Origin of the sequence: Actinacidiphila rubida (assembly GCF_900110255.1) — a bacterium.
Classification (GTDB): domain Bacteria; phylum Actinomycetota; class Actinomycetes; order Streptomycetales; family Streptomycetaceae; genus Actinacidiphila; species Actinacidiphila rubida.
Window position 1 is genome coordinate 57,149 of sequence record NZ_FODD01000033.1, and the last position, 43,765, is coordinate 100,913.

36 protein-coding genes, 1 tRNA gene and 4 pseudogenes are annotated in these 43,765 nt (G+C 72.2%); 22 read left to right on the forward strand and 19 right to left on the reverse strand.

The window, feature by feature from the left end:
• Positions 1–70 precede the first annotated feature (70 nt).
• Positions 71–1,414, forward strand: a complete 1,344-nt coding sequence (locus BMW99_RS28505) for an MFS transporter (RefSeq protein WP_265737212.1) — start codon at positions 71–73, stop codon at positions 1,412–1,414.
• Here the strand turns inward: BMW99_RS28505 and BMW99_RS42300 are convergent.
• From BMW99_RS42300 to BMW99_RS28540, 7 genes and pseudogenes are all read right to left on the reverse strand, one after another.
• Positions 1,407–2,198: a class I SAM-dependent methyltransferase gene (locus tag BMW99_RS42300; RefSeq protein ID WP_075017831.1), complete on the reverse strand. Its 792-nt coding sequence runs from the start codon at positions 2,196–2,198 to the stop codon at positions 1,407–1,409. The two genes, BMW99_RS28505 and BMW99_RS42300, sit on opposite strands and share 8 nt — an antisense overlap.
• Before the next feature lie 66 nt (positions 2,199–2,264).
• Positions 2,265–3,245: pseudogene (locus BMW99_RS42305) on the reverse strand (threonine aldolase family protein); the annotation flags it as partial.
• Complete coding sequence (locus BMW99_RS41490; protein ID WP_075017808.1) at positions 3,235–4,749, reverse strand: aldehyde dehydrogenase family protein; 1,515 nt, start codon at positions 4,747–4,749, stop codon at positions 3,235–3,237. The pseudogene BMW99_RS42305 and the gene BMW99_RS41490, both read right to left, overlap by 11 nt.
• Positions 4,746–5,849 (reverse strand): hypothetical protein, encoded by a 1,104-nt coding sequence (locus BMW99_RS41495; RefSeq protein WP_069467189.1) that lies wholly within the window; start codon positions 5,847–5,849, stop codon positions 4,746–4,748. The genes BMW99_RS41490 and BMW99_RS41495 overlap by 4 nt, the downstream gene beginning before the upstream one ends.
• 126 nt (positions 5,850–5,975) lie before the next feature.
• On the reverse strand, positions 5,976–6,986 hold the full coding sequence (locus BMW99_RS28530; protein WP_075017809.1) for an alpha/beta hydrolase-fold protein: 1,011 nt from the start codon (positions 6,984–6,986) through the stop codon (positions 5,976–5,978).
• A complete protein-coding gene (locus tag BMW99_RS28535; protein ID WP_075017810.1) occupies positions 6,983–8,461 on the reverse strand; it encodes an MBL fold metallo-hydrolase in 1,479 nt (492 codons plus the stop codon). The genes BMW99_RS28530 and BMW99_RS28535 overlap by 4 nt, the downstream gene beginning before the upstream one ends.
• Positions 8,461–9,804, reverse strand: coding sequence for a formylglycine-generating enzyme family protein (locus BMW99_RS28540; RefSeq protein ID WP_176735528.1), 1,344 nt, complete (start codon positions 9,802–9,804; stop codon positions 8,461–8,463). The genes BMW99_RS28535 and BMW99_RS28540 overlap by 1 nt, the downstream gene beginning before the upstream one ends.
• 655 nt (positions 9,805–10,459) lie before the next feature.
• Between BMW99_RS28540 and BMW99_RS28545 the strand changes: the two genes are divergently transcribed.
• The 8 genes from BMW99_RS28545 (at position 10,460) to BMW99_RS41505 (ending at position 19,669) form a co-directional block, all read left to right on the forward strand.
• Complete coding sequence (locus BMW99_RS28545; RefSeq protein ID WP_069464275.1) at positions 10,460–11,452, forward strand: dipeptide epimerase; 993 nt, start codon at positions 10,460–10,462, stop codon at positions 11,450–11,452.
• Positions 11,449–12,792 carry an ATP-grasp domain-containing protein gene (locus BMW99_RS28550; RefSeq protein ID WP_069464276.1) on the forward strand — a complete coding sequence of 448 codons (1,344 nt, stop codon included), beginning with the start codon at positions 11,449–11,451 and terminating at the stop codon, positions 12,790–12,792. The genes BMW99_RS28545 and BMW99_RS28550 overlap by 4 nt, the downstream gene beginning before the upstream one ends.
• 13 nt (positions 12,793–12,805) lie before the next feature.
• On the forward strand, positions 12,806–14,185 hold the full coding sequence (locus tag BMW99_RS41500; RefSeq protein WP_075017811.1) for a hypothetical protein: 1,380 nt from the start codon (positions 12,806–12,808) through the stop codon (positions 14,183–14,185).
• Positions 14,170–15,525 (forward strand): MFS transporter, encoded by a 1,356-nt coding sequence (locus tag BMW99_RS28560; protein WP_177226118.1) that lies wholly within the window; start codon positions 14,170–14,172, stop codon positions 15,523–15,525. Before BMW99_RS41500 ends, BMW99_RS28560 begins: the two co-directional genes overlap by 16 nt.
• A gap of 52 nt (positions 15,526–15,577) precedes the next feature.
• Positions 15,578–16,030 carry a pyridoxamine 5'-phosphate oxidase family protein gene (locus BMW99_RS28565; protein ID WP_075017812.1) on the forward strand — a complete coding sequence of 151 codons (453 nt, stop codon included), beginning with the start codon at positions 15,578–15,580 and terminating at the stop codon, positions 16,028–16,030.
• 63 nt (positions 16,031–16,093) lie between these two features.
• Entirely contained in the window at positions 16,094–17,374 is a 1,281-nt protein-coding gene (locus BMW99_RS28570) for an ATP-grasp domain-containing protein (protein ID WP_075017813.1), read from the forward strand.
• Between the two features lie 175 nt (positions 17,375–17,549).
• Complete coding sequence (locus BMW99_RS28575) at positions 17,550–18,755, forward strand: S53 family peptidase (RefSeq protein ID WP_075017814.1); 1,206 nt, start codon at positions 17,550–17,552, stop codon at positions 18,753–18,755.
• Between the two features lie 644 nt (positions 18,756–19,399).
• Positions 19,400–19,669 carry a hypothetical protein gene (locus tag BMW99_RS41505; protein ID WP_075017815.1) on the forward strand — a complete coding sequence of 90 codons (270 nt, stop codon included), beginning with the start codon at positions 19,400–19,402 and terminating at the stop codon, positions 19,667–19,669.
• A 351-nt stretch (positions 19,670–20,020) separates the two neighbouring features.
• On the opposite strand, the gene BMW99_RS28585 is transcribed toward BMW99_RS41505, so the two are convergent.
• The 6 genes from BMW99_RS28585 to BMW99_RS28615 all read right to left on the reverse strand — a co-directional run bounded on the left by BMW99_RS28585 (position 20,021) and on the right by BMW99_RS28615 (position 25,660).
• Positions 20,021–21,139: a M20 metallopeptidase family protein gene (locus BMW99_RS28585; protein WP_079138418.1), complete on the reverse strand. Its 1,119-nt coding sequence runs from the start codon at positions 21,137–21,139 to the stop codon at positions 20,021–20,023.
• 168 nt (positions 21,140–21,307) lie between these two features.
• A complete protein-coding gene (locus BMW99_RS28590; protein ID WP_141726134.1) occupies positions 21,308–22,003 on the reverse strand; it encodes a DUF11 domain-containing protein in 696 nt (231 codons plus the stop codon).
• A gap of 229 nt (positions 22,004–22,232) precedes the next feature.
• On the reverse strand, positions 22,233–23,306 hold the full coding sequence (locus tag BMW99_RS28595) for a COG1361 family protein (RefSeq protein ID WP_218159320.1): 1,074 nt from the start codon (positions 23,304–23,306) through the stop codon (positions 22,233–22,235).
• Entirely contained in the window at positions 23,299–23,814 is a 516-nt protein-coding gene (locus BMW99_RS28600; RefSeq protein ID WP_069463607.1) for a hypothetical protein, read from the reverse strand. Before BMW99_RS28600 ends, BMW99_RS28595 begins: the two co-directional genes overlap by 8 nt.
• A 209-nt stretch (positions 23,815–24,023) precedes the next feature.
• Positions 24,024–25,088: a hypothetical protein gene (locus BMW99_RS28605; RefSeq protein ID WP_069463608.1), complete on the reverse strand. Its 1,065-nt coding sequence runs from the start codon at positions 25,086–25,088 to the stop codon at positions 24,024–24,026.
• A 44-nt stretch (positions 25,089–25,132) separates the two neighbouring features.
• Entirely contained in the window at positions 25,133–25,660 is a 528-nt protein-coding gene (locus tag BMW99_RS28615) for a SigE family RNA polymerase sigma factor (protein WP_069463609.1), read from the reverse strand.
• A gap of 406 nt (positions 25,661–26,066) precedes the next feature.
• On the opposite strand from BMW99_RS28615, the gene BMW99_RS28620 reads away from it, so the two are divergent.
• Together BMW99_RS28620 and BMW99_RS28625 are read left to right on the forward strand one after the other, a co-directional pair.
• Positions 26,067–26,852 carry a hypothetical protein gene (locus tag BMW99_RS28620; protein WP_075018315.1) on the forward strand — a complete coding sequence of 262 codons (786 nt, stop codon included), beginning with the start codon at positions 26,067–26,069 and terminating at the stop codon, positions 26,850–26,852.
• 324 nt (positions 26,853–27,176) lie between these two features.
• Positions 27,177–27,827: a TMEM175 family protein gene (locus BMW99_RS28625; protein WP_069463611.1), complete on the forward strand. Its 651-nt coding sequence runs from the start codon at positions 27,177–27,179 to the stop codon at positions 27,825–27,827.
• A gap of 18 nt (positions 27,828–27,845) precedes the next feature.
• On the opposite strand, the pseudogene BMW99_RS43175 reads toward BMW99_RS28625, so the two are convergent.
• The 3 genes and pseudogenes from BMW99_RS43175 to BMW99_RS28640 all read right to left on the reverse strand — a co-directional run.
• Positions 27,846–28,271, reverse strand: a pseudogene (locus BMW99_RS43175) (tetratricopeptide repeat protein); the annotation flags it as partial.
• Positions 28,272–28,467: 196 nt separating this feature from the next.
• Complete coding sequence (locus tag BMW99_RS28635; RefSeq protein WP_069463612.1) at positions 28,468–29,316, reverse strand: hypothetical protein; 849 nt, start codon at positions 29,314–29,316, stop codon at positions 28,468–28,470.
• Complete coding sequence (locus BMW99_RS28640; RefSeq protein WP_069463613.1) at positions 29,313–29,840, reverse strand: SigE family RNA polymerase sigma factor; 528 nt, start codon at positions 29,838–29,840, stop codon at positions 29,313–29,315. Before BMW99_RS28640 ends, BMW99_RS28635 begins: the two co-directional genes overlap by 4 nt.
• 170 nt (positions 29,841–30,010) lie before the next feature.
• Here BMW99_RS28640 and BMW99_RS28645 point away from each other — a divergent pair, with 170 nt between their 5' ends.
• Positions 30,011–30,547 (forward strand): DUF402 domain-containing protein, encoded by a 537-nt coding sequence (locus BMW99_RS28645; protein WP_218108414.1) that lies wholly within the window; start codon positions 30,011–30,013, stop codon positions 30,545–30,547.
• A gap of 471 nt (positions 30,548–31,018) precedes the next feature.
• On the opposite strand, the gene BMW99_RS39425 is transcribed toward BMW99_RS28645, so the two are convergent.
• A complete protein-coding gene (locus BMW99_RS39425; RefSeq protein ID WP_176735479.1) occupies positions 31,019–31,621 on the reverse strand; it encodes a TetR family transcriptional regulator in 603 nt (200 codons plus the stop codon).
• A gap of 39 nt (positions 31,622–31,660) precedes the next feature.
• Between BMW99_RS39425 and BMW99_RS40880 the strand changes: the two genes are divergently transcribed.
• The 4 genes from BMW99_RS40880 to BMW99_RS28670 all read left to right on the forward strand — a co-directional run bounded on the left by BMW99_RS40880 (position 31,661) and on the right by BMW99_RS28670 (position 35,945).
• Positions 31,661–32,041 (forward strand): nuclear transport factor 2 family protein, encoded by a 381-nt coding sequence (locus BMW99_RS40880; RefSeq protein ID WP_176735480.1) that lies wholly within the window; start codon positions 31,661–31,663, stop codon positions 32,039–32,041.
• A 187-nt stretch (positions 32,042–32,228) separates the two neighbouring features.
• Positions 32,229–32,633, forward strand: a complete 405-nt coding sequence (locus BMW99_RS28660; RefSeq protein ID WP_069463617.1) for a nuclear transport factor 2 family protein — start codon at positions 32,229–32,231, stop codon at positions 32,631–32,633.
• A gap of 389 nt (positions 32,634–33,022) precedes the next feature.
• Entirely contained in the window at positions 33,023–35,053 is a 2,031-nt protein-coding gene (locus BMW99_RS28665) for a right-handed parallel beta-helix repeat-containing protein (RefSeq protein ID WP_069463618.1), read from the forward strand.
• A gap of 820 nt (positions 35,054–35,873) precedes the next feature.
• Positions 35,874–35,945 (forward strand) — tRNA-Gly (locus BMW99_RS28670).
• A gap of 462 nt (positions 35,946–36,407) precedes the next feature.
• Here the strand turns inward: BMW99_RS28670 and BMW99_RS28675 are convergent.
• Positions 36,408–36,947, reverse strand: coding sequence for a hypothetical protein (locus BMW99_RS28675; RefSeq protein ID WP_069463619.1), 540 nt, complete (start codon positions 36,945–36,947; stop codon positions 36,408–36,410).
• Between the two features lie 235 nt (positions 36,948–37,182).
• Between BMW99_RS28675 and BMW99_RS28680 the strand changes: the two genes are divergently transcribed.
• From BMW99_RS28680 to BMW99_RS28710, 6 genes and pseudogenes are all read left to right on the forward strand, one after another.
• Positions 37,183–39,975 (forward strand): choice-of-anchor P family protein, encoded by a 2,793-nt coding sequence (locus BMW99_RS28680; RefSeq protein ID WP_141726137.1) that lies wholly within the window; start codon positions 37,183–37,185, stop codon positions 39,973–39,975.
• Between the two features lie 371 nt (positions 39,976–40,346).
• Positions 40,347–40,580, forward strand: coding sequence for a hypothetical protein (locus tag BMW99_RS28690; RefSeq protein WP_141726138.1), 234 nt, complete (start codon positions 40,347–40,349; stop codon positions 40,578–40,580).
• A 294-nt stretch (positions 40,581–40,874) separates the two neighbouring features.
• On the forward strand, positions 40,875–41,171 hold the full coding sequence (locus tag BMW99_RS28695; protein ID WP_069463623.1) for a hypothetical protein: 297 nt from the start codon (positions 40,875–40,877) through the stop codon (positions 41,169–41,171).
• Between the two features lie 68 nt (positions 41,172–41,239).
• The gene (locus tag BMW99_RS28700) at positions 41,240–41,503 is read left to right on the forward strand and encodes a hypothetical protein (RefSeq protein WP_069463624.1); all 264 of its coding nucleotides are present in this window, start codon (positions 41,240–41,242) and stop codon (positions 41,501–41,503) included.
• A gap of 124 nt (positions 41,504–41,627) precedes the next feature.
• On the forward strand, positions 41,628–42,023 hold the full coding sequence (locus BMW99_RS28705) for a hypothetical protein (protein WP_069463625.1): 396 nt from the start codon (positions 41,628–41,630) through the stop codon (positions 42,021–42,023).
• Between the two features lie 466 nt (positions 42,024–42,489).
• Positions 42,490–43,065, forward strand: a pseudogene (locus BMW99_RS28710) (barstar family protein); the annotation flags it as partial.
• Positions 43,066–43,424: 359 nt separating this feature from the next.
• On the opposite strand, the pseudogene BMW99_RS28715 reads toward BMW99_RS28710, so the two are convergent.
• Positions 43,425–43,765, reverse strand: a pseudogene (locus BMW99_RS28715) (ABC transporter); the annotation flags it as partial.

Consider the following 43,765-nt stretch of genomic DNA (forward strand, 5'->3'; position numbering starts at 1 on the left):
CGCTGCGTCTTCCGCGCCACATGCGTCCCCCGTGTCCGTGTCCGTGTCCGGGGGTGGTGGTGGGCCGGGGTTGTGGCGTGATGCGGACTTCCGCCGGTTGTGGGCCGGTCAGGCGGTGTCCCAACTCGGGGAGCACGCGAGCCTGGTGATCGTGCCGCTGTTCGCGGTCGTGACGCTCCATGCCAGTGCCGGGCAGCTGGGTGTGCTGCGGGCGGTGGGGCAGGCGCCGGTGCTGCTGCTGTCGTTGCCGGCGGGGGCGTGGGTGGACCGGTGGCGTGCCCGTACGGCGATGGCCTGGGCGGACGCGGGGCGGGCGCTGGTCCTGGCCGGTGCGGCCGTGGCCGGGTGGTGGGGGTCTCTGGCGATGGGGGCGCTGCTCGTCGTGGTCTTCGCCGCGGGGGCGTTGTCGGTGGTGTTCGACGTGGCCTATCAGGCCGCGGTGGTGCGGCTGGTGGAACGTGACCGTCTGGTGGCGGGCAACAGTGCGCTGGAGGGCAGCCGGTCGGCGGCGCAGATCGCGGGTCCGGCGCTGGGCGGGGCGCTGGTGTCGCTGCTGTCGGTGCCGGTCGCGGCCGCCGCGGGTGCCCTGTCGTTCGCGGTGTCGTTCCTGTCGCTGCGGCGGATCCGACGACCCGAGCCGGTCCCGGAGCGTGCCGGGGACGCGGCCGGGGCGTGGCGGCGCATGGGCCGGGGGGTGCGTTTCGTCGCCGGGGACGCGGCGTTGCGGGCGGTGTGCGTGGCGTCGGCGGCCTACCAGTTCTCGTTCGCGGCGATGATGACGGTGTATCTGCTGTTCCTGCCGCGCCAGTTGCACCTGCCGGGTGTGGTGGTGGGGGTGGTGCTGGCGGCGTCGGGGCCGGGCGCGCTGGCGGGGTCGCTGCTGGCGGCCCGGGCGCCGGCCCGGTTCGGGTACGGCGTGGTCCTGGTGGGTGGGGCCGCGCTGGGGGACGGGGTGTTCTGCTGCGTTCCGGCGTTGCACGGCCCGCCGGTGGTGGTCGCCGGGGTGCTGGTGGTGGTCGGGTTCGTGTTCGGGCTGGGCGCGCAGCTGGTCAACGTGACGGTGATGGCGGTGCGGCAGGCCGTCACGCCGCCCGCGGTGCAGGGCCGTACGGCCGCGACGATCAGTTTCGTCGGCATGGGGATGGCTCCGCTGGGTTCCCTGCTGGGCGGGTTCCTCGCACACGCCTGGGGGTTGCGGGCCGGCCTGATGGTGGCGGCGGTGGCGATGCTGGTGTCGCCCGCGGTGATGGCGCTGTCTCCGCTGGGCCGGCTGGGCCGCGTGCTGCCCGCCCCCGTCCCCGTTCCCCTCGCCCGGGCTTCGGCCCCCGTCCCCGCCGTCCCCGCTGCCGGCTCGGCTGTCGGTGCGGTGCCGCGGCGGCGGGGCGCGGAGGGCGGGGGTGGGGGGTCTACTTGAGGGCCAGCAGCAGGGTGTCGGCGGGGGAGCAGGACACCGGGCGGGCCTCGGTGAAGCCCTTGTCGCGCAGGACGCGGGTGTGCCACTGCACGGACGGCATGTCGCCTTCGTCGTCGGGGCTGTAGATCTCCCACCGCCGGGCGGTGGGTTCGGCCAGGGCCGGGTCCTTGGCGGCCAGTTGCCACCAGTCGGTCCAGTCCAGGGCGCCCTCGCGGCGGGCCTGGTCCATGCGGGCCTGCCGCTGGGCGGTTTCGGCGGCGTTGATCCGGGGGGTGGTCTCGTCGGTCATGCGGTCGGCGTTCATGAAGATGCCGCCGTCGCGGACGAGTTCGGCGACCTGCCCGTACAAGGTGGCGACGGGTCCGCTGCGCAGCCAGTGCAGGGCGGTGGCGGTCAGGACCGCGTCGTAGCTGGGGTGGGGCAGCAGTTCGGGCCAGGCGGGGTCGGTGAGGTCGGCTTCGAGGAGGGTCACCCGGTCGTCGCCGGCGAAGGTGCCGCGGGCGATGGTGAGCAGGGCGGGGTCGAGGTCGATGCCGGTGACGGTGGTCTGGGGGAAGCGGGCGAGCAGGCGTGCGGTGATGGTGCCGGTGCCGCAGGCGAGGTCCAGGACGCGCGGCCGGGTGCCCACGCAGGCCTGGACCATGTCGAGCATGGTCTGGAACTGCTCCTCGCGGTGGGGCATGTACCACTGCTGCTGCCGGTCCCAGCTGTCCTGCCAGGACTGCCAGTCGGTGCCGGTGGTGCCGGTGGTGCCGGTGGTGCCGGTCGCGGTCGTGGTGGCCATGGGGTCCTTCCTTCGGGTTCGCCGGGTCGTGACGGCGGCCAGTGCGCGTGCCGCGGCCAGGACGTGGGCGGTGTCGTGTTCCTGGTGCACCACGAAGCGCACGTAGCCGCCGGGCAGGGGCAGCACGTGGACCCCGCGTTCGGCCAGGGCCGCGGTGAGGGTGTGCTCGCTGCGGCCGGGCAGCCGCACGGTGACGATGTTGGTGCGGTGCGCGGGTGCGGGGACGTCGGCTCCGGGGACCTGGGCCAGTTCACCGGCCAGGAGCGCCGCGAGCGCGTGGTCGTCGGCCAGGCGGGGGATGCGCGCCAGGGCGGTGAGGCCCGCGGCGGCCAGGATCCCGCTCTGGTGCATGGTGCCGCCCAGGCCCAGCCGGATGTCGCGGGCCGCTTCGATGAAGTCCCTGGTGCCGGCCAGCAGCGACCCGGCCGGTGCTCCCAGCCCCTTGGCCAGGCAGAACGTCACGCTGTGCGCGCCGGCGGCCATCTGGGCCACGCTGTGGCGCAAGGCGGTGGCCGCGTTGGCCAGGCGGGCGCCGTCCAGGTGCAGGTGCGCGTCGTGGCGGGCGGCGAGTTCGGCCAGTTCGGCCTGCGTGGCGGGGGGCAGTGCGTTGCCGTCGCACAGCATGGCGGTGTTCTCCGCGCACACCACGTGCCCGCCGCCGTCCCGGGCCAGTGCGCGGTGCACGGCGCCGGTCTCCAGGGCGCCGCCGCCGTTCTGGGGGACCTCGGTGAGGCGGGCGCCGGCGAACCGGCGGATCGCGGCGCCCTCGAAGCGGGCGATGTGGGTGCGGCTGCCGGCGACGACGTGCGGTGCGGGTGCCTGTGTGGCGGCCAGCACCGCCACCAGGTTGGACATGGTGCTGCTGGGCAGGAACAGGGCGGCTTCCTTGCCGAGCAGGGTGGCGCCCTGGCGTTCCAGGCGCCCGACGGTGGGGTCGTCGCCGTAGGCGTCGTCGCCGACGTCGGCCGCGGTCATGGCCGCGCGCATCGCCTGGTCGGGCATGGTGCGGGTGTCGCTGCGGAAGTCGTGCGGCAGGTCAGCGGTCATGGCGGGCGCTGTCCGCGTCGAGCGGGCCGGGATGCGTCCGCCCCACGCTGGGGTGCGGGTCCTGGGGCGGTTCGGGGCGGTGGGGGGTGCCGATCCACACCGCGCGGGTGTGGGTGTACTGGTCGGCGGCGCGCACGCCCAGTTCGCGGCCGTATCCGCTGTGGCCGATGCCGCCGACGCTGACGGGTTCCTCGGTGTCGCCCCAGGTGTTCACCCAGACCATGCCGGCCCGAAGGCGGCGGGCGAATTCCTCGGCGCGCCCGGCGTGCGTGGTCCACACCGACGCGGACAGGCCGTAGTCGGTGTCGTGGGCCAGGTGCAGTGCCTGGGCCTCGGTGCGGAACGTGGTGACGGACAGAACCGGGCCGGACAGTTCCTCCCGCCAGGCCGGCCGGGTCAGGGGGACGTCGTCCAGGACGACGGGGGTGACGTAGAAGCCGCCGGTGTGGGTGGGCGGCAGGGCCGGCTGCAGGCTGTCGTGGCCGGGCGGGAGGTGGACCTTGGCGCCGTGTCCGGCGGCGTCCTCGACGGCGGCGTGGACGCGTTGCTGGGCGGCCCGGGTGGTCAGGGGGCCCAGGTCGGTGGCGGGGTCGTCGGTGGGGCCGATGGTGCGCCGCGCGGTCAGTTCCAGCAGGCGCCGTACGAACGCGTCGTGGACGTGTTCGTGGATGACGAGCCGGGAGGCGCCGACGCACATCTGGCCGGTGTTGCCGGTGAAGGCCTCCACCGTGGCCTGGGCGGCCGCTTCGAGGTCCGCGTCGGGGAAGACGATCAGCGGGTTCTTTCCGCCCAGTTCGAGGGAGACCCTCTTGACCGAGCCGGCGCAGCGGGCGGCGACGTCGCGGCCCGCGGCGGTGGAGCCGGTGAAGGAGACGGCCGCGATCTGGGGGAGTTCGCACAGCATCCGGCCGGTCCCGGCGCCGCCGTAGACCGCGGACAGCACGTGCGGGGGCAGGATGCCGTCGGCCAGGCCCACGAGGGCCTGCACGCTGCGGGGGGTGTCCGGGGAGGGTTTGACCACCACGGTGTTGCCGTGCGCGAGCGCCCCGGCGATCTTCCACGAGGCCATCAGCAGCGGGTAGTTGGAGGGGGCGATGGCCGCGACGACGCCGAGCGGGATCCGGTCGGTGTAGGAGCGGACGCCGGTTTCGCCGGGGTGGATCTCGCCCGCGGGCTGCAGCGTCTGGCCGGCGAACCACTCCAGGGCGCGGGCGGCGAACTCCACTTCGCCGCCGATGCGGGCGACGGGCTTTCCCGCGTCCCGCCGTTCCCGTTCGATCAGGCCGTCGCGGTCCTGCCGCAGCCGGCCGGCCAGTTCACGCAGGTGCGCGGCGCGTTCGCGGGGCGCGGTGCCGGCCCAGGCGGGGAACGCGGCGGCGGCGCGGTCGGCGATGCCGGCGCACTGCTCGGCGGGGGTGTCGGGCAGCGTGCCGAACTGCTCGCCGGTGGCCGGGTCGTACAGGGGCCGGGGGGTTGCCGGGGACGGGTGCGGTCGGCTGGTCACAAGGTGCCCTTCGGGTGGCGCGGCGGCCTCGGGGCGAGCAGGGCGCCCAGAGCGGACAGGACGGTCTCGCGGTCCACGCCCGCGTGGGTGCTGCTCACCAGCTTGCCTTCGGTGCCGGTGGCCGGATCGCTCCACTGGGCGTCGAACGGCCCGAGCCCGGGGTCGATGCAGGCCAGGTGCACCAGGTGGCCGGCGACGTCGGTCTGCTGGGTGGTGGCGGGGTGTTTCTCGCGCCGCGGCGGGAAGGGGATGCGTCCCTTGCCCGCCTGCTGGAGGACCACGCGCAGTTCGGCGGCGTCCAGGTCGGCGCGGGTGTAGACGATCTCGGTCTCCTGGGCGCCGTCCTCGCCCGTGAACGTCGCCGCGCTCTCGGCGGTGAAGCCGTCCAGCGCGCGGGGGGCGTGGTGCGCGTCCAGGAACGCGGCGAGTTCGCCGGCGGCGGCCCACTGCCCCTCGTGGCGGCGGCCACGGCGCTGGAAGGTGTACAGGCCGGTGGGCACGGCGACCATGTCCACCGGGTAGCGGGCCCAGTAGCTCAGGGCGTGGAAGGGGGTGCGCAGCACCCGCGCGACGACGTCGTCGCCGCCGGGCACCAGGTGCTCGTGCAGCGTGGTCAGTTCGGCGTCGGTGAACTGCCCTTCCAGGACCGACAGTTCGACGGTGGTGCGGCTCATGCGCACCGAGGTGGCGGGGTTGTTCAGGTAGTCCGTGCCGAACCAGAGGACGTGCCCGCTCGAGAGGGTCACCGGCCGGGTGTGGCTGCCCCACAGGCAGGGGTGGTCGGCGGCGGGGAACGCCCAGTCGTACAGGAACTGCTTGATGCGCAGGCGCCGGCCGGGCCCGGCGATCTCGCTGCGGTGCACCGCGTTGTTCGCCTCCGACCAGGGGCTGCGTCCGGTGGCCTCGCCGTGGTGGCCGGGCGGGGCCTCCTTGCGCAGCGTGGAGGTCAGGACGCGGCAGCCTTCGGGCAGCGCGGTGGGTTTCCACAGCACGAAGTTGCACCAGGGCTGGGCCTGTTCGGCGGGCAGTTCGACGGGCGCCGCCTCCAGGTCGGCGGCGCGCGGCACGATGTGCCAGTTCCAGTCTTTCCTGACCGTCATACCGTGTGCTCCTGCTTTCTGTGTCACGGGGCCGGGCCGGGGCGGGCCGTGGGCGGGGCGGGCAGGCCGGGGGCCGGCGCTCTCGGGCGGCGCGGCGCGCCGTGCGCGGGGGTGCGGGGGGTGCGGCTACGGGCCGTCGTCGCGTTCGGTGTGCCAGGCCCGGGCCAGCAGGGACAGGGACGTCAGGAAGCGGTGCTCGATGCCCTGGTGGCCGCCGTCGTGCTCCTGGTACTCGTGGGCGACGCCGTGCCGGGCCAAGGTGGCGTGCAGCGCGCGTACGCCCCAGTGCATGTGGTATTCGTCGCGCTGCCCGGTGTCCAGGTACAGCAGCCGCAGTGCGCGCAGCCGCTCCAGGGCGCCGGCGACCAGGTGCACCGGGTCGTGGCGCAGCCATTCCTGCCAGACCTCGGGGCGGAAGACGCCGGTGGCGGGGTCGCAGGGCAGGGCGTCGGCGGGGGCGGTGGGCGCGTGGGGGGTGTAGCACATGCCCATCGCGACCAGGCTCATGGCCACCATGAACGGGCCGTCGTGCGGTCCGGTGCGGCGGCGGGCGAGGAACGCGGTGACGCCGCCGGCCTGCCGCAGGGTGTCCAGGACGCCGGGCAGCAGCGGCAGGTAGGCGTGCTCGAAGCCGGCGTCGGGGGTGTGGGCGACGACCGCGCCGAACAGGTCGCCGCGCATGCCGGCGATCAGTGCCCCGTAGCCGCCGCTGGACTTGCCGCCGACGGCCCGCCAGGCGGGTTCGGGGCGGGTGCGGAAACGCTGGTCGACCTCGGTGACGACTTCGGCGAGGTAGTCGGAGTACCGGCCGCAGGCGGGGGAGTTGATGTACTGCGAGCCGCCGAAGGCGGTCGCGCAGTCGGGAACGGCGACCAGGGCCCGCGGCGCGCTGCCCCGCGCCATGGCCGCCCACATCTGCTGGGCGACCGGTGCGCCGAAGACGATGCCGCGGGTGGTCAGGGACGCCGTCGCGCCGAACCCGGGCAGCCAGTACAGGACCGGGAGCCGCTCGCCGGGATGGTGCCCGGGGGGCAGCAGCACCTCGACGGTGCGGTGGTGGGGGTCGCCCAGCGGGTTGTCCAGCAGGCTCTTGCTCTCGTGGGTGAAGCTGACCCGCCGGCCCTGCGGTGCGCTCATGCCGCGGTCCCGCCCGCGCCCGCCCCCGCGCCACTGGTCTCCGTGCCGCCGCCGCCGCCGCCGCTGCCGCTGCCGGTGCCGCTGCCGGTGGTGCGCAGGGCGTGTTCGACGTGCCGGGTGTAGTAGACGGGGTGGTGGAAGACCGCGGACAGCAGGTTGCTGTTGCTGGCCCACAGGGCGTAGGAGCTGCCGAACAGCAACTCGGCGTCCAGGAGGGCCTGCAGGGTGGCGGCGGCGATCTCGGTGTATCCCGCGTCGTGCGCGGTGTGCCGGCGTGCGGCGCCCGTGCCCAGGCGCACGACCCGGCCGCTGACCGGTTCCAGCAGGTACGAGGAGGTGGTCCGGTCGTCGCCGTACAGGGACAGGGTGTGGCTGGCGCCGCTGTCCAGGGCCCGGTACCAGAAGTCGGTGCCGACCAGGAGGTCCATGAGTTCGGCGATGAGGGTGGTGTTGTCGCGGGTCTGGCGGCCCCACCGGTCGCGTGCGGGGTCGAAGGCGGGCACGGCCGCCTTCGGGTCGAGTGTCACCTCGGCGGACAGGGCCTGGAAGTCGTAGCCGCCGGGGGCGAAGGGGGCGGGGTGCAGGTCGGTCTTGCCGTCGTGGATCTCCAGGACCTGTCCCGGTCCCCACAGTGCGGCCGGCCGGCCCAGTTCGTTCAGGCGCTGGAAGGCCTCCCAGGGGGTGAAGGGGAAGATGGTGCGGTTGCACCAGGCGTAGTCCTCGGTGCCCTGGCCGCTGACCTTCCAGCCGAAGGAGGAGGGGATGGTCAAGGCGGCGTCCAGGGTCGCGGCGTAGCGGTCGAAGGTGTCCCGGGCGCGTTTCTTGACGGCGCCGGGGTCGGTCAGCGGGCGGCGTTCGGTGAGCACGCCGGGCGGGGAGACGCTGTGCGCGGGGATGAACGCGACGTCGATGCGGGGGGCGTCGGGCCGGCTGAAGAACTCGACGGTGGAGTCGTGCAGGATCGCGTCGCCGCACAGCATGACCGCCGCCTGCGGGGTCTGGAGCAGCACGCTCATCTCGGGGAACGGCACGTCGGAGGCGAAGGTGCGCAACTGCACGTCCCCGAGCCGGACGGTGTCGCCGGGGGTGACGGGGGTCAGGCGTTCGAAGCCCAGGCGGCGCAGTGTCCAGGGCATGGCCTGGTGGCCCAGTCCGGAGGCGGTGAACCGGGGCAGGGCGGGGCCGGCGGGGAACAGGCAGGTGGTCTCGGGCGCCCGCCGGGGGGTCTCGTCGAAGTCGACGTCGGCGTCGTCGAGGATCCGGGCCAGTGAGGGGAAGTGGTGGTGGTCGAAGTGGTGGTGGCTGAAGACGATGTGGTCGACGCCGCCGTCCAGGACCGCGCCCAGCTCACCGGGGACCGGGGGGTGGTGTTCCCAGAAGCGGTCCAGGCGCTGGGTCAGCCACGGGTCGACCAGGATGCGCCGGGTGCCGGTCTCCACCAGCACGGCGGCGTGGCCGAGCGAGGTCAGGCGCATCACCGCGTCACCTCGTACACGCAGCGGAAGCCGACCTCGTTGTGGAAGTCGGTGATCAGGTCCTTGCCCCGGTAGTACGTGGTCAGGCAGGTCTGCGGTGAGGTCCAGGTGCCGCCGCGCAGGACGTGGAAGGCGTCCTTGCGGTTCATGAACTCCATCGGGTGGCGGCCCTTGAAGAACGGGTCCATGTCCTGGCCGGTGTAGAAGTTCGTGCGGGTCAGTTCCCACACGTTGCCGGACATCTGCAGCGCTCCGTAGGGGCTGGCGCCCTGCGGGAGGCTGTCGGAGGGCAGCACCGGGTGGGCGGGCACGTCGGAGTCGGTGGTGGTCACCAGCAGCGCTTCGAGTTCGTCCAGGTCGGCGACGGCGGTGCCGTAGGAGCGTTCCACGTAGTTGACGCGCGCGGGGTCCCAGTCGTCTCCCCACGGGTAGGTGCGGCCGTCGGTGCCGCGGGCGGCCTTCTCCCACTGCAGTTCGCTGGGCAGGCTGCCGCCGCTCCACCGGGCGAAGGCCCACGCGTCGTACCAGTCGACGCCGACGACGGGCATGCCGGGCGCGTTGAAGCGCGGGTCGTGCGCGTGCACGGGCTGGTGGTCGCGGCCCTCCGGCTGGTCGGGGTGGTCGAAGCGGGTGGATCCGGCGATGTCGGCGAGGAACTGCCGGTAGCGGGCGTTGGTGACGGTGGTCCGGTCGATGTAGTAGGCGTCCAGGTGCTCCGCGCGCAGCGGGTTGTCGCCCTGCGTCATGCGGAACGGCCCCGTGCCGGGCTCGGCCACCCCCGCCATGAAGGGGCCGGCCGGCACCAGCACCACGTCCTGGTGGCGGCGGGGGCGCTCGGTGTGCTCGCGGATCCGCGCCCGCATCTGGGAGAAGTACTCGTCCTCCAGCTGCCGCAGCCGGCCGGGGTCGGTGCTGCCGAAGATGGCGAGCAGGGCGCGCTTGGTGAAGGCGGCGCCGCAGCCGACGGGCTTGCGGGTGAAGTCCGGCCGCGTGAAGTTGCTGGGCCACCCGGAGATGCGGATGAGGTCGGGCACGGCCGCGTCGATGCGGTGCTCGGTGGCCGTCTTCAGGGCGGTGAACGCGACCCAGTCGACCGGGTCGTGGCTGGCCGCGGCGACGGCGCTCGCCGCCTCGGGGACCTGGCGGTGGCGGCCGGCCAGGATGCGGACGGCGGCGGCCCGCACCGGCCACTCGGGGTGGTGCGCGGACAGGCTGATCAGCAGGGGGATGCCCGGGGCGTCCTGGCCGTCCTTGTCGGCAAGACCGATCACGGACCGGACCGACGCCCAGTACCGCTCGTCGCTCGACCCGTCCACCTTGAGGTACTCGGGCGGAATCTCCACGGTTTCCGAAACGAGGTGTCCTACCACTTGATATCTCCCCTGGAATCCATTAGGAGCCGCCCGTACGCTGCATGCGTACGGGCGGCGGAAAACTACCTCGTAGACGGATCGAGCAGCATTACCACTTGGTGGTGTCCTGCTCGCCGTCACGGGTACCCATGAAGTCCTTCTCCGACATGTAAATCACCCCATTTCAGATGATCGACCAGGTCGTGCGTCGATGGCAGATGCCATGACTCCACGACTGTTCGCCCCGCCTCTTCCAAAGTCAACGGGCATACCGGCGGCCCATCGGGATACGGCTCATTTCGAACCCCACACGTCACACTTCGCAGCCCACGGCGGGGGAGGAACGTCGAGTTCAACCCGTTCCGGACGCCCGCGGACCGGCCGGGAAGAGTGCTGGCGAAAAACCGACGCAGGGCGGAGGACGCCATTCCGTTTTTCTCTGTTTCTCCTTGAGTGCACTTCTAGCAGGCTGTGATTCCATGGGGACACGGCCATGATCACCTCGGTGGGAAACGCATTCCGCCCGCGCCGGGAATGGTGAGGCGCGCACCCTCCGGATCCGCGCCCGGGACAATCACCGGATTCCTTCCGCGGGCCGCTGGTGTTCGCCGCCGACGGTGTTCCGCAGAATAAAGGGGGTCGCTGAATGGGTTCGCCCAGTATCGCCGTGAGCCGCCGGGACATCTCCTTCAGCCTGCCGTACTCCTACGCCCGCGGGAACGACCTGGCCTGCACCGTCGTCCGGGTCGAGGTCCGCGACGGGACGTGGACGGGCCGCGGCGAGGGCGCACCGTTCGAGAGCTTCTTCGAGACCTCGGCCGACGAGGCGGTGCGGGCCCTGGAGCACCTGGCGGCGACCGTCCCGCCCGCAGCCCTGGACCGGCAGGCGCTGCTGACGCTCATGGAACCGGGCGCGGCCCGCAACGCCCTGGACGCGGCCCTGTGGGACCTGGAGGCCAAACGCGGCGGCCGGCCGGTGTGGGAACTGGCCGGAACACCGCAGCCCAAGCCGCTGGAGATCATGACGACGATCTCCATGGCCGACCCGGACCAGTTCGCCCAGGAACTCGCCGAGAGTCGGCACGCACGGATCCTGAAACTGAAACTCGGCTCCGACCACGACACCGAGCGGCTGGAGCGGACCCGCGCCCGGCGCCCCGACGCGCACCTGGTCGTCGACGTCAACGGCGGCTGGTCGCCCGCGACCCTGCGGGCCATGCTGCCCGTCCTGGAACGCCACGACGTGCGCATGCTCGAACAGCCCGTGAGCCGGCACGACGAGGAGTGCCTGCGGGGGCTGCCGCACCCGATGCCCATCGTGGCCGACGAGTCGTTCCAGCACGAGGACGACCTGGACCGGGTGACCGGCCTGTATGACGGCATCAACGTCAAACTCGACAAGTGCGGCGGGCTGACGGCGGCACTGCGGATCTTCGCGCGCGCCCGCGCCCGGGGGCTGCGCCTGATGCTGGGCTGCCTGCCGGGAAGCTCCCTGTCCTCCGCGGTGGGCTTCCACGCCGCCCAGTGCGCGGAGTTCGTCGACCTCGACGCGCACCTGCGGCTGGTGGAGGACGTCGAGCCGCGCATGACCGCCACCGGCGGATGGCTGCAGCCCCCGGCGCCGGAGCTGTGGGGATGACCGCGCCCGCGCCCACCACCACCGAGGCCGGGAACGGCGGCGGGCTGCCCCTGGTCGTCCTCGTGCACAGCGGCTACCAGCTGCTGCGCGAATACCTCTTGGAACAGGTCGCCGCCTGCGCGCGGGTGTGGCTCTTCCAGGGCACCGAACCCACCTGGGAGAAGCCCTACCTGGCCGGCCACACCGTCGTCGACCCCTACGACGTGACCGCCATGACGGCCGCCGCCCACGACCTCACGGCACGCCACCGGGTGCAGGGGGTGGCCTGCTGGAACGAGCTGCTGGTCGAGCAGACCGCCCAGCTGCAGGCCGCACTCGGCCTGCCCGGCGCCGACCCGCAGGCCGTCAGCCGCTGCCGCGACAAGCACCTGACCCGCCGGTTCCTGGCCCAGGCCGGCGTCCCGCAGGCCACCTCCCTGCCGGTGGCGTCCGCGGCCGAGGCCGCCGCCGCGGCCCGGCACCTGGGCTACCCGGTGGTCGTCAAACCCCGCGCGCTCGGCGCGAGCGTGGGAGTGCGCCGCGTCGACTCACCCGCCCACATCGCCGACGCCTACACCCAGGCCGGCGCCCTGAACCTGGAAGGGGTACCGGACTTCGGCGGCAGCGTGCTGGTCGAGGAGTACCTGGACGGCGAGGAGATCAGCGTCGACGCGGCCGTCCGCGACGGCCGCCTGACCTTGCTGTACGTGGCGCACAAGACCTGCGCGTTCCCGCCCTACTTCGAGGAGGTCGGCCACAGCGTCGCCGCGGACGACCCGCTGCTGGACGACGCCGCCCTCATCGACGTCCTGGAGCGCGCGCACCGGGCCGTGGGCTACGACACCGGCATCACCCACACCGAACTGCGCCTGACGTCGGCCGGCCCGAAGGTCGTCGAGATCAACGCACGCCTGGGCGGTGACCTCATCCCCCTGGTCGCCGACGTCGTCGCCGGCGCCGGCCCCGGACGCCTGGTGGTGGACGTCGCCTGCGGCCGCCCGGTCCGCGCCCCGGGCCGCCGGCCGGCGTGCGCGCAGGTCCGGTTCCTGTACCCCGAAGCGGACTGCGTGGTCACCGAGGTGCGCATCGACCGCGACGCCCTGCCGGCGGGAACGGTGCGGGCGGAGCCGATGGCCCACCCGGGGCAGCAGCTGTCCCTGCCCCCGGCCGGGCACGTCACCAGCCGCTACGGATACGTGCTGGTCACCGGCCCGACCGCGCAGCACTGCCGGCGCACCGCGCAGGCGGCCGCCCGCGCGGTGCGCCTGGTGGCCGCCCGCCCGGACCACGCCGGCCCGCCCGGCCCCGACGACCCGCACCCGCAGCAGGAGCAGTACGTATCCGGCGGACAGGAAAGCTGAGGCACGCGACGCCGTGACGGACAAGGTCACCGAGGACTACCTGCGCCGGACCCGTGATCCGCACGCCGCGCTCGGGCACGCCATGGACCGGATCACCTGGCCCCCCGCCCTGGCCGCCGCCGCCGGGCACCGGCTCCTGCCGCGGCCGCTGTTCCTGGCCGCGCAGCACCTGGACCGTGCCGCGCACGACGTGGTGCAGCTCTTCGGCCTCCTCACCGCCCTGCCGGACCTGCTCTTCGACGGCGACCTGAACCGCTACTGCGCGGCCGTGGGGATCGACGCCCGCAAACAGCGGCTGATCACCTCCCTGGGCGGCACGGCACCGCCCCTGTACGGGCGGGCCGACCTGTCCTACGACGGGCAGCGCTTCCAGCTGCTGGAGTTCAACGTGGGCAGCGAGATCGGCGGCGTGGACCGCGCGGGCACCATCCCGCGCCTGCTCGCCCGAGCCGACGCGTTCCGCCCGTTCGCCGCCGCCCACCACCTGGCCCACCTCGACACCGACCGTCTCGTGGCCGGCGCCCTGCGCACCGCCGCCGCCACCGTGACGGCGCAGGCAGCGCCGACCGTCGCCCTGCTGGAGGCCCCCGGCGGCCTGGGGCGCTTCGGCCCGGTGTGGCAGGCCCTGGCCGAACTGATGCGCGGCCACGGCATCGACTTCCTCGTCGGCGAGGTCCAGCACACCCGCCGCCGCCACGGCCGCCTCACCCTGGACGGCCGCCGTCTGGACGTCGTCCTGCGCTGCTTCTCCGCCGAGGAGATCCTGGCCCACCCCGACGGCGAGGACCTGGTCGCCGACGTGCTGGACGCCCACCGCGAGGGCACCTGCGTGCTGTTCACACCGCTGGAGTCCGCGCTCTTCCACAACAAGGCCGCCCTGGCGCTGCTCAGCGACCCGCGGGCACGCGCGGCACTGCCCGCCGCGCAGCAGGACCTCGTCGACCGCTTCCTGCCCTGGACCCGGACACTGCCCGCCGACCCCGGCGCCGACCGCGCCCTGCTCGAGCAGTGCATGGACCTGCGCGAGGAACTCATCCTCAAGCCCTCCGCCCAGTACGGCGGCAACGGGGTGGTCGCCGGCTGGGAGACCACCGGCGACCGCTGGCGGCAGGCCCTGCACGCCGGCCACGCCGCGGGCGCCGTCGTCCAGCAGCGGGTGCGGCCCCGCCCCGAACCCGTCGCCGACACCCGCACCGGCGAGATCCGCGACTGGACGGCCGTGTGGGGACTGTTCGTGGCCCCCGCCGGCCCCTCGGGCATCTACGCGCGGGCCGTCCCCGACACCGCGGGCGCCGTCGTCGGCATGGGCGTCAACCAGCAGGCCCGCACCGCCGGCGTGTTCACCCACCCCGCCCCCGCCGCACCACCGGGCCCACCGTGCGACCGCCCCTGACCCGCACCGGGACCCGCCGCCGGCTGCCGGCCCGCACCGGCCTGCTGGCCCGCCACCGGGCATTCCGCCGCCTGTGGACCGGCCAGGCCGTCAGCCAGTGCGGCACCCAAGTCAGCATCCTGGCGCTGCCGTTCACCGCCCTGCAGACCCTGAACGCCACCACCTTCCAGATCAGCGCCCTGCAGGCCGTCCAGATCGCCCCCTACCTCGTCATCGGACTGCCCGCCGGCGCCTGGGTCGACCGCCTGCCCCTGCGCCACGTCCTGGTCTGGAGCGACACCCTGCGCGCGGCGGCCCTGCTCACCGTCCCCCTGGCCTGGGCCGCCGGCGCCCTGACCCTGGCTCACCTGTACACCGTCGCCCTGGCCGTCGGCATCGCCACCGTCTTCTTCGACGTCGCCTACCAGTCCTACCTGCCCGACCTCGTCGCCGCCGATGAACTGGCCGAAGGAAACGCCCAGTTGGAACTGGCCCGCTCCACGGCGCGGGTGCTGGGGCCGGGACTGGGCGGCTGGCTCATCGCGGTACTGCGCGGACCGCTGGCCCTGAGCGCCGACGCCCTGTCCTTCCTGGTCTCCGCGCTCACGATCCCCCGCACACCCACCGCCCCCTCCCGTGCCGACGCGGACGGCCCGCGGGCGCCGTTGCGGCACGAGGTGGGGGAGGGCCTGCGGTTCGTCCGCCGCCACCGCGTCCTGGCCCCCGTCACGGCGACCGCGGGACTGCTGAACCTCTCCTACGGCATGACCTTCGCTCTGCTGGTGACCTTCGGCTCCCGCCAACTGGGCCTGTCACCACGCGAGATCGGCCTGGTGACCGCGCTGGGCAGCGCCGGATTCGGCGCCGGAGCCCTGTGCGCCCCCCGCGTCCTGCGCGCGATCGGTACCGGCCCCACCATGGTCTGCGGCGCCGCCGTCGCCGCGGCAGGGGCACTGGGCCTGCCGGCCGCGATGTACGGGTACCCGCGCACCGCGATGGTCGCCGGCCTGTTCGTCCAGTGGTTCGGCGTCGTCCTGTTCAACGTCACCCAGGTGAGCCTGCGTCAGTCGGTCACCCCCCGTGCGCTGATGACGAGGATGAACGCCACCGTACGGTTCGTGGTGTGGGGGATGCTGTCGGTCGGCGCCCTGTGCGGCGGTGCCCTGGCCGCCTGGACGGGCCTGCCCACGGCCATGTGGATCTCCGCCGCGGCCGGCGCACCCGCCTTCCTGCTCCTGCTGCCCCGCGCGGTGCGCGCCGCCGGCGGCGGGCCCGGGCCGCCGGCACCAGACGGCACCCGTTCAGGGCGGGACGGTGACCACGCACCGCTGCATGACCAGCCGTCACACGACAGGATGTGAGCCACCGGCTGTGGCACCCGCCACGGCACCACCGGGAAGGAACCCACCGCACATGGCCCTCGAAGCCCCGCGCCCCCTGGACGACCGCCGGCACGACACCCTCAAGCGCCTCGAGAACGACATGGACGTGTGGGTGTCCACCGCGAGCCCGGACGGCGCCCCCTACCTGGTGCCGCTGTCGTTCCTGTGGAGCGACGGCGCCTTCCTGGTGTCCACCCCGCCCACCTCCACCACCGCCCGCAACCTCACCGCCGGCCCCCACGTACGGCTGGCCCTGGGCGCCACCCGCGACGTCGTCCTCATCGACGCCACCGCCCACCTCCTGCCCACCGGAGACCTCGGCGACCTCGGCGACGCCTACGCCCGGCACACCGGCTGGGACCCGCGCCAGGAGCCCACCCCCTACGCGTTCTTCCGCCTCACCCCGCACCGCATCCAGGCCTGGCGCGAGGTCAACGAACTCGCGGGCAGGACCCTCATGCGCGACGGCCGCTGGCTCGACTGACCCCACCCCCGCACGCGTTCGGCCACCACCCCCGCGCGTTCCGTGAGTTCCGGGAGAGATGCCATGCCCCTGCAGACCATCAACGACCGCATCGCCGTCGTCGTCGACGGCCACTCCACCGGAGCGCTGCTGGCCCCCGCCTTCGCCGCCTTCGGCATCGGCTGCGTCCACGTCGCCAACCGCACCGAAGCCTCACCCGCCCACCTGCGCACCTTCGCCCCCGAGACCTACCGCGCCCGCTACGACTTCGACGGCGACTGGCCCCGACTGCTCACCGCACTACGCGCCCACCCCGTCGCCTGGGTGATCGCCGGCACCGACTCCGGCATCGCCGTGGCCGACCGCATCGCACACGAACTGGGCATCACCCGGCACAACTCACCGGCCACCTCCCACATCCGCCGCGACAAGTCCGCCATGCAACACGCCGCCGCGGCCGCCGGCCTGCCCGTCGCCTGGCACACCACCGCCCACACCGCCGCCGACGCCGCCGACGCCCTGCGCCGCAACGGCGGCCCCGCCATCGTCAAACCCCTGCGCAGCGGCGGCACCGACGGCGTCCAGCTGTGCACCACCCCCGAACACGCCGCACACGCCGCACACCAACTCCTGGCCAGCCGCACCATCTACGGCGAACCCAACACCACCGTCCTGGTCCAGGAATACCTGCCCGGCGACGAATACATGGTCAACTCCCTCAGCGCCGACGGCCACCACGTCATCACCGAGATGTGGCGCTCCCACAAGACCCTCGTCGGCTCCTCACCCGTCTACGACTACGCCGAACTCGTCCCCGCCGCCCACGACCACGGCACCGTCGCCGGCTACGTCCAGTCCGTCCTGGACGCCCTCGGCATCCGCTGGGGCCCCGCGCACACCGAGATCATCGTCACCCCCCGCGGCCCCCGGCTCGTCGAAAGCGCCCCCCGCCCCCAAGGCACCCTCGACGTCTCCGCCCTCACCCGCGCCACCGGACGCAACCCCGTCACCGACACCGTCCACACCCTGATCGACCCCGGATTCCTCACCTCCGCGGCCCTCCCCACCACCCCCGTCGTCCGCGCCGCCCGCGGCGTCAGCCTCATCTGCCCCGCCACCGGAACCCTGCGCACCGACCTCGACTGGCCCCGCATCCGCGCGCTGCCCTCCTACCACAGCCTCCTCACCACCATCGCCCACGCCGGCGACAAAGTCCGCCGCACCGACGACCTCTTCTCCCGCCCCGGCGCCGTCTACCTCATCCACGACGACCCCACCGTCGTCGAAACCGACCACGAAACCATCCGCACGTGGGAACGCAGCGGCTTCTACGACATCGAAGAGGACGCTCCCGCACCCCGGTGAAACACCCCGCCACCCGGGGGGACCCGCCGCGACACCGGCGGCATCGGTGAACCCGGTGAGGGTGATGTGTGGGAAGAGAGAAAGGGACGGGGATCCGAACATCCATGGCTTTCCCCTGGGCTGATTCTCCACGACGCTGACCCGGTCGCGATCTTCACGCCCCGAGGAGAGTCATATGCGCCTGCGCGCACCGCTGTTGAGCACCCTGACCGTGGCCCTGACGGCGATATCGTTCATGGTCCTGGGCCCCGCCGCGGTGTCGCATGGCGCCGGAGCCCCACCGCGGACGGCACCCGCGCACTCGTGCGCGACCGCCAAGGCCGGCTTCGCCGCATGCAAGGCGATCGTCCGCACCGACATCGTGGCCGCCAAGCCGCTCGCGGCCGGCGCCACACCCTCCGGCTACGGCCCCTCCAGCCTGCGGTCCGCGTACACGCTGCCGTCCGCCACCGCCGGTTCGGGCCGCACCGTCGCGATCGTCGACGCCTACAACGACCCGACCGCGGAGGCCGACCTCGGCGTCTACCGCAGCCGGTACGGGCTGCGGGCCTGCACCACCGCCGGCGGCTGCTTCAAGAAGATCGACCAGAACGGCGGCACCAGCTACCCGGCCGCCGACGGCGGCTGGAGCCAGGAGATCTCGCTGGACCTCGACATGGTGTCGGCGATCTGCCCCAACTGCCACATCCTGCTGGTGGAGGCCAAGACCGCGTCCTTCGCGGACCTGGGCGCCGCGGTGAACCGCGCCGCCAAGACCGCGGGCGTGGTCGCGATCAGCAACAGCTACGGCGGCTCGGACGCCTCCGACGCCACGTACGGCGCGTACTACCACCACCCGGGCATCGCGGTGACCGCCAGCTCCGGCGACAACGGCTACGGCGCCAGCTACCCGGCGTCCTCGCACTACGTCACCGCCGTCGGCGGAACGACCCTCAGCCCCGCCTCCAACTCCCGCGGCTGGACCGAGACCGCGTGGAGCCGCGCGGGCAGCGGCTGCTCCGCCAACAACACCGCCCTGAGCGCAGCCGCCTCCTTCGGCACCGGCTGCACCCGCCGCGCCGAGGCGGACGTCTCCGCGGTCGCCGACCCCTCCACCGGCGTGGCCGTCTACGACAGCACCGCCTACCAGGGCCGCTCCGGCTGGCTGGTCTTCGGCGGCACCAGCGTCTCCTCGCCGGTCATCGCCTCGGTGTACGCCCTGGCCGGCAACACCGCCTCGATCGACAACAACTACCCCTACCGGCATGCCTCTTCGCTCAACGACGTCACGTCCGGCAGCAACGGCCTGTGCCTGCTGGCCCCCACGCAGTGGTGCCACGCCCGCACCGGATGGGACGGCCCCACCGGCCTGGGCACCCCACACGGCACCGGCGCCTTCTGACCACCACCACGCCCCGCGCACCCGCCGTCCGGGGATGTGTCCCCTCAACGACCGATCCGGGCCGGCGGGTCGGCGGATCGGCCAGAGGCCGTCTCGGCTCTCGCGGCGAGTCGCACCGGCCCACTGCGCGATCGACTCGGTGAGCGTGCGGGCGTTCGAGGAGCTGCGGGCGTTGGCGGGTGTGAGCCTGCGTCGGAACACCCACCGAGGATGCGGACCGGGAGAGCCAGGCAGCGTAATTGCTCTGACACGCTCAGTCGAATTCATGGCGGAAGCGTGCCGAACAGTGTCACGGTCCGTAGAGCCGGATGGTCGCGGCGGTGAGATGACGAACGAGGTCGGGGCGCACGGAAGCCCCGCCCGGCACGGGGCCATTCGGGGCGCTCGCTGTGTCGCGAATGGCCTACGGGTCTCGGTTCCGTGAATCGCCGCATACCACTACATCAAGTGTCTTTACGGGCGTGCTGCGGCTCGCGTGGTGCCGCTGAGGAACACGGTTGCCCTGTCCAACCCGTGCAGGTGCAGTAGTGCCTGCTGAGACAGGAGATCTTTCTATGCGTGTTTCTCGCTTTGCTGCCACGCTGGGTGTGGCAGTCGCCGCGGTGCTGGGTGGTGCTGGGGTTGCGAGCGCCGCCACGCCGGGAATGGCTGGTGCTTCCGCATCGCATCGCCAGGACGACCGGGGCGCGTACACCGCGGACCACTACCGGGGCCCGGACTCCGGGTACTACAACCACGGCAGCGGTCGCGGCGACGACCGGCGGGACGAGGACTGCGGTCGTCAGGACCGGCGGGACGACCGGCGGGACGAGGACTGCGGTCGTCAGGACCGGCGGGACCACGACGAGTGGAGCCGTCACGACCGGCGGGACCACGACGACCGGGGAGGCAGCTACCGTCATTACGAGCGCTGACACATGCGCCTGGTAACCGCCGGCTCCTGAGTCGCAGGGGGCGCCCTCCGCAATGACGGAGGGCGCCCGAACGCCTGGACCGTGTCCTGCGCATCCTCGTCCTGCCACGCGCAGCGCACTGACCTCGCGCCACAGCCACAGCCACAGCGCACCGGCGGACGGACACAGGGTGCTCGATGCCGTAGGCGGTGCCGGTGTCCTTCGCCCGGTCCCGGACCTCGGGGTCTGGCCGGCGCGCACGCGCCGACGTCCGCGCGGGAGAAGGACCTGCCGTGCGTGTCACCCATGACCGGCGGCCAGCCGGTCGGTCAGCAGGCCGGTCATGGCCCGCACGCCGTGGCCGATCGCGCGCTAGTCGGCGGCGAAGTCGGGGGTGTGCGGCGCGCCGTTCCTCCCCGACTCGGCGTCCGCGACGCCGAGGTAGAACTGCGCGCCCGGCGCCTGGTCGAGGAACAGTGCGAAGTCCTCGCAGTTGAAGGGCCAGGATGCCCGGGCCCACACGACGGAGTCGGGCCCCAGGGCCGCGCTCAGGTACCGGCCGGCCGCCGTGCTGAGCTCCGCCGAGTTCACCATGGCGGGGAACGGATCGCCCGGGAACTCCACGTGTCCGCCCGCGGCCGCCGCGAGCTGCCCGACCCGCGCGCGCAGCTGCGCCAGCCGCTCCTGCGGCCAGGCCCGCAGCAGGACGTTGGCGACCGGGTGCCCGTCGGGCGTCCGCTCGCTCCACTGGGCCACGCACACCGATTCCTGGACCGACGCGGCGGTCTCGGGCTGCAGCAGCGCGTGGAAGATCGCGCGGTACTCGGCGATGCTCTGCGGGAACCCGACGGTGCCCAGTTCCGCCACCCTGGCCGCGAGGGCGGTGACGGCCGCGTCGTCGCCACCGGGCAGCGTGATCCGGATGTGGTCGAGGCCGGGCAGGCCGTATCCCGGAGAGACCCCGATGGTGCCGGAGGGAAACGGGCCGCAGTGCAGCGCGTAGAACTCGCGCGGCGCGAGCCTGTGCACCAGGCCGGTCTCCAGCATCGCGCGGGCGCCCTGCAGGTTCTCCTCGGCCGGCTGGAAGACGAACACCAGCCGGCCGCGTACCGCACCGGCGTCCTGAGCGAGCGCCCGGGCCACGCCGACGCCGATCGCGGTGTGCAGGTCGTGCCCGCACAGGTGCGCGGCGCCGGGGACGCGGGAGGCGAAGCCCTCGTCGAAGGCCCGGCCCGACCGCGGGAAGGGCAGCACGCTGGTTCGCGTGTCGACGGCGTCCATGTCCGCCCGGTACGCGACCGTCGGGCCGTCCGCGGAGCCGTCGAGCACCGCGAGGACCCCGTGACCGCCGACACCGGTCGTCACCTCGAGCCCGGCCGCGCGCAGCTGCTCCGCGACGAGCCCGGCCGTCTCCCGCTCCTGGCCGGCGAGTTCGGGCCGGCGGTGGATCTCCCGCCGGAGCTCGATCAGTTCTTCCGCACGATTCGTCACCGGTCAATCGTGCGCCCGACCGCGGCTATTGGGCACCGTTCGGTGACAGCTTCCGGGTGACCCGGCCGAACAGCTCCGTCAGCGGTCCGCCGGCATCCCGGCCGAAGCCGGCCGGCCCGTGGGTGGCCAGAGGCGGCATCGCCGGTTCGACCTCCCGCCGGACCAGCGTCAGTGGTCGTGGCGATCGCAGCCGTCATGACGCCCGTCGCGGTCGTGCCCGTGGTGCCTGATCGTGGTGGTGTCGGTGGCGGTGCGGGTGGCGGGGTCACCGCCTCCGGTGACGGTGGCGGTGTTGGTGACCCGCGCACGGGCGTTGCAGGAGATGCCGACCTTCAAGGTGACGGGCGGGTAGTGGTGCCCGGCGGGCAGGACGTCGCCGCGGGTGCAGGTGAGGGTGGCCGGCGTGCAGCGCCATCCCCGGCCGGTGATCCTGTCGGCCCGAAGACCCGCGGGGAGGACGTCGTGGACGGTGACCGTGGTGCCGTTGGTGGGGGCGGCGGCGGTGGTGGCGTCGCCCACCGTGATCGTGTACACGCCGTCCTGGCCCTGGACGAAGGTGCCCGCGTGCGTCTTGGCGATGGTCAGGGAGGGCCGGCGGACCGGAACGACGGTAAAGGTGAGGCCGGTATCGGCGGTGCCGGCGGTGGCGGCGGTGCCGCCGGGGTGGGTGGCGGCGGTGCCGCCGGGTGCGGTGAGAGCGGTGGCGGTGAAGGTGTCCATCACCGGCGCCGTCCCGTCGTTGACGTAGGAGCGCTGGACCGTGGCGGTCGAGGCCGTGGCCACGACGATCGCCAGGACGGCCAGCCGGGCCATCGTGACCTTCCCCGTCCTGCGGGCCCGCGCCCTCAGCCGCAAGCGAAACATGCCGTGCCTACCTCCCGTGCCGGGGCTTGCTCCAGCCCGCCCTTTCCCCTGCCTGAACAGCGACATCTCCACTTCCCAACCGTCGATGACAAGCCGTAGTCGGATCTCGGCGCGCGGAACGCCGGCGCCGCCGCGAAAAGGGGCCGGCGGCACGCTCGATGACGACCCGTCATATGTCGCCCATGGAGCGGATCAACCGGCTGCGGGGGCGACCCTGGGCTGGGAGTGGTCACCGGCGGCGCCGCAGGAACGTGGACAGCGGAAGGCACACGGCGGCGAGGACGAGGACGGAGAGCCCGGCGACCACAGGGCTGGGGAAGCGCCCTTGCCCGACGGCCGCCGCGGCGACCGTTCCGGCGCCACCGGAAGCCGCCGGGAAGGTGATGGTGGCGCGTGTGGTGCGCTCGACCAGGCCGCTGTTGAACGTGAGCGCCACGGTCCAGGGGCCGGCCGGCAGTTGTGCGTCCAGCGGGACGACCGCCTCCGCATGGTCACCCGGAGCCAGTGCGGTGTCCGTCTCGGCGGCCGGGAACGGTCCGGCGCGCAGCCCGGCCGGCCCGTCGGAGAGGGCGAGCGCCCCGTTGATGTCCAGGGCGCGGCCCCCCGTGTTCTGGATCCGGGCGCGGACCTCCGCCCGCCCGTCGCGGGCCCGGGACACAGAGAGCCGCCCGATCGTGAAGTCCGAGGGTGGCTCACCACCGGGACCGACGTCGATGTACATGCGGACGCCCACCCGGCCCAGCATCGTCAGCGTGTGCGAGCGGTCCGTGCCGATGCCCGTCTGCGCCCAGATGACGCCGTACCGCTCCCCGGCGGCGGCGTCCCTGGGCACCTGGATGGTGGCGTGTACCCGTGCTGTTTCGGAGGCCGCCAGCTCGAGGTCCGCGGTGTCGAGTGAGGTCCAGCCGGTCAGTTCGTCGGGGGTGCGCTGCGGCGCGAAGGTGAACGTGCCGTTGGCGATGGCGGCCGCCGCGGCGTAGACGTTGACGTGGATCGGTGTGGACGACTCGTTGGTGACCTCCACCCGCCGCTCGATGGTCGAGCCGGGCGCGAGGTGGTCGATGATGTAGGCGTGTGCCCGGGGATCGGCACGGCGGCTTTCCGGGGCGTCGAGCAGCTTGATGCCGATGGTCCTGCTCCCGGCCGGGTGGGCGGGGGAGGACGGCTCGGGCGTCCCCGCCGCCGGGGTCATCGCGGCCGCCGGCGTCGCTCCGGTGGCCGGGGTCATCGCGGCCGCCTGGACGAAGGCCAGCGCCAGCAGCACAACCCAGTACCGGCGCGCGCCCTTCAGTGCGTCAGGCAACGGATTGGGTCAGCGTTCCGGTGTAGGCCCCGCCGACGGCGGCGGCGGGCACGTGAACGGTGACGGTCGGGTTCCAGGTCGCGGTGTTGTCTCCGACCCCGGCGCTTCCGGTGACCACCGTCTGCGCGGAGTTGCTCAGCGTCACGGGCGTTGTGGTGGCGGTGATGGTACCGGTCGTCGTGATCGACCCGGGATCGTAGCCGGCGCTGGTGGCGGGGATCGTCGAGGGACCGCTGGCGAAGTCCGTCTCCGCCGCGGTCACCGTCCAACTGGCCGAGGCCAGGGCACGGTCGTCGGTGACGGTCACGGGACCGAGCGCCCCGCTGATCGTGGTGCCGGGCGCTCCCGAGCCGAGGGCGACGCTGACCGGTACCGACATCGTCAACGCGCCCGAGGTGACGTTGTACGTGATGGTGGTGGAGGGGTCGTCGGCCGCGACGGCGAGGCCCGGCTGGACCAGGACGAGCGCAGTGGCTGCGGCCGCGACAGACAGGCTTCGTGCGCGCACGGTGACTCCCGAGGTAGCCGACGCCGGCCAGCGGATGTGCTGGCCGACAGCGGACGTGCTGGCTGACGCGAGGCAGACAATCGGGCGCGGCCTGTTCACACAAGCCGACGCGCGCCGCGCTGCGCCACACGAATGACCACATTGGATCACCTGGCCGCGGGGGACGGGTGGGCGGCGGCGACCGGCGTCGTCAACCGCGAACCGTGCGCTCAGAGGGGGAGGTGGGCGTGGATGACGCCGGGAATCGCCGACCAGGCGGCCAGGCCGCTGGGGGTGAGGAGGGCGGCCCAGTAGTCGTCGGGAGAGGAGGGGCTGCCAACCAGGCGAATGAGCGGGTCCTTGACGGGCGCCGTCAGGTGGAGCGGGGCGGAGAAGGTGATGACGTAGGTCGTTCCGGCATCGCAGTGCAGCACGGCGTGCACGGGTGTGCCGGAGACGGCGAACGCGATCCGGACCTGCTCCTTGCGCTGCCCGCACTGGTAGAGGAGGCCGGCGGCGGTGGTGCGGCCGGCCAGGTGCTGCTCGGCGGGTGCGGGCCCGAGTGTGAGCGTGTCCGGGTCGGGGACTCCGGAGCGGGACTGGCCGCCCACCCGGCCGACGACGAGCCACCAGCGCACGTTCCCGGTCGTGCGGACCGTCATGGTGACCGGTGTGCCGGGTGCGACCACCGTGTTGGGGCCGGAGCGGACGCCTTCGGCGACGAGGTCGGCCTCGGCGCTCAACCCTGCCGCGCAGTTGGGGGTGGAGGGTCGCGGGGGGACGGACAGGTCGCTGCCGAGCGTGCCGTGGTCGTCGACGCCGATGGCGCCCTTGCCCACGCAGCGCAGTTCGACGGCGCCGATCCTGCTGCCGTCGGGGATCGTCACCTGTTTGGTTCCCGGACCGGTTCCGTAGGCGATGGCGAGACTGGTGGACAAGGTGGTGTTGGGCACGGAGAACAGTGCCGGGTAGTGGCCGTCGGCCGTGGCCGGGGAGGTGGTCTTGGGGGTGGCCGCCGGTGTCGGCGTGGCGGTTGCCCGGCCGGTCCGGCCGGCCTGGCTGGGCGCTCCGGCGGGGTGGGCGCCCTGGTCGAGGAGGGCCGGCGTCATGGCTGCGGCCACGGCCACGACGGCCAGGGCGCTCGCCGCGCCCGCCCTGTGGGTGCGGCGGCGCCGGGACGCGCGCAGCTGCACCTGGGCGAGCCGGCGGGGGTTGCCCGGTGGGTCTGCCGCGGCGTCGGCCAGCAGGCCGGGCAGGCGGTTTTCGAGGTCGTCCGCGTGGTGCGTGGTGTTCATGGCGGTGATGGACTCTTTTCCGCGGTCGTGGGAAGGGGGCCGGGTCAGCTCGCGGCGCCGGTGAACGCCTTGAGCAGCTCAGGGTGCGCCCGCAGTTTCGCCAGCGCGCGCGAGGACTGGGTCTTGACGGTGTCCACCGAGCGGTTGAGGCAGTAGGCGGTCTCGGCGACGGACAGCCCCTCGTAGTAGCGGAGCACGACGACCGCCTGCTGGGCGGGCGAGAGTTCACCGATGAGCCGCAGGACCAGCGCGCGGGTGGCGTAGCGTTCGGCGAAGTCCTCGACGGCCGGCAGGCGTTCGCCGTCCCAGAAGTCACCGCTGGGTAGTTCGTGCCGCCAGCGCCGCCGCCACCAGGTGGCGTAGGAGGTGACGAGGATGCGCCGTACGTAGGGTTCCGGGAACTCCTCGATCTGCTTCCAGCGCGGGTAGGCCTTGGCGAGGGCGGTCTGCAGGAGGTCCTCCGCCTTGCCCCAGTCGCGGGTGAGCAGGAAGGCCGTCCGTAAAAGGGTGGGGCCGCGTGTCGTGACGAACGCGTCGAAGGTGACCTTGGCCTCTTCGGCCGTCGGGGACATAGGCGGTACCTCTGATCTGCCGGGTGCGGCGGTCCGGTGGTGCGGCGGGGCGGCGGTTCGCGGTGGCCGGGGAGCGGGCGTTCTGGCCCGGGGCCGGTTCGGGGCGGGTCCGCTTGCGGGTTTCGCAGACCTGACGACGACGCGGGCCTACATGGTGGCAACCACCGCGCGGTCGTTGCCGATTCGTTACGGCACCTGCGGGGGTGCCGCCTCCGCGCCCCCAAGAACCCTGCGCGGCCCGGAGGACCCGGAAAAGAGCAGGACGCTGCCCGTCGCCCACGGACACCGTCCGGCCGGACGACCGGGTCGGCCCCCGGAGCCGGCGTCGCTGGGCTGGTTTCCTTGACGGTTGGGCCGGCGCGGGATTCACTGCGGGATCGACAGCGAGACATGGGGGCGGGCAACGGTGATCTCGGAGCCGGAAATGGGCGACGGGCCCGAGAACCGCTGGGGCGCCGGTGCTTTCGCCGACACGGTCGGTACAGCGCCGGCCAACCGAGGCGGATGGCCGTGGAGATGGGTCGTCGGAGCCGTCATAGCGACCTCGGCTGCGGGGGCGCTGGTACTCCACCTCACCGGGTACGGACAGGCATCCCGTCCCGATCTTCACCACTACACGCTCTCGGAAAGCCCCTGCAGCGGCGACAACCTCAAACCACTGACCGACTCCTTCGCCACCGAGCACTTCGCGGCGGCCCCGGCTGCCATACGGACCGGCCCCGCGCTCGACCTGGCCCAGTGCACACTCGACGCGCAAGGCTCCGTCGGAGCCAAGTGGGCGGTCCTCTACAACGCCGTCGTCACGGTGCAGCTGCACAAGAAGACCGACCCGGCCCCTGAATTCGACGACCTCGGCGGCCCTCACCCCTTGGGGCAGAATGCGCCGTGGATGGCGGTCGTCGATCCGTCGGGCATCGTGACCTCGAGCAGAGCCCAGGCCAGCGTTCCTGTGCCCGGTCTCGGGGACAGCGCCTACCTGCTCACCGACGACGACGGCGACGAGACCCTGACCGTCCGTCACGGCGGCGCGGTCCTCACCATTGCCCTCAGCGTTGCTGAACAGTGGAGCGGACCGGGCGGGGCCCCGCCCCCGGACGCAGATGGCTACCCGCAGAAGCCGCCCCGCCTGAACGCCTTCCGCCCGGCCCTTGTCGCCACCATGCGCACGCTGATGACTGCCCTGTCCCGGTGAGGCCGCAGGACGCCTGGAGACAGGGGCTTCGCCGCCCGCAACGCCTCCGGGGCTGACGGCCGAGCGCGGCCCGGGTCCGGCTGGTGCCGGCGGGCTGGGCGGGCCCGGTATCGGCGCGGCAGCCGCCGCGGTGTATGACCCGCTCGGGGCGGCCGCTGCCGGGCAAGGGCGTTTCGACACCTGTCTGGCGCGGGGGCCGGATAACGGGAAGGACGTTCAGCGCCGCGGCCGGCCGCCCGGCGCGCCCCGCGGTGGCGGGCGGCGGCGTGCCCGCCGAAAGCGTAATCGGCGGGTGCCCCCGCGGTGGTCGGCCAGGCTTTGCCCATGAGCGTGAGCGTCGAGGATCCCGAAAGCCGCAACCTGGCGCGGCTGATCGCGCTGTCCGACGGGATCTTCGCCATCGCGATGACGCTGCTGGTGCTCGACATCCATGTCACCAGCGGTCTGAACCCCGCCGAATTCCGCAGCATGCTGCACGACCTGCTGCCCCACATCGGCGCCTACGCGCTGAGCTTCACCATCCTCGCCGCCTTCTGGCGCGACCACCGGCGGATGCTGCAGATCGCCCGCCGGGTGGAAGGACCGGCGCTCCGGCTCACGCTCGCCGGGCTGGGCGCCATCGCGCTGCTGCCCTTCCCCACCACCTTGTTGTCGGAATACGGCTCCCAGCCCCTGGCCGTGGCCCTCTACGCAGGCACCGTCGCCCTCATCGACCTGCTGCAACTGGCGGTGATCCAGGTCATCCGCCGCGAACGGCGGGCCGAGGGGGCGGGCCGCCACGAGACGACCGCAACCAGCTCCGGCGATCTGGACATCGTCACCGACCTGCTCGTGACCGCTGCGGTCTTCGGCGCCACGGTGCCGATCGCCTTCGCCTCCCCGAAAGCGGCACTGTGGACCTGGCTCGTGCTGGTCCCCCTCAAGTTCGCCCTGGGCCACCGCGCCCGCGCACACCCCCGGGGCAAGGGCGGCTGAAACGCACCGGGGCATAGCTGGCATCGAGCGCTGGTAGCGGGGCAGGTGCGGGGGGAGCGCGGCGAGCGCGACACCGTCGCCTTCACGGACCGGGCCGACGTCGGCCGGGGCCGGCGCGAGGACCGCACGACCGCGTCGTCCAACGGGTCGGCACTCACGCCGCGTTCGGCGGTCAGCAGAGCCCACGGACTCCTCGGGCCGGCCGAGATTCCGCAGCGAACCGGCCAGCTGGATCACCGCACGGCGTCGCCGCCTGCCGGTCGGGCCGAGTTCCAGAGCCCGTTCGTACGGGCGGCACGGCACGGTCGCCAGCGCAGCCTCATCCAGGCCGTCGAGCAGCTGAGTGCCTGCTCGCTCCCACGCAGTGGTGCCACGCCCGCACCGGAGGGGACAGCCCCACCGGACGGGGCGCCCCCCACGGCACCGGCGCCTTCCGACCCACAACCACGCCCCGCGAACATGCCGTTCGGCGACGCCCGTTCGGCCGGGCAGTGGATCGGCGACAGGTCGTGCCGAACCTGCGCGAGACCCTCTCGACGACCCCTCTCTCGCGGCCGCGCCTGCGCTCCGGCGCGGTCGCGCCGGTCCGGACCGACCAGCCGCGCCGACCGGGGGCCCGGCCGGCGCGGCGGCGGCCGCGTCACGAACAGACGGCGCTCACCCCGCCCGTGACGTCGTCGACGGTGAGCTGGAACGGCGCCGCGCCGTCCAGCGTCACGGTCCAGCCGTGCACGACGGTCCCCGACGCCGGCTCGTCGGCAAGCCATGTCACGGGGGCAGGACGGCCGCAGTCCGTGCCGCCCTTGCCGCCACCTGCCGGGTGCCCGTAGTGGCCGGCCACCGCCGGATCACCGGGCTCACCCCCGCGTGCGGTGCAACTGATCGCGGTGATCCGGCCGGTGACCGGATCCAGGGCCAGGGACGCCTGCCGGTCCAGCAGGGTCGTGCCGCGGTAGAACAGGACGTTCCCCGGATCGGCGGCCAGGACGCCGTCGGCCCGCTCGCCGCAGGTGACCCCGAGCCCGCCGTCGCCCCAGACCCGGGTGAACGCGGCGGAATCGGAGAACAGTGCACGGACCGTCGTGAGGTCGACCTGCCCGCGCACCGAGGGGTGCTGGTACATCGTCGCCGCGGGAAACAGCCCGCGCACCACGGCGTCCGCGCCGATCGGCGCGGACGGCACCACCGGACGCGTCGGGGCGAGGGTCGCCGGCGGCAGCGGCCGGTCGCGGTGACCGCCGCCCGTGCCGAGCACGATCACCGCCGTCGACGCGGCCGCGGCCACCACCGCCCCCACAGCGAGGGCGAACCGCGAGCGCCGCCAGGCTCCGGCCGCCCTCGCGATCGCCACCGGATCGAAATGCGGCGGCTGCTCGCAGCCGGCGAACTCGGCCATCACCGCGGTGAGTTCCGCCTCCAGCCGGGGCCCTGCGGCGGCGTCGTGCGCCGCGCTCACGTCGTCCATCGCGTCCTCGCGCTCCGCTGTCATCGGGTACCTCCCCGGGTCGGGCCGGCGGCCTTGTCGCCGGCCCGGGCCCGCAGCTTGCCCAGCCCCCGGGCGGCCTGCGAGCGCACCGTGCTCTCGCGGATCCCCAGCAGGGCGGCGATCTCCGTGTCGGCCAGGTCCTCGAAGTAGCGCAGGACCAGGACGGTCCGCATGCTGACCGGCAGGGCCCGCAGGCCCCGCATCAACTCGTCGCGGGACAGGATCTGCTGGTAGGCGTCGGACCCCGGCGACGGCGGGCCGCTGTCGCCCAGCAGCACCTCGGTCCCGGCGCGGCGCCGCAGCCGATGCCGGTCGTACACCAGGTTCACCAGGACCCGCCGCGCGTACGCCTCGGGCGCCTGGGCACGGCTCACCGTCCGCCAGTGGCGGCACAGGCGCTCCAGCGTCGACTGCACCAGGTCCTCGGCCTGGCCCCGATCTCCCGTCAGCAGCACCGCCGTTCGGAACAGCGCCCCCGATCTCGCCCTCACGAACGCGCTGAACTCCGCCACGTCGTCGGGACGCATTCCCACCCCCTGTTCGCGCCATCCCTCACTGTCTCCACCCCACCAGACGGCGAACACCCCCACACTGCTGCACACCTGACCGCCCGTGACACATTCGTGATCCCGGCGGCCGCCGCCGGTCCAGGCCGCACGGGTTCCTCAGGGGTGCTCTGCGCGTTAGCGTCATGAGGGTGATCGCAGACCGCCGCTCCGTCCTGGTCGAGGTACGCAAGTACGACGGCGCGCTGAGCGGACGGTGGACAGCCGGCCGTCTGGGCCAGGACGAGCACGGGGTGTGGCTGGGCACGGCGCAGGGGGTCCCCGTCCAGTCGGACGCCGGCGGCTGGCCGAACCGGTTTCCCCACGTGATGGTGATTCCCCGCGGTCAGTGGTGGATCGCCACGTTCTGCGCGGACCCGGGACCCGAGCTGTACGGCGACATCTGCACCGTGCCCGAGTGGAACGCCGACCGGACGGTCCTGCACGCCGTCGACCTCGATCTCGATGTCGTGCGGCCCCGGGGCGGCACCGCCTACAGCAAGGACGAGGACGAGTTCGCCGAACACCGGGTGCGGTTCGGCTATCCCGATCATGTCGTCGCCCGGGCCCGGCAGACATGCCACTGGCTGATGGCGGCCGCCCGCCGCGACGGCCACGGCGCCGAGCCCTTCGCATCGGCCTACCGCGACTGGCTCAGCCTTTTCGTGGGCCCCCCGCTCCTCCCGTGAATGCGAAGCTGCCCTGTGAGGGCAGAAGGCCGCGGGCATGTCCGGATTGGTAAGTGTCACTTTTTGGGCATGCGCCACACGCACGGTGCGAACACGCAGCTAGCCGTCGCTTTCCACGCTCTGCCTCGCCACGGACCCGGCGGTAACCACCTGGGCATGCCGGCCGACGTGGGATAGGAGACCGCCGACATCCGGAGCAACCCGATCAGCCTCTTCAAGGCGTGCGTGGTCATCAGCAACGTCGACGACTGCGCACCCGACTACGCAGGCACCGGCCGCTAGCTGCTTCCGGACAGCGGCCGTGCCTTCCGGCGGGCGCCGGCCCCGTACGGCGCCCGCCCATCAACCGGACGGCCCGGGCCGTCCGCCACGGCGCCCAGCCGCCCGCGTACGGCGGCCGGAAGCGCAAGGGCCTGCGCGCCGTACCGCCGGAGTCCGCGCGAAGGGCCGCGGCCACCTCGGCTACGTGCGTCAGTCCCTGAGGCGGGTCCCGCCGCCGGCGCCGTGGAGCAGCATCACGGAGGTGCGGAACTGGGCTGCAGCGGTGGGGGCGTCGACGAGGCCGGCGCGGACCCGCTGGTTGGCGGCGTGTCCGAGAGCGACCGTCGCCGTCACCAGCCATCCGATGTCCAGTGCGGTGGTGAACTCACCGCCCTCGCGGCCGCGTTGGATGACGGATTCCAGCATCTGCTGGACCGGAACGTGGCGGGCGGCGTCCGCCTCCCAGGCGGGTTCATGTTCGGCCAGGGCGGCCAGTACGGCTTGCTCGGCCAGCAGGGTGCCGACAGCGGTGAGGAACCTGTCGAGTGCCTCGGTGGCGGTGCCGGCCTGGACGTCGGCGGCCTCCAGCACGGCGATCGCCCGGCGACTGAGCTCGTCGCGGACCGCCGACAGCAGTGCCTCCCGCGTGCCGAAGTGCACGTACGCCGTCTGCCGGGTCAACCCGGCTGCGGCGGCGATCTCGGCCATGCCCGCTTCGGGGCGTGAGGACAGGACCTGTATCGCAGCCGAGAGCAGAGTCGCGCGGTTGCGCGAGACCTCCACCCGCTGGCGGCGACGCCTTATCTCTGACACGGTTGACAACTTTAGCAGGGTGCTCCGACGATGACGGACATGCCACAGACAGCCGAGGTAACCGAACAGGCGGCCCGCCGCCTGCTGATCGACTACACGCGCGACATCGCCCAGTCCGAGGAGGACCCGGCCCTGATCGTGGACCGCGCCATGACCGCCGACGTGGTGTGGGTCACCGACGGCAACGCTCTCACCCGGAACCAGCTGATCGCCCACGCGGCCCCGACCCGCAAGAACGTCACCGCCGGCGAGCTGACGATCGATGAACTCCTCGTCGACGGCCACCGGTTCGCGGCCCGCTGCCGACTCGTCGCCGAGCACCGCAACCTCGGCAGCGTGCGGATGGACTGGATCCTGATGGGCGAGGTCGCCGACGACGGACGGGTGCGGCGCATCCACCAACTCGCCAGACCGGCCTGATCACATCCGGTCGGTCCTCCATCTGTTTGAGCCTGCGCCCAAGAGCGGGAAGGCGCGGTGTGGAGATGGCCTGTTCGAGTGCCTGGTCCGCGACACGCGCGGAGCACCGGCCCCGGCGACCGGTCGACTCATACCGTGAAGCCACGAGGGCTACGGCACGCGTGTGTCAACAAAGTGGAGGCAGGCCATGAGCGCGGACACCAACGTCGCCACCATCAAGTCGATCTACGGGGCGTTCGGACGCGGCGACGTGCAGAGCATTCTGAACGCGTTGAGCGACGACGTGGACTGGGCGGCGGAGGCGGCATCGACGGCCGCGCCGTGGTACGGCGTGCGCTCGGGCAAGTCCGAGGTGGGCCTCTTCTTCGAGCAGTTCGGCTCGGCCATGGAGGTCGAGGAGTTCACTCCGGTGGCGTTCGCAGCGAATGAGGCGGACGTCATGGCCGTGGTGCGGCTGAAGGCTCACCACCGAGCCAGCGGTCGGAGTGTGGCCATGGACCTGCACCATTGGTTCACCTTCCGGGACGGCCTGATCACCCACTACCGCGGGACCGAGGACACCGCCCAGGTCGAGCCGCTTTTCTGCGCCTGAGCCGGCGCAGACCGACAGGGCCATCGATGAAGGTCACCGAGCAGCTCGGCGACGAACGGGGACGACGCGGTGGCCGGCCTCCGGGCGCTCTGCGGCCCCGGGCAGAGGTGTGCGGGTCCAGGCCGGAGTGCTGAGGGCGTTGGCGCCTGACCGTTCGCGGGTCACGCCGGGCAGGGTGGCATAGCGGTGTGCTGTCAGCAGGCAGTTCGCGGGGAGGTTGCCGTGCTGCGGGCTTGGGCGGAGAGCACTCCTGCGTACACCGTGGGGGCGACCCCGGGCCGACGGGCTCCTGCGCGTCGCGATCCCACCGGTGGAGACCGTGTTACCTTCCATTACTCTCCGCTACGAACCAATGCGTAGTGTGACTATCGCCGGGAAGGTTTCCCTTGATGAACAGACGATGGCTTGCCTACTGGCTGGCGGCCCTGCTCGGCGGGGCAGGCCCAGTGCTGGGAGTCGCGCCTCCGGCCGCCGCCGCGACCGTCCTCAACGTCGCGGCCACCGGGAACGACACGCCGGGGTGCGGCTCGGCCGCCGTACCCTGTGCGTCTGTTCCGTTCGCCTACGACCAGGCGGCCCCCGGAGACACCATCAGGGTGCAGGCCGGTACCTACGTCATGACCTCTCCTCTGGTCATCCGGAAGGCCGACCTGCGTCTCGAGGGTGCCCAGGCCGGAGTGGACGCCCGCACCCGCACCTCTGGAGGCCCGGGTGAGACGGTCATCACGACCACGCTCAACACCCCGATCCAGCAGGACATGTGGATCGCACAGGCCAACGGCGTGTCCATCGACGGTTTCACCTTCACCGGGAACGCCGACGGCGCGGGGGTGACCACCAGCGAGAACTTCAGCGGCTACGAGGTCGAGAACGACATCTTCTCGAACAATCTCAAGGGATTCGCCCCGTCCTCCAACGGCGCGATCCCCTCGGTCTTCCAGCAGAACCTGTTCATCGGCAACAACAACGCCACCCGCCACCCCGGGGCGCAGGGCAACGGGGTCTTCACCTATCGACCACTGGCGAACGCGACGTTCGCGCACAGCACGTTCCACGACAACGGCAACGCACCGATCAACATCGCCGGCGGTGAAGTCCCGGGCGCAACACGGAACATCACCATCGCGGACAACGACATGGACGGCGAGTTCCCGATCACACTCGTCGTCGTCTCGGACGCCGTCGTCACCCGGAACAGCATGATCGGCGGCTGGAGCGGTGTCCAAGTGTCCGGCGCCTGCCACGACATCGACATCACGCACAACACGATCGCCGACAAGACCCGCGGCGGCGTTCTGCTGTTCACCGGCTTCGCCGCAGTGACGAACACCGGCATTACGATCGCGGACAACACCATCGAGCGGACCGGAACGTTCACCGACCGGTTCGGCGTCGAAATCTCCAACAGCAGCGGCGTCACCGTGCTGCGCAACCGCATCGTCGACTCCGGTCACGACGCCATCGGCTTCACCCCGCGCGGTCAGCAAACACCCAGCTCAGATACCACCATCACGCAGAACACCATCACCGGATCGGGCGGCTCCGGCATCTTCGTCGCACAGGGCGCCTACTCCGGGCCGATGACGGCCCGGTACAACCGGATCGTCGACAGCGGCTCCGGACAGGGTCTGGTCGACGACGACCGGGCCGCGGACGTTGATGCGCGGTTCAACTGGTGGGGCTGCAACGACATGCCGAACGGCGACGGCTGCGACCACGTGGCCGGGACCGCGGACGACCAGGTCGGGTTCCAGCCCTGGCTGGTCCTGACGATCCACTCCGAGCCCGCCGGGATCGCAGCCGGACAGCAGGCACAGATCACCGCCAGCCTGCAGAACGACTCCAGCGGGCACCCGCAGGCTGGGCCCTTCTTCCACCCGGTGCTGACCACGTTCACCGCCGATCCAGGCATCCTGACACCTGATCAGGTGACCACCGACGCATCGCTGCACGCCACCACCACCTGGCCCGCCGGCCAGCCCCGGCCCGAGTCGATCTGCGCCACGGTCGACCACGCGAGGGTCTGTCTGAACTTTGAGTCCACCGGCGGCTCGATCATCTCGAAGGTCATCGATAAGAAGACACGCAACCGCGTCGAGGGCACCGAGGTGAGGATCACCGACGCGGCCGGCGAGACCGCGGGCACCTGCACCACCGACGCCAACGGCACCTGCGACGTCGAGGACCTGCCCCCGGGCACGTACGACGTCTGCATCGTCGGCGTCCCCGAGGGCTACGCCCTCCCCAGGAAGCCCTGCATCGGCCCGGTGAACGTCGAGGAACACGTGGAGACCCAGGTCACCTTCGTTCTCCACAAGGAACAGGGCAAGGACCACGGCAATCGTCCCGGCAAGCGCCCGTGCAAAGACCACGGCAAGCGCCCAGGTGACAAGCCCAACCCCAAGGGACGTGCCTGGTAAGGGCATTCACGTGCCTGCTTCTGAACCCTGAATCACCAGGTCAAGAGCCGCCGATCTGGAACGGGAGCATCGCGCAAGCACTCGGGGAACGGCCACGGTGACCGTTCCCCGAACGGAACTCTCTGCGGCCGGTGTGGCCCGAGGGGTGGTCAGCGCCACCCAGAGCACCCCGAAGAGTCAAGGCAGCTTGATCACCTGGTGCTGACGGTCAGCAGGTCCACCCTCGGTCCACCTGCTATCAAGCTGCCGAACCCGGTCTTGCCGGGGGTCCAGAGACAGGCACTCAAGAGGTCGTGGTGCGTGCTCGTCACGCCCCCTGCCCTGCCCAGTGCATCCCCAGGCCGGTCAGCTTCTTGCGCCGCTCCGCGGTGAATTTGTCGGCTCGGCGGCGGGCGTTGTCGGTGAACTGGCCTAGTCGGTGCGGCCTCCGTCGACGTCCTCGATGTGCTTGCTGGGGACGTGGAGCGTCCTTCGCGGGCGTGGAACTGGCGGGCGGCCGGGGCCAGTTGGCGCCGCCCCTTGTCGGCCTGCGTACGGGTGCTGGAGGCCGCTTGTCAGGCTCCGCGGGGTGAGGTGGAGCGCCACGACGGGTCGATGGCCTCCGGCGCATCACGCCGCTCTTCGGTCAGTGCCCCAGCAGGAGAGCCGACCGGCAGACCGGCTTCGCGCCCCGCCTCGCGCTCCACGACGGCAGGACCGGAGGGGCGAGCACTCCTCTGCCTCTCTCACCCGGAGGGCGCAACGTGACGAGCGGATGGCAAGGGGGATGTGTAGCGTCTTCCGTGGCTGGCTGACCTGTGCACTGTGCAGGCGGCCACTCGCGCCAGTAGTGCAAGCAGCACGCCCGCCTTCCTGGCGGGAGGTCTTGGTTCGAGTCCGGGCTGGCGCTCCACCAGAAGGCCCCCACCGCACCGGTGGGGGCCGGCCCCCTTGTCGGCCTCGGCCTGTGTACGGGGCGCAGGCGGCCACTGGTCAGGCCCCGCTGGGCTGGATGTGGAGCATGTTCTCCAGCATCCGGGCGTGCGCAGGCAGCACCTCCTCTCGGCCGAGACGCCGCGCATGTATCCGTGCGCCTGTACCCGTGTGAGTGGGCGCGCTGGTGGGAGCGGCTGTCGGTCGTGATCGTGGGGGCGTGGCTGGGGTTGTACTCGCACGGGTCCGCCCAGGGCGCCACCCCGAAGCCGGCTCCGTCATCGTCGGCGGCTGCCGGCTGGTCGCGGCCTTCCGCGCGCCCCTGCGGGGGCACGTCCTGCCTCGAACTCGCCGTTCCCGGTGGGCGGTTCGCCGTGGTGATGCGGGGCCCGTCGTGTCCCGTCACCGGCGTTGCCGGCGTGCCCCGCCGGCGGGGCGGAGGTCAGCCGACGACGGCCCGCACTTGGAAGTGCCCGCTCGCGGCCGTGCAGCGCATCGCCTCGCCGCAGATCGTGCGGGTTGCCACGATGAGCGACGTGCCCGCCGCCGTCGCGGTGTAGTCCGCGGTGCGGTCACCGCAACCGCCCGATTCAGCCAGGGGCGCCGCGCAGCTCACGGAGGGCGACGGATTCGCCGAACCCGTCGCGTCCTGGTGGAGGACGGCCGGGGCGTCCGGGAGACGGAACGTCCAGTAGGACGTGGCCAGCGCGACGTGGACGTGCTGTCCGATCCTGAGGCGGACGGTCGTCCCGTTCGCCGCGAGGGTCAGCGAGACGGTGCCGGCACCGCCACCCGCCGGGCTTCTCGTGCCCGGCGCGGACGCGCTGCCCGTCGCGCTGACCGATGCCGTAGGAGAGGCCGCCCCCGACGGCGTCCCGCCTCCGTCCGAGCCACCGGACGACGTGCAGCCGGACAAAGCGAGCGCCACCGCGGCGACGCCGACTGCCCACGCACCCGGCAGGGACGAGCGGGATGTGGCCATCGGGATCTCCGTATCAGTCGGCGGCCCGGCAGGGGGAGGGTAGGTGCGCTGGTTGGACGGCCGGGTGCGCGAACAGGTTCCCCCAGGCAGGCAGGTTATGTCTGGTTCATGACAAAATTTTCACGTATTGACTCCTCCCCGCACATCCTCATCACCCCTAGCGTTGCGGCGCCCGGCTTCGCTCCGTCCGCGACCGCGTGCCGTCGGAGCCGGCGCAGGGAGGGGAAGAAGCACCATGAGCACACAACTGCTTTTAAGAGCACGGCTCTGCGCGGGGGTGGCCGCCACGGCCATGCTCGTCCTGGGCCTGCAGGGGACGGCCGCGGCCGTGACGGCGGCGCAACCGGACCACGCGCCGGCCGCCGCCGCGAAGGCCCCCGCCGCGAAGTCCGTGCAGCCGGCCAAGGCCACCGCACCGCACGTCTCCGTCCGGTCCACGTCCGCATCGGCATCCGCGGCCACGCCACCGGCCGCCCCCTCGGGCCCCGGCCCGAACGGCAAGTACGGCTTCGCCTGGGCGCGGCCCGCCTCGGCCGTCACGCCCAGCACCACCACGCCCACCGCGAAGCCCAGCGCCACCGGCAAAGCCGCCGGCCCGACCGTCGCGCCGTCCTACACGCACGAACCCGCGCCCGACCCGAGCTACGACCTGCCCCGCGGCACCGGCCCGGTCATGCACAGCATCACCATCTCGCTGGTGTTCTGGCTGCCGTCCGGCCGGCACTTCGAGGCCGATCCGAACGGTGACGCCGCCTTCGAGAACCTGCAGCAGCGGTGGGTGCAGGACACCGGCAACACGTCCTTCTACAACCTGCTGACGCAGTACTACGACGACAGCGGACACATCCCCAACACGGTGTCGTTCGGCGGCAGTTACCTCGACACCCGGGCGTACCCGCACGACGGCACCATGGCGGGGCCGCTGACGTCGGGCGACATCACCGACGAGGTCTCGCACGCGGTGGCGGCCAAGGGGTGGGCCGAGGACTCCACGCACCTCGTCGCAGTCTTCACCGGGCGCGACGTCCAGCAGTGCTCGGCCCCGGACGCCCCCAACGGCTGCACATTCGTCGACGGCGGCAAGCACACCGGTGCGTACTGCGCGTACCACGACCACTTCGACGACAACGGCAAGGACGCCATCTACGCCTTCATGGGCAACGACGACGGCGACCACGGCGGCCCGTCCTGCGACGTCGGCGGCAGCTCGCCGAACGGCGACATGGCCGCGGACTCCGAGATCAGCACCCTGTCGCACGAAGTGATCGAAGCCGTCACCGACCCCCATCCCAACCAGTCCTGGACGCAGAAGGGCGACCCCAGCGGCGGCGAGATCGGCGACAAGTGCGCGTACAAGTTCACCCCGCGCGACGACTCCGGTGCCGACGTGTACCTGCACGGCCACCCGTACATCGTGCAGGAGGAGTACAGCAACGCCGTCCACACCTGCGCGGCGGACATGTGCGTCATCGGCGGCAAGGACAACGTGTGCCCGCCGCAGGTGACGGCCGCGGAGACGGTGGACAACCCCAACCCGGTCATCGGATCGACCCTCACCTACACCGTCCGGCTGCAGAACTCCGACGACACCGGGGCAGCGGCCAACCTGACGGTCAACGGGCCCTTGCCGGACGGCTATACGGTCACCGGGCTGTCGGCGCCCGGGTCCACGTCCCAGACGTCCGACGCGAACTCCTTCACGGTCGGCTACGACACCCTCGCCGTGCACCAGAGCAGGACGATCACGGTGAAGGCGACGGTACCGGTGCAGGTCGGGACGCCCGCGTCGGCGTGCTCGACGATCGCGCTGCAGGACCTGCTGAGCGCGGCGCAGCCGTCGGTCAAGTCCAGCCCCTGCGGCTCGACGACACCCGGCAAGATCCCGACGTCGCTGACGTACACCGGCCCCACGTCGCAGGACTACCACGACGCGTTCACCGCGACCGCGCACCTGACCGGCGGGGGGTCGGCGCTGTCCGGCGGGCCGGTGGTGTTCACCCTCGGGGGCGCGCACTGCACCGCCACCACCGACGGCTCCGGCAACGCCGGGTGCAGCCTGACGCCCGTCGACGCGGCGGGCACCGTGACGCTGCACGCGGACTACGCCGGTGACGGCACGCACCTGGCGAGCTCGGACACCGCCGCGTTCACCATCAAGAAGGAGGAGACCACCCTCGCCTACACCGGGCCCAAGCACGTCGCCAACGGCGTGCCCGCCACCTTGTCCGGCGTCCTGAAGGAGGACGGCACCACCGGCATCGCGGGCCGCACCGTGAAGATCGCGCTCGGCGCCGGCACCTCGGAGCAGGACTGCACCGGCACCACCGGCAGCGACGGCACGGTGTCCTGCACGATCCAGCTCGTCGACCAGCCGCTGAACGACACGGCGACCGTGCCCGTCGCGGTGACCTTCGCGGGCGACGGCTACTACCTGCCGTCGAGCGCGTCGGCGACCGTACGGCTCGAGTACTACACCGGCCGCTCGTTCGGCCTGTCCGCGAACGTCAACCTGCTGCTGGCGCCCCTGACGATCCCGCCGCAGCCCGACACCGGCCCGATCCGCACCGCGCACGCGTCCAGCACCACCACGCCGTGCTCGGTGACCGTCAACGCCCTGCTGCTGTCCGCGAACGGGCTGTGCGCCAACGTGACCACCACGCTGGCACCCGGCACGTCCACGGCGACGGCCACGGTGCAGAACGCCACCATCGGCCTGCCGGGACTGCCGGTCATCGGCATCTCCGGGCTGACCGCCACCTCGGTCAGCAGCTGCACCACCACGCACGGCTCGGCCACGCTCACCCTGACGATCGCCGGCGTGCCGGTGACCGTCCCGACCGCGCCGAACAGCGTGATCGGCCTGCCGGGCGGTGCCCGGCTGGTGGTGAACGAGCAGACGCCCGTGCCGGGCGCGGACTTCGGGACCACGGTGAACGCCGTGCACCTCCTCGTCCCGTCCCTGCTGGGCGGCACGACGGCCGACGTGATCGTCGGGTCGGCCACCAGCGACGCCCACAACTGCAGTTGAGGCCCTGACCGCAAAGGGCACGCACGACCGCCGGCCCCGCCCCCGGGTTCATCCCGGGCGCGGGTCCGGCGCGCGCGGTGCGGGCTGCCGGGGGGCGCAGGGCAGGGAGGGGCGAGGCACGATGGAAGGCGTGGGTGAGGGCGGTGAAGCCATCACGGTGGAGCGGCTGAGCAAGACGTTCGGCACACTCACCGCGCTGGACGACGTGTCGTTCCGGGTGCCGCCGCAGACCGTGTTCGCCACCACCTCGGCCACGGGGGAGGGGAGCCCGTGGAGGAAATACGCAACGAGGTGCAGGAGCCCCTCAAGACCGCGGAGATGAACCGACACCTCAGATTCTGTCCGCTGGCGCCTCGCGGTTGCTGGTGGGCGTGGACCACCACGATGAACGGCACGCGGACTTGTGGCTCATCGCGAATCGCCTCGCGCTGGAGATCACGTACCAGTCCGTATACAGCAGCAAGGACTTCCGGACTTCTTACCGGCTCGACGCTGTCACCGCGCTCGGCAACCACCCGTTCAACCAGGCGTTCGTCCAGAACGGCAACCACCCGTGCGCACCGCTTCGCGCCGCCCGGCCCACAAAGAGCCCTATGCCGGGCTGACGTCAGCAGCCCGGCGAGCACCGGCTGAGCGATGCGGGCGCCGACCGCCAACGGGCAGCCCGCGCTCGCCGCCTACACGCCACGGTCCGGCGGTGGCCATCGTGTGCACACCCTGCAGGTCCTCAGCGTCAGTGCAGGGCGGGCCCACACGACTTCGTCTTCGCCGATCCGCGCATCTTCGACGTCTTCGAGCTGCCACGCGAGATTCCTCCCTGCGAATTCTGCCCGGAGCGATGAGTCCGGACGGTGCGGCCGGTACGCACGGGTGAGCACTGAAACGAGGGGAATCCCCGCGTGAGCGTCATCGTCGTCGAGTTGATCACCCTGGACGGGATCGTGTCCGACCCGGACGGATCGCAAAGCACGCCACTGGGCGGCTGGAGGTTCCAGTACGGCCGGAAGGAGGTCGGCACGGAGCACAGATTCCGCCTTGGCCCCGCGCTGGACGAGGGTGTGCCGCTGCTCGGGCGCGTCACCTGGCAGCTGCTCGCGCGGATATGGCCCGGCCGCCAGGACCCGTACGCCGCGCGGCTCCAAGAACTCGCTCCCTTCCGCACCATGATCTTCACCGTGGACGACATCGTGCTGTAGGCGATCCCGACAAGCGAACACATCGAACCGGCGAGGCCCGTGAGTCCAGCCGAATCTGGCTACCCACAATGAAGGCGCGCAAGGAGGACGACCCTGCCGTCAATCCTGCGGGGTCGATCTCCCCGGGAGCCTCGGACCACCTCAACTGGTTCAAACTGATGGAGTCCGCTGGCGCCGCCAACGCCCTGGACTACCAGATGAGCAGTTACCTCCTGATTCAGTGGCTCACAGGCAAAGGCAAGACCATCGGACTGAGTGACGACACGGGCCTCGCGCAGAATTACTGGATCTTCGGGCAGTCGTCGACCTTCACCGTCAACGCAGGACAGTAAGGCGCCCCATCTGAACTCCTAGCGTGAAGTCGTCCGCCCGCGCCACGTGTCTTGGCGCGGGCGGACGACTACGGTAGACCCTGCATACCTCACAGTAAGGAAATGGGTGTGGGTTGTTGTTCGCATGTCGACCTGGGTGGGTTTGTTGATGGTCAGTACTGTTAGGCGGCGCAACAAGACCATCATATCCCTTGTGCTGACGGCCGCCGCAGTGTACGGGGTTTTTCGATTCCAGGCGTCCGAGAACAAGGGATTCATTTCTATCCGTGACTACAACGCGGCAAAAATAGGTACCTCGGAAAAAGCACTCCGCTCGCACCTCGACCCGTCCCTGTCGTCGGACAATATTCCCAATTACCTCCCGGATCCGCCCGGTGACGAGTGCTTCTACTATGAAGATGATCAGACCTCAATCGACGGTACGACATTTCGTTTTTGTTTCAAGGCGGGTGTCCTCGACCTCAAGGACGGGTACGGTCCGGCCTTTGATTCTGGCCAAATCCAGGCGGCGCACTCGTGAGTTGTTTCATTTCGACTCCAGGCCTGCCTTGCAAATCGTTGTTGTCCGACCGTGATATCGAAGGTGATGTAAGACTCTGGATTCCCAAGGCTTACGTATGCCCTCTCGGAGCCGGCGGCTGACGAATACGTTCTACGGCCTGTCCGCCAAGTGACGGCGCCGGCATCGGTCGGTATCGCAAGGGCCAGGTGCCACCAGGCGACACCCAGCCCATCCAGGCCGCGTGCAAGGACGTCCGCGAGCCCTCAAGGAGCGCCGCACCGAACCGGAGGAGAAGACCGAGGACCTGCGCGAGGTGGGGAACGCGCGCCTGGACCGCCTGCTCTTCGTCGCCTACCGGCAGGCCGTCAGGGACGGCAACCTCGCCGCGATCGACCGTGCGCTGCGCATCATCGAGCGCCGCGCGCGCCTCCTCGGCTTGGACCGGCCGCAGCGCGCCGAGCTCACCGGCGTCGAGGGTGAAGCGATCGATGCCTGGCGCCTATCCTCCTACGGGACGGGCCTGATCGACCTTGAGCTCGACGGGGGCCGCTTCACACCCGTCCCCAAATACGCCCGGTCGATCTGGGAGCGATGGCTCGCTGGACCATCGGCCGCCGTGAACACCTGGGCCGGCCTCGACACCCGCCGCCGCGGGGCCTGGCATGACCTTGTACGCGAGCGGGCCTGCCGACGATCCCACCGTGACCGGCCAGCCGGTCACGCCTACGAACTCGACGGCCGGTACATCACCGACGAACCAGCCCTCTACCTGGCGCTCGGCGAGGCGGTCAACGGCCCCGGCGGCTACTCCGACGGATGCCTCGCCGCCCTCGACGACTGCCTGCGCGGCACCTTCGGCTACACCGCCCCCGCCACCTTGCTCTGGCGAGACGCCGCGACCACGCGCGAGCACCTGTCCCACGCCCTGACACCGGACGGCCCGCCCTACCCTCTCTGTCAAAGTAGCGGTCCGCCCTGCTGCCCGGTCTTCTTGCCGTCCGGACGGCCGCCGTTTTCGCCGGCATTCGCGCCCTCGCCTGCGCCGCCACCGATGCCGTGACCGCCGTCATCCGCTGAATCGCACGCGGCAGCAACGAACCGTGCCCGCGGCGGCAACCCCGGCCGACGAGCTGCGGATACCGACCCCCGATTGAAGGGTCTTCAGTACGCCGGGCGACAGGCCCGGCGGCGGCACGCCCGTATTGCCGACGTAGGCGATCAAGCTCGCACCGCGCTGTGGCTGTTGCCCGCCTCGCACACTGACATCAAGATGCGCCACGTCGCCGAACTCATCGTGGAATAGGTGCAGACGGGACACCTCGCGAGCGACACCTGCCACAAGCTGGGACGCAGCAAGGCGAAGGGCACGACCCCGCGCCCCGAACCCGGCTGACCGGTGCTCAGCCCCTCGCGCCGTCGTCAGGAGCGAGCGAGCCGGGCCGCGAGATAGGGCGCGGTGGAGCTCCGGCGAGCCCTGGCTATCTTGGCCGGCGGTCCTGCCGCGACCACCCGCCCCCCGCGTCACCGCCGCCCGGCCCGAGGTCGATGACCCAGTCTGCGGTGGCGATCGTGTCGAGGTCGTGCTCGACGAGGACGACCGTGTTGCCGGCGTCGACGAGCCGGTGCAGCTGCCGCAGCAGCGCGATGTCCGAGGGGTGCAGTCCCGCCGTCGGCTCGTCGAGCAGGTAGAGCGCGTGCCCGCGGCGGGCTCGCTGAAGTTCGGTGGCAAGTTTGATGCGTTGCGCCTCACCACCGCTGAG

Bases quoted from the DNA above. Each gene is read 5' to 3' on its own strand.
- BMW99_RS42300 (WP_075017831.1), bottom strand. From the start codon at position 2,198: ATGGCCACCACGACCGCGACCGGCACCACCGGCACCACCGGCACCACC.
- BMW99_RS41495 (WP_069467189.1), bottom strand. From the start codon at position 5,849: ATGACGGTCAGGAAAGACTGGAACTGGCACATCGTGCCGCGCGCCGCC.
- BMW99_RS28530 (WP_075017809.1), bottom strand. From the start codon at position 6,986: ATGAGCGCACCGCAGGGCCGGCGGGTCAGCTTCACCCACGAGAGCAAG.
- BMW99_RS28535 (WP_075017810.1), bottom strand. From the start codon at position 8,461: ATGCGCCTGACCTCGCTCGGCCACGCCGCCGTGCTGGTGGAGACCGGC.
- BMW99_RS28545 (WP_069464275.1), top strand. From the start codon at position 10,460: ATGGGTTCGCCCAGTATCGCCGTGAGCCGCCGGGACATCTCCTTCAGC.
- BMW99_RS28550 (WP_069464276.1), top strand. From the start codon at position 11,449: ATGACCGCGCCCGCGCCCACCACCACCGAGGCCGGGAACGGCGGCGGG.
- BMW99_RS28565 (WP_075017812.1), top strand. From the start codon at position 15,578: ATGGCCCTCGAAGCCCCGCGCCCCCTGGACGACCGCCGGCACGACACC.
- BMW99_RS28570 (WP_075017813.1), top strand. From the start codon at position 16,094: ATGCCCCTGCAGACCATCAACGACCGCATCGCCGTCGTCGTCGACGGC.
- BMW99_RS28575 (WP_075017814.1), top strand. From the start codon at position 17,550: ATGCGCCTGCGCGCACCGCTGTTGAGCACCCTGACCGTGGCCCTGACG.
- BMW99_RS41505 (WP_075017815.1), top strand. From the start codon at position 19,400: ATGGCTGGTGCTTCCGCATCGCATCGCCAGGACGACCGGGGCGCGTAC.
- BMW99_RS28590 (WP_141726134.1), bottom strand. From the start codon at position 22,003: ATGTTTCGCTTGCGGCTGAGGGCGCGGGCCCGCAGGACGGGGAAGGTC.
- BMW99_RS28605 (WP_069463608.1), bottom strand. From the start codon at position 25,088: ATGAACACCACGCACCACGCGGACGACCTCGAAAACCGCCTGCCCGGC.
- BMW99_RS28615 (WP_069463609.1), bottom strand. From the start codon at position 25,660: ATGTCCCCGACGGCCGAAGAGGCCAAGGTCACCTTCGACGCGTTCGTC.
- BMW99_RS28625 (WP_069463611.1), top strand. From the start codon at position 27,177: ATGAGCGTGAGCGTCGAGGATCCCGAAAGCCGCAACCTGGCGCGGCTG.
- BMW99_RS28635 (WP_069463612.1), bottom strand. From the start codon at position 29,316: ATGACAGCGGAGCGCGAGGACGCGATGGACGACGTGAGCGCGGCGCAC.
- BMW99_RS28640 (WP_069463613.1), bottom strand. From the start codon at position 29,840: ATGCGTCCCGACGACGTGGCGGAGTTCAGCGCGTTCGTGAGGGCGAGA.
- BMW99_RS40880 (WP_176735480.1), top strand. From the start codon at position 31,661: ATGCCACAGACAGCCGAGGTAACCGAACAGGCGGCCCGCCGCCTGCTG.
- BMW99_RS28660 (WP_069463617.1), top strand. From the start codon at position 32,229: ATGAGCGCGGACACCAACGTCGCCACCATCAAGTCGATCTACGGGGCG.
- BMW99_RS28665 (WP_069463618.1), top strand. From the start codon at position 33,023: ATGAACAGACGATGGCTTGCCTACTGGCTGGCGGCCCTGCTCGGCGGG.
- BMW99_RS28675 (WP_069463619.1), bottom strand. From the start codon at position 36,947: ATGGCCACATCCCGCTCGTCCCTGCCGGGTGCGTGGGCAGTCGGCGTC.
- BMW99_RS28680 (WP_141726137.1), top strand. From the start codon at position 37,183: ATGAGCACACAACTGCTTTTAAGAGCACGGCTCTGCGCGGGGGTGGCC.
- BMW99_RS28700 (WP_069463624.1), top strand. From the start codon at position 41,240: ATGAAGGCGCGCAAGGAGGACGACCCTGCCGTCAATCCTGCGGGGTCG.
- BMW99_RS28705 (WP_069463625.1), top strand. From the start codon at position 41,628: ATGTCGACCTGGGTGGGTTTGTTGATGGTCAGTACTGTTAGGCGGCGC.